General features: G+C 36.2%; 52 protein-coding genes, 1 tRNA gene and 2 pseudogenes (1 of these 55 running past the window's edge). 14 read left to right on the forward strand and 41 right to left on the reverse strand.

The features are described from left to right. Window positions 1-809: 809 nt before the first annotated feature. The 4 genes from JCM15092_RS03065 to ispE all read right to left on the reverse strand — a co-directional run bounded on the left by JCM15092_RS03065 (window position 810) and on the right by ispE (window position 4052). The gene (locus tag JCM15092_RS03065) at window positions 810-1820 is read right to left on the reverse strand and encodes an inorganic phosphate transporter (RefSeq protein WP_024993371.1); all 1011 of its coding nucleotides are present in this window, start codon (window positions 1818-1820) and stop codon (window positions 810-812) included. A gap of 3 nt (window positions 1821-1823) precedes the next feature. After that, window positions 1824-2471 carry a DUF47 domain-containing protein gene (locus JCM15092_RS03070; protein WP_024993372.1) on the reverse strand — a complete coding sequence of 216 codons (648 nt, stop codon included), beginning with the start codon at window positions 2469-2471 and terminating at the stop codon, window positions 1824-1826. Window positions 2472-2699: 228 nt separating this feature from the next. Beyond that, complete coding sequence (locus JCM15092_RS03075; protein ID WP_024993373.1) at window positions 2700-3134, reverse strand: DUF8440 family protein; 435 nt, start codon at window positions 3132-3134, stop codon at window positions 2700-2702. Window positions 3135-3224: 90 nt separating this feature from the next. Beyond that, window positions 3225-4052 carry a 4-(cytidine 5'-diphospho)-2-C-methyl-D-erythritol kinase gene (ispE, locus tag JCM15092_RS03080; RefSeq protein ID WP_024993374.1) on the reverse strand — a complete coding sequence of 276 codons (828 nt, stop codon included), beginning with the start codon at window positions 4050-4052 and terminating at the stop codon, window positions 3225-3227. 196 nt (window positions 4053-4248) lie between these two features. On the opposite strand from ispE, the gene dnaB reads away from it, so the two are divergent. From dnaB to JCM15092_RS03110, 6 genes and pseudogenes are all read left to right on the forward strand, one after another. Further along, window positions 4249-5799 carry a replicative DNA helicase gene (dnaB, locus tag JCM15092_RS03085; RefSeq protein WP_024993375.1) on the forward strand — a complete coding sequence of 517 codons (1551 nt, stop codon included), beginning with the start codon at window positions 4249-4251 and terminating at the stop codon, window positions 5797-5799. Between the two features lie 90 nt (window positions 5800-5889). Then, window positions 5890-8351: pseudogene (pheT, locus tag JCM15092_RS14755) on the forward strand (phenylalanine--tRNA ligase subunit beta). Window positions 8352-8378: 27 nt separating this feature from the next. Continuing rightward, on the forward strand, window positions 8379-9113 hold the full coding sequence (locus JCM15092_RS03095) for a YebC/PmpR family DNA-binding transcriptional regulator (RefSeq protein ID WP_024993376.1): 735 nt from the start codon (window positions 8379-8381) through the stop codon (window positions 9111-9113). Continuing rightward, window positions 9113-9358, forward strand: a complete 246-nt coding sequence (locus JCM15092_RS03100) for a TIGR03905 family TSCPD domain-containing protein (protein ID WP_024993377.1) — start codon at window positions 9113-9115, stop codon at window positions 9356-9358. Before JCM15092_RS03095 ends, JCM15092_RS03100 begins: the two co-directional genes overlap by 1 nt. Before the next feature lie 205 nt (window positions 9359-9563). Further along, window positions 9564-10589 carry an SDR family oxidoreductase gene (locus tag JCM15092_RS03105; RefSeq protein WP_024993378.1) on the forward strand — a complete coding sequence of 342 codons (1026 nt, stop codon included), beginning with the start codon at window positions 9564-9566 and terminating at the stop codon, window positions 10587-10589. A 98-nt stretch (window positions 10590-10687) separates the two neighbouring features. After that, complete coding sequence (locus tag JCM15092_RS03110; protein ID WP_024993379.1) at window positions 10688-12307, forward strand: family 43 glycosylhydrolase; 1620 nt, start codon at window positions 10688-10690, stop codon at window positions 12305-12307. A 225-nt stretch (window positions 12308-12532) separates the two neighbouring features. On the opposite strand, the pseudogene JCM15092_RS14760 reads toward JCM15092_RS03110, so the two are convergent. From JCM15092_RS14760 to JCM15092_RS03130, 4 genes and pseudogenes are all read right to left on the reverse strand, one after another. Further along, window positions 12533-15381 (reverse strand): annotated as a pseudogene (locus JCM15092_RS14760) (PD-(D/E)XK nuclease family protein). Between the two features lies 1 nt (window position 15382). Next, window positions 15383-18592 carry a UvrD-helicase domain-containing protein gene (locus tag JCM15092_RS03120; protein ID WP_024993380.1) on the reverse strand — a complete coding sequence of 1070 codons (3210 nt, stop codon included), beginning with the start codon at window positions 18590-18592 and terminating at the stop codon, window positions 15383-15385. 70 nt (window positions 18593-18662) lie between these two features. Continuing rightward, complete coding sequence (locus JCM15092_RS03125; protein WP_024993381.1) at window positions 18663-20327, reverse strand: AMP-binding protein; 1665 nt, start codon at window positions 20325-20327, stop codon at window positions 18663-18665. Between the two features lie 323 nt (window positions 20328-20650). Next, entirely contained in the window at window positions 20651-22999 is a 2349-nt protein-coding gene (locus JCM15092_RS03130; RefSeq protein WP_024993382.1) for a family 20 glycosylhydrolase, read from the reverse strand. A 324-nt stretch (window positions 23000-23323) separates the two neighbouring features. Between JCM15092_RS03130 and JCM15092_RS03135 the strand changes: the two genes are divergently transcribed. Beyond that, entirely contained in the window at window positions 23324-23629 is a 306-nt protein-coding gene (locus JCM15092_RS03135) for a DUF4286 family protein (protein ID WP_024993383.1), read from the forward strand. After that, window positions 23626-24195: a crossover junction endodeoxyribonuclease RuvC gene (ruvC, locus tag JCM15092_RS03140; RefSeq protein WP_024993384.1), complete on the forward strand. Its 570-nt coding sequence runs from the start codon at window positions 23626-23628 to the stop codon at window positions 24193-24195. Before JCM15092_RS03135 ends, ruvC begins: the two co-directional genes overlap by 4 nt. Before the next feature lie 4 nt (window positions 24196-24199). On the opposite strand, the gene JCM15092_RS03145 is transcribed toward ruvC, so the two are convergent. Both JCM15092_RS03145 and JCM15092_RS03150 read right to left on the reverse strand, forming a co-directional pair. After that, complete coding sequence (locus JCM15092_RS03145) at window positions 24200-26425, reverse strand: patatin-like phospholipase family protein (protein WP_024993385.1); 2226 nt, start codon at window positions 26423-26425, stop codon at window positions 24200-24202. Window positions 26426-26571: 146 nt separating this feature from the next. Next, window positions 26572-28023, reverse strand: a complete 1452-nt coding sequence (locus JCM15092_RS03150) for an ATP-binding cassette domain-containing protein (RefSeq protein ID WP_024993386.1) — start codon at window positions 28021-28023, stop codon at window positions 26572-26574. Between the two features lie 129 nt (window positions 28024-28152). Here JCM15092_RS03150 and JCM15092_RS03155 point away from each other — a divergent pair, with 129 nt between their 5' ends. The 4 genes from JCM15092_RS03155 to JCM15092_RS03170 all read left to right on the forward strand — a co-directional run bounded on the left by JCM15092_RS03155 (window position 28153) and on the right by JCM15092_RS03170 (window position 34135). After that, window positions 28153-32547, forward strand: a complete 4395-nt coding sequence (locus tag JCM15092_RS03155; protein ID WP_024993387.1) for a DUF5112 domain-containing protein — start codon at window positions 28153-28155, stop codon at window positions 32545-32547. 17 nt (window positions 32548-32564) lie between these two features. Next, window positions 32565-33293, forward strand: a complete 729-nt coding sequence (locus tag JCM15092_RS03160; protein WP_024993388.1) for a DUF5932 domain-containing protein — start codon at window positions 32565-32567, stop codon at window positions 33291-33293. Beyond that, complete coding sequence (locus JCM15092_RS03165) at window positions 33283-34005, forward strand: AbgT family transporter (RefSeq protein WP_024993389.1); 723 nt, start codon at window positions 33283-33285, stop codon at window positions 34003-34005. The genes JCM15092_RS03160 and JCM15092_RS03165 overlap by 11 nt, the downstream gene beginning before the upstream one ends. Window positions 34006-34061: 56 nt before the next feature. Then, window positions 34062-34135 (forward strand) — tRNA-Arg (locus JCM15092_RS03170). Between the two features lie 429 nt (window positions 34136-34564). On the opposite strand, the gene JCM15092_RS03180 is transcribed toward JCM15092_RS03170, so the two are convergent. After that, window positions 34565-34840 carry a hypothetical protein gene (locus JCM15092_RS03180; RefSeq protein ID WP_024993390.1) on the reverse strand — a complete coding sequence of 92 codons (276 nt, stop codon included), beginning with the start codon at window positions 34838-34840 and terminating at the stop codon, window positions 34565-34567. 1 nt (window position 34841) lies between these two features. Beyond that, window positions 34842-35114 carry a hypothetical protein gene (locus JCM15092_RS03185; protein WP_024993391.1) on the reverse strand — a complete coding sequence of 91 codons (273 nt, stop codon included), beginning with the start codon at window positions 35112-35114 and terminating at the stop codon, window positions 34842-34844. Window positions 35115-35263: 149 nt separating this feature from the next. Here JCM15092_RS03185 and JCM15092_RS03190 point away from each other — a divergent pair, with 149 nt between their 5' ends. Continuing rightward, window positions 35264-35509, forward strand: a complete 246-nt coding sequence (locus tag JCM15092_RS03190; protein WP_024993392.1) for a helix-turn-helix domain-containing protein — start codon at window positions 35264-35266, stop codon at window positions 35507-35509. An 80-nt stretch (window positions 35510-35589) separates the two neighbouring features. After that, a complete protein-coding gene (locus JCM15092_RS03195; protein WP_024993393.1) occupies window positions 35590-35961 on the forward strand; it encodes a hypothetical protein in 372 nt (123 codons plus the stop codon). A 477-nt stretch (window positions 35962-36438) separates the two neighbouring features. On the opposite strand, the gene JCM15092_RS03200 is transcribed toward JCM15092_RS03195, so the two are convergent. From JCM15092_RS03200 to JCM15092_RS03340, 29 genes are all read right to left on the reverse strand, one after another. Continuing rightward, a complete protein-coding gene (locus JCM15092_RS03200) occupies window positions 36439-36864 on the reverse strand; it encodes a hypothetical protein (protein ID WP_148296587.1) in 426 nt (141 codons plus the stop codon). Window positions 36865-37354: 490 nt separating this feature from the next. Beyond that, window positions 37355-37687 (reverse strand): hypothetical protein, encoded by a 333-nt coding sequence (locus JCM15092_RS03205; protein WP_024993395.1) that lies wholly within the window; start codon window positions 37685-37687, stop codon window positions 37355-37357. Window positions 37688-37690: 3 nt separating this feature from the next. Then, a complete protein-coding gene (locus tag JCM15092_RS03210) occupies window positions 37691-40126 on the reverse strand; it encodes a hypothetical protein (protein ID WP_148296588.1) in 2436 nt (811 codons plus the stop codon). Then, window positions 40123-41991 (reverse strand): hypothetical protein, encoded by a 1869-nt coding sequence (locus JCM15092_RS16470; RefSeq protein WP_024993397.1) that lies wholly within the window; start codon window positions 41989-41991, stop codon window positions 40123-40125. The genes JCM15092_RS03210 and JCM15092_RS16470 overlap by 4 nt, the downstream gene beginning before the upstream one ends. Beyond that, window positions 41991-42224, reverse strand: a complete 234-nt coding sequence (locus JCM15092_RS03220; RefSeq protein WP_235782259.1) for a hypothetical protein — start codon at window positions 42222-42224, stop codon at window positions 41991-41993. Before JCM15092_RS03220 ends, JCM15092_RS16470 begins: the two co-directional genes overlap by 1 nt. A 71-nt stretch (window positions 42225-42295) precedes the next feature. Beyond that, window positions 42296-42598: a hypothetical protein gene (locus JCM15092_RS03225; protein ID WP_024993399.1), complete on the reverse strand. Its 303-nt coding sequence runs from the start codon at window positions 42596-42598 to the stop codon at window positions 42296-42298. Window positions 42599-42657: 59 nt separating this feature from the next. Further along, window positions 42658-43113 carry a phage tail protein gene (locus JCM15092_RS03230; RefSeq protein WP_024993400.1) on the reverse strand — a complete coding sequence of 152 codons (456 nt, stop codon included), beginning with the start codon at window positions 43111-43113 and terminating at the stop codon, window positions 42658-42660. A gap of 1 nt (window position 43114) precedes the next feature. Then, window positions 43115-43513, reverse strand: a complete 399-nt coding sequence (gene gp17 / locus JCM15092_RS03235) for a tail completion protein gp17 (RefSeq protein ID WP_024993401.1) — start codon at window positions 43511-43513, stop codon at window positions 43115-43117. A gap of 1 nt (window position 43514) precedes the next feature. Further along, window positions 43515-43982, reverse strand: coding sequence for a hypothetical protein (locus JCM15092_RS03240; protein ID WP_024993402.1), 468 nt, complete (start codon window positions 43980-43982; stop codon window positions 43515-43517). Next, window positions 43975-44292, reverse strand: a complete 318-nt coding sequence (locus tag JCM15092_RS03245; protein ID WP_024993403.1) for a phage head closure protein — start codon at window positions 44290-44292, stop codon at window positions 43975-43977. Before JCM15092_RS03245 ends, JCM15092_RS03240 begins: the two co-directional genes overlap by 8 nt. A 1-nt stretch (window position 44293) precedes the next feature. After that, window positions 44294-44590 (reverse strand): head-tail connector protein, encoded by a 297-nt coding sequence (locus JCM15092_RS03250; protein ID WP_034541505.1) that lies wholly within the window; start codon window positions 44588-44590, stop codon window positions 44294-44296. Between the two features lie 20 nt (window positions 44591-44610). Then, window positions 44611-45792: a phage major capsid protein gene (locus tag JCM15092_RS03255; protein WP_024993405.1), complete on the reverse strand. Its 1182-nt coding sequence runs from the start codon at window positions 45790-45792 to the stop codon at window positions 44611-44613. Further along, the gene (locus JCM15092_RS03260; protein WP_024993406.1) at window positions 45789-46352 is read right to left on the reverse strand and encodes an HK97 family phage prohead protease; all 564 of its coding nucleotides are present in this window, start codon (window positions 46350-46352) and stop codon (window positions 45789-45791) included. The genes JCM15092_RS03255 and JCM15092_RS03260 overlap by 4 nt, the downstream gene beginning before the upstream one ends. After that, window positions 46333-47550 (reverse strand): phage portal protein, encoded by a 1218-nt coding sequence (locus JCM15092_RS03265; RefSeq protein WP_024993407.1) that lies wholly within the window; start codon window positions 47548-47550, stop codon window positions 46333-46335. The genes JCM15092_RS03260 and JCM15092_RS03265 overlap by 20 nt, the downstream gene beginning before the upstream one ends. Window position 47551: 1 nt before the next feature. Further along, a complete protein-coding gene (locus tag JCM15092_RS03270; RefSeq protein ID WP_024993408.1) occupies window positions 47552-49177 on the reverse strand; it encodes a terminase large subunit in 1626 nt (541 codons plus the stop codon). Beyond that, window positions 49174-49554 (reverse strand): phage terminase small subunit P27 family, encoded by a 381-nt coding sequence (locus tag JCM15092_RS03275; protein WP_024993409.1) that lies wholly within the window; start codon window positions 49552-49554, stop codon window positions 49174-49176. Before JCM15092_RS03275 ends, JCM15092_RS03270 begins: the two co-directional genes overlap by 4 nt. Window positions 49555-49599: 45 nt before the next feature. After that, complete coding sequence (locus tag JCM15092_RS17325) at window positions 49600-49785, reverse strand: HNH endonuclease signature motif containing protein (protein ID WP_204367504.1); 186 nt, start codon at window positions 49783-49785, stop codon at window positions 49600-49602. Between the two features lie 76 nt (window positions 49786-49861). Further along, the gene (locus JCM15092_RS03285; protein ID WP_024993411.1) at window positions 49862-50272 is read right to left on the reverse strand and encodes a hypothetical protein; all 411 of its coding nucleotides are present in this window, start codon (window positions 50270-50272) and stop codon (window positions 49862-49864) included. Beyond that, window positions 50256-50429 (reverse strand): hypothetical protein, encoded by a 174-nt coding sequence (locus JCM15092_RS17175; RefSeq protein WP_159101363.1) that lies wholly within the window; start codon window positions 50427-50429, stop codon window positions 50256-50258. Before JCM15092_RS17175 ends, JCM15092_RS03285 begins: the two co-directional genes overlap by 17 nt. An 11-nt stretch (window positions 50430-50440) precedes the next feature. Beyond that, window positions 50441-50815, reverse strand: a complete 375-nt coding sequence (locus tag JCM15092_RS03295; protein ID WP_024993412.1) for a RusA family crossover junction endodeoxyribonuclease — start codon at window positions 50813-50815, stop codon at window positions 50441-50443. Between the two features lies 1 nt (window position 50816). Beyond that, a complete protein-coding gene (locus JCM15092_RS03300) occupies window positions 50817-52181 on the reverse strand; it encodes a replicative DNA helicase (RefSeq protein ID WP_024993413.1) in 1365 nt (454 codons plus the stop codon). Beyond that, window positions 52171-52797 (reverse strand): DUF6291 domain-containing protein, encoded by a 627-nt coding sequence (locus tag JCM15092_RS17010; RefSeq protein ID WP_024993414.1) that lies wholly within the window; start codon window positions 52795-52797, stop codon window positions 52171-52173. Before JCM15092_RS17010 ends, JCM15092_RS03300 begins: the two co-directional genes overlap by 11 nt. Further along, window positions 52794-52979 carry a hypothetical protein gene (locus tag JCM15092_RS03310; protein WP_024993415.1) on the reverse strand — a complete coding sequence of 62 codons (186 nt, stop codon included), beginning with the start codon at window positions 52977-52979 and terminating at the stop codon, window positions 52794-52796. Before JCM15092_RS03310 ends, JCM15092_RS17010 begins: the two co-directional genes overlap by 4 nt. An 11-nt stretch (window positions 52980-52990) precedes the next feature. After that, a complete protein-coding gene (locus tag JCM15092_RS03315; RefSeq protein ID WP_024993416.1) occupies window positions 52991-53284 on the reverse strand; it encodes a helix-turn-helix domain-containing protein in 294 nt (97 codons plus the stop codon). Between the two features lie 158 nt (window positions 53285-53442). Continuing rightward, on the reverse strand, window positions 53443-54207 hold the full coding sequence (locus tag JCM15092_RS03320) for a hypothetical protein (RefSeq protein WP_159101364.1): 765 nt from the start codon (window positions 54205-54207) through the stop codon (window positions 53443-53445). A gap of 56 nt (window positions 54208-54263) precedes the next feature. Beyond that, a complete protein-coding gene (locus tag JCM15092_RS03325) occupies window positions 54264-55655 on the reverse strand; it encodes a site-specific integrase (protein ID WP_024993418.1) in 1392 nt (463 codons plus the stop codon). Between the two features lie 330 nt (window positions 55656-55985). Then, window positions 55986-56723 carry an SDR family oxidoreductase gene (locus JCM15092_RS03330; RefSeq protein WP_024993419.1) on the reverse strand — a complete coding sequence of 246 codons (738 nt, stop codon included), beginning with the start codon at window positions 56721-56723 and terminating at the stop codon, window positions 55986-55988. Between the two features lie 4 nt (window positions 56724-56727). Then, entirely contained in the window at window positions 56728-57339 is a 612-nt protein-coding gene (locus JCM15092_RS03335) for a flavodoxin (RefSeq protein WP_024993420.1), read from the reverse strand. Window positions 57340-57353: 14 nt separating this feature from the next. Beyond that, window positions 57354-57671, reverse strand: partial view of an MBL fold metallo-hydrolase gene (locus tag JCM15092_RS03340; protein ID WP_024993421.1) — the final stretch only. The gene runs 747 nt beyond the window's last position; the window shows 318 of its 1065 coding nt (coding positions 748-1065); the start codon falls outside the window, past its right edge; the stop codon is at window positions 57354-57356.

Below are 57671 nucleotides of genomic sequence, written 5' to 3' on the forward strand. Positions count from 1 at the left end.
TTCATATTATTGTAATGTGTTCAATCAAGTTAATGATATAGAATTGTTCTAAATTCATTTATACAAAGGACTTAATGATTATATTATAAATAGGAGAAAAGTTTTGATATAAGGAATATTTAGGGTTCACTCCGCAACTTTGGGGATTTAACAAATTATATTTATTCTTGATTAATAAAATTATCTTTGTTTCGTGCAAAGAAAAGAGAGGATCAATTATTTCCATTTTTCTGAAAAACAAATCATGATAAACTGTTCAACCGATCATGATTCATTAATCAACCGATCATGATTCGTTGGTCAACCGATCATGACAGATTTTACGACACAGATAATAGACCATTTTCATGTACATAAACAGATGCATGGACTGAGCAATGCAGGTGATGAATCATTTAATGCAAAGCTAAAATCTTGAAGGCCTACATTTAGAGAAGTTGATGATGCAAAGTTTTCCTTATCCAGGGTTACTAAACTGTATGCTTAATTTGTAAAATCCCCTAGAATAGTAACTGAGCCGTTTATTGCTATAAGGAATATTAGCTATATACAAACAACAATTGTCTTATATAACATTTCTTTTTGTATTTCACACTGTGAAATGTTAGTCTCACAGTGTGAAAAAATATGTTTGTTGATTTTGTAGCTTCACCACTTTAGTGGAGATTTCTCTTTTTTACTCTTTGTATTATCCCGAAAAGAGTTGTAAATTGTTTTTATAATCGATTTGTTTTTGGAATATATCTTGAAATCCCTTAAAAACGCTCTCAAAAATTATTAGGTGGTGAAATTAAAAACAAATCACATACTTAAAGAGTTATGACAAAATAGATTATTGCAGCAATCAGTGCGCTTATAGGAATAGTAATAATCCATGCAACCATAAGTTTCAAAGTTACTCCCCATCTTACAGCTGATAGTCTTTTTGTTGCGCCAACACCAATAATTGCACCTGTTATAGTATGAGTAGTACTAACAGGAACTTTAAGTATTTCTGTAAGATATAGTGTAAGAGCACCTGCTGTTTCTGCAACCATACCTTCCATTGGGCTTACCTTAGTAATTTTTGTACCCATTGTTTTGATAATTCTCCATCCTCCAGAAACTGTTCCAAGAGATATCATCGTAAAGCATGAAAAGGCAACCCAGTTTGGTAAATCATTTATACTCTCTATACCCATGCCTATGCCTAAAGGATGAGCAGCTATCATTGCAGCGGCAAGAATACCGATAACTTTCTGTGAGTCATTTAGACCATGCCCTATACTAAATAGGGCAGATGATAGTAGCTGTAGATGTTTAAACCAATTTTCAGCCTTCTGAGGTTTAACTTTTCTGCATCCATATAAGACAGAGAGGGTTATAAAAAAAGCTATAACCATACCTATCAATGGAGCAAGTACTATGAAAGCAATAATTTTCAAAATGATAGAAGTATGGATAGCTCCTAAACCATTTGCTAAAATTGCAGCTCCGGCAAAACCTCCAATAAGGGTATGAGATGATGATGATGGTATACCTCTCCACCAAGTGAAAAGACTCCAAATGATAGCAGCAATGAGACCTGAAAGAATTATAGGTAAGGTAATATATTCTTCATAAACAGTTTTAGAAACTGTATTGGCGATACCGAACTCGCCTATGACATATTTTGCGATGAAATATGCAATAAAATTAAAACATGCAGCCCAAATAACGGCTTGAATAGGTGACAACACCTTTGTAGATACGATAGTAGCAATTGAGTTTGCTGCATCGTGAAATCCATTGATGTAATCGAAAACAAGACCTAAGACAATAATCAGAATTAGTAGTTCCATATATTAGGCATATTTTATTATGATAGTTTTAATAGCTTTGCCTACTTGTTCTGCTTCGTCAGTAGTCTTTTCAAGTTCATTCATGATCTCTTTTATTTTAACTAACTCTATACTATCTGTTTCATTTTTGAAGAGATTTATAATGAAACTCTCGTATACATCATCAGCAAGATTCTCTATATCGTGTAACTGAGTGTAGTAACCAATAAGTTTCTTAGGATTTTTTCTGATAAGCTCAAAATCTTCCATTGCCTTCTTTATTAATAAAGCATCTTTATTAATAAGTTCTCCTAATTCAATACCTTTTTGACAGATAGGTCTTGGATTGTAGATAGCTATTTTCTTTGCAGAGCTATTAATCCTATCAATGACATTGTCTATTGTTGAGGTTAAATTGTGTATATCCTCTCTGTCGAATGGGGTTATGAATGACTTGCTTAATTCTTCAAAAATAGTCCTGTTAATCTGATCACCTATACGTTCCTGTTCTTTGATCTTTTTGTAATGAGAAACTCTCTCTTCTTCATTATTACACTTAATACATTCAATTAGTAAGTCGGATGCAACAACAACTACTTCGGCCATTTGGGTAAACATCGGAAAAAACTTTGGCTCTTTAGGAGCAAAACGACTGAGAAATGAATTTTTCATGTTTGTAAATTTTGTAAATATATTATTTATTAAATCATTCAAAGATAATAAAAAGAAAAGGTGCTCATAAACTAAATTAAACACACACATAAATAGAGAACAAAACTGAAGAGCACCTTTCCGAAATAATGAAAAAGCATGTAGACGTATCTTTCCTGATATCTCATCAGTATGTAGTCTGCTTTAACATCATTCATACTGTTTCGCAACGTCAAAAAAGTGCTTTACCTAAATAACTATTCTAGATAATGAGTATAGATAGTACCCAGAGGTATATTTAGAGAAGTTATTGGAGATTATGGAATTTACACATTCTCTCTGCTCGTTAACGCAAAGAAACGAGCTCATAGCTTTAATAGTCTTATAACTGATACTAACCTTGAAACTCTTTGATGGAGTTGATTGGGTACGTACACTCTGACTAATTAAAGAAAAGGTATTATCCTGTATACACTCTTTGTTAAAATCAAGGTAGTTGTCAGGACTTTGGTGTAAATTATTGGAAGAGAAGTTTGAGAAGGATTCTACTATATCTTGATCTTGTGTTATAGTTTCATACTCTATCACTCTTTTTTCTTGTGGTAGAGTCATATCTTTTTGAATCAACTGTATTGCAGCAAAAAGAATTGCGCCGAATAGAAAGTAGTATACTAGTCTTCTCATTTCAGCGCAAAATTAGAATTAATTCGCTCATGTTAGTACTCAAAACGAATAATTAACAAAAATTAAATATGATTTTTTTTGCTTTAGTTCTTACTCGAACTCTCTAAGACGGCAGAAACAATCGACGAAAATTTCATCTGCTTTTTCTATTTGTTTATCGAAGATCCCATAAACAGCAGAACCTGAACCGCTCATTGATGCATATTTGGCACCAATATCATAAAGTTTGTTTTTTATATCCGAAATTTCAGGATGATTTAAGAATACACCATTCTCGAAATCGTTCTCTATGCAATTTCTCCAATTCTCTATAGGCTCCTTTATAAGTTCTTTCAAGGAAACATCTCTTTTCCTTGGTCGTATATTTGCATATGCCTCTTTAGTCGAAACAAATGTTTCAGGTTTTAGAAGCAGCATATAATAACCTTTAAGGCTAAAATCTATCTCTTCAAAAATGTTACCTATGCCTGTTGCAAAAACCGGCTTGTTCTTAATGAAAAAGGCACAGTCAGCCCCTAATCTTGATACATGATTTTCCATCTCTTCATCACTCATGTTTAATGAGAATTTTTTGTTCAGCAACTTAATCATGAAAGCAGCATCACTGGATCCACCTCCAAGACCTGCGCCTGATGGTATATGTTTAAAGATCTTTATTCTCAATGGTGGTATAGAAGGGTAGTGCTCCTTAACAATATTATATGCTTTTATTATAAGGTTATCCTCAATATTTCCATCTATAACATTGCCACTATTAGTAAAAATATATGGTTGCTCTTCTTCTTTGGCTACAGTAACCTCAAGTGCATCCTGCAAGTTTATAGGATAAAATATAGTCTCGAGATTATGATATCCGTCTTTACGTTTTTCAATGACATTAAGACCTAAGTTAATCTTTGCATTTGGGAATGTTATCATTGTAAGTGTTTTAAAAAATTATGTTTTGAGTGTTCAAATATAAATCAAAGATTCCATTTTTTATAGAACTCCTATCTGTTTTATTGGTTTGTTCATACTTTATGAAAATTGATAATAATGTTTCTATTTTCTTTTACAGTTATTATAGAAGAAGGTAAAAAAGCATATCTTTGTAATAGATTAATTAAAGACAAAGATGGCAGAACAAAGAAAAACGACTCGTGCAATTAAGCCTGCAAAGGCAAGACCTGTTGACGAGTATGGACACTTGCAGCCACAAGCCCCGGAGCTTGAAGCTGCAGTTTTAGGAGCGTTGATGATTGAGAGGGATGCATATTCACAAGTGAGTGAAATCTTGCGTCCGGAGTCATTCTATGAACATAGTCATCAACTTATATACCAAGCCATCACAACTCTTGCTCTACAGCAAAAGCCAATAGATATTCTTACTGTTGCCGAGCAACTTAAAAGCACAGGAGATTTGGAGCAGGCAGGTGGCGCTTTTTATATTACACAGTTAAGTGGTAAGGTTGCATCATCTGCTCACGTTGAATATCATGCTAGAATCATTGCGCAGAAATATCTTGCTCGAGAACTTATCTCTTTCTCAAGTTCAATACAGACTAAAGCTTTCGATGAGACACAGGATGTAGATGATTTGATGCAGGAGGCAGAAGGTAAGCTTTTTGAGATTTCTCAACAGAATATGAAGAAGGATTACACTCAGATTAATCCCGTTATTCAGGAAGCTTACGAGATGTTACAAAAAGCAGCTGCCAGATCTGACGGATTGAGTGGCCTTCAGAGTGGATTCGCAGGACTTGATAAGATGACATCAGGATGGCAAAACTCCGATCTTGTAATTATTGCTGCTCGTCCGGCTATGGGTAAGACTGCCTTCGTTCTCTCTATGGCCAAGAATATTGCTGTAAACGATAAGGTACCTGTTGCATTGTTCTCTCTTGAAATGAGTAACGTCCAACTTGTCAACCGTCTTATTGTGAACGTCTGCGAAATTCCTGGTGAGAAGATTAAAAGTGGTCAGCTTGCTCCATATGAATGGGGACAGTTGGATTATAAAATCAAAGAACTTTATGATGCTCCTCTGTTTGTTGATGATACACCATCTCTGTCCGTGTTCGAATTGAGAACTAAGGCAAGACGACTAGTGCGTGAGCATGGAGTAAGGATAATAATTATCGACTACCTTCAGCTTATGAATGCAAGTGGTATGTCATTTGGTAGCCGACAAGAGGAGGTAAGTACAATATCACGATCTCTTAAAGGTTTAGCAAAAGAGCTTAACATTCCAATTATAGCACTTTCACAGTTGAACCGTGGTGTAGAAAGCCGTGAGGGTATTGATGGAAAACGCCCTCAGCTTAGTGACCTCCGTGAGTCTGGAGCCATTGAGCAGGATGCCGATATGGTATGCTTCATTCACCGTCCTGAATATTATAAGATATTCCAGGATGAAAAGGGAAATGACCTTCATGGTATGGCTGAGATAATAATAGCAAAACATCGTAATGGTGCAGTAGGAGATATATTATTGAGATTCCGCTCAGAATATGCTCGTTTCCAGAACCCGGATGATGAAATTATCGTTCCACTACCTGGTGAAGAACCTGGGGTGATACGCTCTAAAATAAATAAACGTAGTAGTGTACCACCTCCACCTGTTGAACCTATGAGTAGCGACAATCCTTTCGCAGGCCCTATACCTAATGATAATGTGCCTTTTTGATAATTGATAAAAAAGCAAACTATCAGATATTAAAACAAAAATTCTTATTAACTTTGCAAGTCTTTTGAAAATACATAAAATATAACATATATGAATATATCTTATAATTGGCTTAAAGAGTACGTCAATTTCAATCTTACACCTGATGAAGTAGCAGATGCATTGACATCAATCGGTCTTGAGACCGGAGGCGTTGAAGAAGTCCAGACAATAAAAGGTGGTCTTGAAGGTATTGTAATAGGTGAAGTATTGACATGTGAGCCTCATCCTAATTCAGATCATATGCATGTTACAACTGTAAATATCGGTACAGGCGATCCTGTTCAGATTGTTTGTGGAGCAAGTAACGTAGCAGCAGGTCAGAAGGTTGTTGTTGCAACATTAGGAACCAAGCTATATGATGGCGATGAATGTTTTACAATAAAAAAATCAAAACTTCGTGGAATTGAATCTATCGGTATGATATGTGCCGAAGATGAGATAGGTATTGGTACAAGCCATGAAGGAATTATTGTACTTCCAGCTGATGCTGTACCAGGTACTCCTGCAAAAGATTACTATAATATTCAGAGTGAATATGTTCTGGAGGTGGATATCACACCAAACAGAGCTGACGCGTGCTCACACTATGGTGTAGCTCGTGACTTATATGCTTACCTTGTTCAGAATGGATATGAGGCTACACTTAAACGTCCTTCTGTTGAGGATTTCAAGGTGGATAACCATGATTTGGATATCAATATTGAAGTTCAGAACAGTGAAGCTTGCCCACGATATGCCGGTGTTGCTATCAAGGGAGTTACTGTTAAGGAGAGTCCTGAATGGTTACAGAATAAACTCAGACTTATTGGCTTACGTCCAATAAACAATATTGTTGATATTACTAACTACATACTTCATGCTTACGGACAACCACTTCATTGCTTTGATGCAGACAAAATCAAAGGAGAAAAGATTGTTGTTAAGACAGTAAACGAAGGAACAAAGTTTACAACTTTGGATGAGGTTGAGAGAACTCTTTCAGACAAAGACCTTATGATATGTAATGCTGAAGAGCCTATGTGTATCGCTGGTGTTTTCGGAGGATTGGATTCCGGTACAACAGATAATACCGTAGACGTATTTATCGAAAGTGCATATTTCAACCCTACATGGTACGTAAGACTGCTCGTCGTAATGGTCTTAGTACAGACTCATCATTCCGTTTCGAAAGAGGTATTGATCCAAACGGAACAATATATGCTCTTAAAGAGGCTGCTCTACTTGTAAAAGAGTTGGCTGGCGGTACTATTGCTTCTGAAATTAAAGATGTTTATCCAAATAAAATAGAGAACTTCTTAGTTGACTTCAACTTTGCTAAGGCAACTGCTCTCATAGGTAAGGAGATATCTCATGATACAATCAAGAGTATTGTAAAGAGCCTTGAGATGGAGATTGTTGAAGAGAATGCTGAAGGAATGAAACTTAGTGTTCCTGCATATCGTGTTGATGTTCAAAGAGAGTGTGATGTTGTGGAAGATATCCTTCGTATCTATGGATACAACAATATTGAGATTCCTACAACACTAAAATCAAGCCTTACTACAAAAGGTCCTGTTGATCACTCACAGAAATTGCAGAATATCATTTCTGAGCAGTTGGTAGGTTGCGGATTCAATGAAATCTTGAACAACTCACTTACAGCTTCTGCATATTATGATAATCTTGAAACTTTCAAATCAGAGAATTTGGTTCGTCTCATGAATCCATTGAGCAACGATCTTAATGTGATGAGACAGACACTACTTTTTGGTGGCTTGGAGAGCATAGATCATAATGCAAAGCGTAAGAATGCTGAATTGAAATTCTTCGAATTTGGTAATACATACTTCTTCAATGCTGAAAGAAAGAATCCTGAAAAGATACTTGGCGCTTATTCAGAAGAGTATCACCTTTCTCTTTGGGTTACAGGAAAGAGAGTATCTAACTCATGGGCTCATACTGATGAAGATAGCTCAATCTATGAACTAAAGGCATACCTTTTCAACATAATGGCTCGTTTGGGTCTTAGCATAGGAAATGTAGTATTGGAGAATTTCTCTAATGATATCTATTCAGTAGGTGTTAAGGTTATGACACGTGGTGGAAAGGTTATCGCTACATATGGTATTATTACAAAGAAGGTTCAGAAAGCCTTTGATCTTGATAATCCTGTATATTATGCTGAGATTAACTGGAATGAACTTATGAAAGCTACCAAGAAGACAGAGGTAACCTTCAAAGAATTGTCTAAATTCCCTGCTGTACGTCGTGACCTTGCGTTGCTTATAGATAAGAGTGTACAGTTCGCAGATATCGAGAAGATAGCATACGAATCAGAAAGGAAGTTCCTTAAGAGCGTAGAACTGTTCGATGTTTATGAAGGAAAAAACCTTGAAGCAGGAAAGAAGAGCTATGCTGTATGTTTCATTTTACAAGATGAAAATTCAACACTCAACGACAAACAGATTGATAATATAATGTCTAAGCTTATCACAAATCTTCAGAAAAAGCTTGATGCTAAATTAAGATAATAGTTAATAAATAAATATATCATTCCTATGGGAAGAGCATTTGAATATAGAAAAGCTACAAAGCTTAAAAGATGGGGCAATATGGCCCGTACATTCACTAGAATAGGTAAACAGATCGCTATAGCTGTAAAATCAGGCGGACCTGAACCAGAAAATAACCCAGCACTTCGCGCTGTTATCGCTAATGCAAAGCGTGAGAACATGCCTAAAGACAATGTAGAACGTGCTATCAAGAACGCTATGGGTAAAGACCAGAGCGAATATAAGGAGATGAACTACGAAGGATACGGCCCTCACGGAGTTGCTATTTTCGTAGAGACAGCCACTGATAATACAACTCGTACTGTTGCTAATGTACGTAGCGTATTCAACAAGTTTGGTGGAAACCTTGGAACATCAGGTAGCCTTGACTTCATCTTTACATGGAAATCAATGTTCACTTTCAATAAGAAAGATGGTTTGGAGATGGATGATCTTATCCTTGAACTTATTGACTACGGAGTAGAAGATGAGTACGATGAAGATGAAAATGAAATCACTATTTACGGTGATCCAAAATCTTTCGCACAGATTCAGAAGTATCTTGAAGACAATGGATTTGATGTTACAGGTTCAGAGTTTACAAGAATACCAAATGATCTTAAAGATGTTACCGATGAACAGAGAGCAACACTCGAGAAGATGATTGATAAACTTGAGGATGATGAAGATGTTCAGAATGTATATTCAAATATGCGTCCGGCAGAAGATACAGAAGAGTAATGAATTTTACATATAAGACTCGAGGAACTTGCAGCAGTGTTATTGAATTGGAGATAGAGGACGATATAATTAAAAGCGTCTATTTCTGGGGAGGATGCAATGGAAATCTTCAAGGATTAAGCCGCCTTGTAAAAGGTATGAAAGTTGATGATGTTATTGCACGTCTTGAAGGAATAAAGTGCGGGACTCGTTCAACATCTTGTCCTGATCAGTTATGCAAGGCATTGCGGGAATTCAACAAATAAGTCGAGGAAGATTTATAAAATAGGGAAGAGAAGGTAGATTATATCTATCTTCTCTTTTTCGTTTCTATCTAAAGGACCATTTTTATTATAATGAACAACCAATATAATAATTTACATATCTAAAAACAGTTTGGTCTATTTGAACCTTATTTGGCAATTCTTATTTATATTTGTCTTAATCTTTTTTATCTAACATACTAATATAATGAAAATACTATTTATTGGTGGAACTGGTACTATCAGTTCGGAAGTTGTAATTTTAGCAAAAGAGAAGGGGTACGAAGTTACTTTACTCAATAGAGGTATAAGCTCCTCAGCTTCTCAAGTAGAGGGAATGGAATTAATTACAGCAGATATACACGATGAAGAGAGAGTCAGTGAACTTCTTAAAGGCCGTGAGTTTGATGTAGTTGCTCAATTTATAGGCTTTACTGCTGATGATGTAAGGCGAGATATTCGACTCTTTTCAGGTAAGACTAAGCAGTATATTTATATTAGTAGCGCATCGGCATATCAAAAGCCACTCTCTGATTATGTGATCAGGGAGAGTACAACCCTATTTAATCCACATTGGAGTTACTCAAGAAATAAAATTGCAGCTGAAGAGGTTTTGATGAATGAGTATAGAAATAATAATTTCCCTGTAACAATAGTAAGGCCAAGTCATACATATAATGGTAAAAGGGCAGTAGTTGCTATTCATGGGGCTAATGGTTCCTGGCAGACCCTTAAACGTATTATAGAGGGGAAAAAGGTCATTATTCCTGGTGATGGAACATCCCTTTGGACATTGACTCACTCAAAAGATTTTGCTAAAGCTTTTGTTGGCCTTATGCTTAATCTTCATGCAAAAGGAGAAGTATTTAATATCACAAGTGATGAATCTATGACATGGAATCAAATTTATCAGACTATCTCTGAAACATTGAATTTGCCTCTTAAAGTATTACATGTCTCTTCTGATTTCCTTGCAAATCATAGTGACAATTATGATTTTAGAGGTGAACTTTTGGGAGATAAATCAAACACAGTTGTCTTTGATAATAGCAAAATAAAAAGAGTGGTTCCCGATTTTCTATGTAAAGTATCTATGAGTGAGGGTATAAGGCAATCTGTTGAATATATGCTTGCTCATCCTGAAACCCAGATAGAAGATAAAGAGTTTGACCTATGGTGTGATAAAATTATATCTGCCATAGAAGCAGCCGACAACTGCTTCAGAGAGTTGTAGCTTTTTCTCATAATACAAAATGGAGTGAGTAAATATTTCGTGAACTTTCGTATCATATGTATAAACATTAATTCAGTAAACCATAATAAAATACAATAATGAAAAACAATTTTTTCAAGTTTTCTACTCGTGTTTTGAGTACAGTTATATTTATGCTATTTACCTCCTGGGCATATGCAATAAATCCTATTTTACCATTGTGGGAACATATCCCTGATGGAGAACCTTATGTGTTTGAAGATCCTGATAACCCTGGTAAATACAGAGTCTATATCTATGGTTCACACGACTCTATGATTACAGAATATTGCGGACGTGAACAGGTGGTTTGGTCTGCTCCGGTTGATGATCTGAACAGTTGGAGATACGATGGAGTAATATTCGAGTCAAAGAATGGTGCAGATGGATCTCTACTAAATGTAGGTGGAGTAAATGATATTCTTTATGCTCCGGATGTTACAATGACTGTGGATAAGAATAATAAGAAGACCTATTGGTTATATCCAAACAACCAAAGCGGTGGAAGAAATGGAATGGTTGCAAAATCAGATCGTCCTGACGGACCTTTCAAGGTTAGTAATTGGGATAAAAAGAATCCTAAACTTACTGATGGCGTTTTAAGATTTGATCCTGCGGTGTTTGTTGATAATGATGGTCGAGTATATGGTTATTGGGGATTTGAAAAATCTTTTGGAGCGGAGTTTGATCCAAGCACAATGGCAACTGTTAAACCGGGGACAAAAATTGTTGAGAATATGATCTCTGCACGTAATCAGAAAGGTGATTTTAGTTTCTTTGAGGCATCATCAATCAGAAAGATAAAGGATAAATATGTATTTATCTACAGCAGATGGACTAAAGAAGGTGAGTTTGGACTTCCTGGATCTAATTATACACTTGCATATGCATATAGTGATAATCCTCTTGGTCCATTTAAATATGGCGGAACAATAATCGATGGACGTGCTCGTGATAAAGCTCCTGATGGCTCTACTATTGCAACAGCTACTCCTAATGGTAATACCCATGGAAGTATTTGTGAGATAAATGGTAAATGGTGGGTATTCTATCATCGTCAATCAGGTTGTGATGAATATGGACGCCAGGCAATGGTTGCACCTATTACTGTAACAGCCGAAGAGGGTAAAGGTGGTAAAGTTACAATCTCTGAGGGTGAATATACATCTGAAGGTTTTGAAACTGGAGGACTTAACCTTCTTAAAAATTATCCTGCAGCTATTGCTTGTTATTATACAGGACCAACCCCGGCTTATCAACAATATCCTGTAGTACACTATTCAGGCTCATATATGTTCTCAACATATTTCAATGGTGATCCTAAAAAAGCTCCATCCGATTTAGAGCTTAAAAGCAGTCCTGTTGTCAACAATACAAATGGCTCAACATTAGGATACAAGTATTTTAATTTCGACACTGCAGATGGTATGAATAAGCTACAGTTCTATGCTGAGTTGATGCCACGTGGCATTGATGGTGTTGTGGATATAATAGTTGGTGCTCCATCAGAGAAGGCAGGAGGTATAAAACTAGGCAGTTTCACAATAAGTAAGAGTGATCCACTTATGCTTCAGAAGAAATATACTGTTCTGAAAGGTGTAGATAAGATTAAGGGTAAAAAACCGCTGTTCTTTATCTTTACATCACAGACACCAAACAGTTCAATATGTGATCTTTACTCTTTTGGTTTCGCAAAATAGCATAAGAAAAGTATAAAAGATGAGGGCATATTCAGACGAATATGCCCTCAATTTTTTCAAAACAAACGCTTTTGTTCCAAATCGTATCTGCTTTCACAAGCAAATACTAATTTTTTTAATCTTAAATCTATTACTATGAAAAACACATTAGTATAACAATGAAATAACTAATATTGTTTAGTAACAGTGAGAAATAATTAAATATTATTGTTAATCATATTTTTTCTATCTTCTACATAGCTTCCTGAAATCACAGAAAGAGCACTTCTCTTCTATTTCTGTTTGAGAAAAATCAATGTCAGCATTGAATATCTCCTCAAGAAGAGCATCAAGTCTCTCTCTGAACTCATCGGCATACTTTGCGAAATCATCTATTATCTCTTTTGGCTTATATGCCTCACCCATCTGAATTATAGGAGTATAATCACTCGAAGCTGCCTTGTGTATATACAATAGGGCAGGGGCAACCTTATCGTTCTGCTTACAGCTCATAATATATGCATATAGGGATGTCTGGAAAATATAACCAGAGCGCTTCTTATCGGGTACAAAAAGTGATTCAATATCTTTTGGAATTGTAGGATCACCACCAGTCTTATAGTCGACTATTCTTAATGTACCATCTTTAGTATCCATACGGTCAATAATACCGCCAATAGAACTTTTTATTACACCATTCGATGTCTTTATTTCTACCTCTTGGTTGACACTCTTCTCACTTCCAATGAAGGTGAATGGGGCATCTGCCATATCGTGATGTAAGAGCTGCTTGATATACCTGAAAATAACTTCCGAGTTTATCAGCTGTATTCCATTATATTCAGGCTTTTCATCTTTTGGCACATTAAAGAATAGCTCTTTGAATGCATTATCAATATACTGTCGGATAATGAGATCATGCTTAAGGATGTTCTCTATCTCCTCTTTATTGATAACTTTTTTATGTTGGGTAAGGTCATTGTATATGTTTTCAGCAACTCTGTGAAATATGCTTCCAAAGGTAGCTGAGTCAATCTCTGAACTCACCTCATCGGGAACATTAAGATTAGCTACATATTTGAAGTAGAATTTAAGCGAACAGTCAAGATATGTATTCAAAGCCGATGGTGAGAATCGTGCTTTTGGATTAGAATCTTTATCGTAAGAGCAATACAGTCTGCCCATTACCTCGGCATTCTTTTTAATGGTAATAGGTTTTACCGATATAGGCGATTGTTCTGTCTCCAGGCTCTCACTAACAATAGGATATTCATAGTCTACAAGCATTTGTAGCATGAATCGGCTCCATTCTCCTTTGTTAAGCCCATCTGCAGTTGTATTATATAGCAATGTTATCTTCTCTGCTCTTTGCAGGAGACGGTAGAAATAAAATGCATAGATAGACATCTTATGCTCCATCGTAGTCAGTCCGAAAGCTTTTCTGAGGTTATAGGGGATAAATGAAGAGTTCCCACCATCTTTTGGAATGTTGCCCTCATTGACAGATAGCATCACAATGTTCTTGAAGTCGAGGTTTCTTGTCTCTAACAATCCCATCACCTGAAGACCAATAGCAGGTTCACCATGGAATGGAATGTTTGTAGACGAAAATACTCGCATGAGCAGTTTACTAAATGTCTCAGGCTTTATATTAAGGCTATCCTCCTCGATAAGCGTGCTGAATCTTGAAATAATAGTGTATGCCTGAAACAGAGATTCTCTATATAGCTGAGTCAGCGGATCGTTATTATCACCTCTATTTTTATACAGCAATGCAATTTCGGATATTGCACTGTTCATCATCTTGCAAATCGTAAGATTATCATTGGATGGTGTGAAGATGAGAGTCAGGAAATTGTCCAATGTCAGCTCACTTGGAAGAGGATAGAAACGGTTGTTTTTTGTCAGCCTGTTCTCAATTATCCTCGCCTGTTCAGATATCTCTCTTGTATATGGGTGCTTAAGTAGCTTTATGACTTGCTTATACGAGAACTTTCCATTTTCCTTGTTGTAACCCACCACATGCGTCTCAACAAGAGATGTTAAGAAACTGAATATTGGTGTCTGTGAGATTGGAAATCCCATAGTAACATTCACATGTTGTACACTTTCCGGAAGTGAGTGTATGACAGGCTGCAGAAGAGCTTCGTTACATAGTACAACAGCTGTCTCCTTCTCAATCTCGGTCTTGTTCTCTCTAAGCCACTGAGGCAGATATCTTGCCTGTGCATTCTCTGTTGGAGCAGCAATGAATCTTATCTCTTTTGGCTTGACATAGAGTCAAAAAGTGAAGAGTCGAGTGTTGAAGGGAACTCGATAAGGTTTCTATTTATGAAAAGACCTGCTTCATTATGATTCTCCATATAGAACTTGTCATAGTCCCAGTAGAACATAGCTTTTCCTGCATCACGCAGTTTAGTGAATAGTCTATGCTCAACCTTACTTAGGACATTGAAACCAATAAACACATATGTGTCGTAGTTCATGGCATTAACATCTATCTTCTCTATGGCATCACGATATAACATACCCTCATATGCTATGCCCTGGTTCATAAGTTCTTCTCTATATTTGGGGTATATCATACCTATAGCTCTCCATATAGATATAAACTTCTCTTTAAGTGCTGTCTTCTTTTCTATGGAGAAATTGGTGAAGAATTGCTTTATTGCTTCTTCTTGCTCAGGCTCAAGGAAACTGAAGTTGTCGAACTCTTTCAGCTGTTCCAGGTTGGTGAACAGTCTCTCAGCATCGGCAAGGTTCTTGTCCACATCATCAAAGTCACTTATTAGCATTTCACCCCAAGAGTAGAAGTCATCAAGAGGCTCATTGCTGCCTGTGGTAGATATATATACTTTATAGAGCTCACAAACCAACTTCATGGGGTCGCCAAACTCCAGGTCACTGAGTTCCTTGAAAAGCTCCTTTATACTTACATATGATGGTGACCATATTGGTGATTCGGAACAAGAAGCAAGATAGTCATTGAAGAATAGCCCTGCTCGTTTGTTTGGGAAAACTACAGCTACTTTGTCCAGTTTTCCTTGCGTTCTGTTGTACAGATCCTCTGCTACAAGTTTTAAGAAACTATCCATATCAATAATTTATCTCTTTAATTTCGTTTTTGTAAACATACCAAAGGTATCCTTTGACATTGCTATATCCCATTCTTTTCAGTAAATCCATATAATCCTTTACCTGTTGGTCATATGTCTCTTTTGGAGAGGCAAATTTGAAGTCAACTACAATAGTTTCATCATTTCTCATCATTACCCTGTCAGGTCTTTTTGTTTTTGTCTCGCCATTCTCTTTATATATTATGGTACACTCATTATATAGTTTCCATACTGGTGAGTACCATTCATCTACCATCGGATTCTTCATCGCCCACAAGGTGAATTTCTTTATTTTCTCTTCCTCTTCAGTCGACTCGATAACACCTTCAAACCTCATACGCTCTATAGCCTTAGGTATGTCCTCTTTGGTGTCTATACATGAGAAGAGTTTATGAAGAAGTTGTCCTCGCTGTATAAAGCCCTCTTCATTTCCGTCAATAAATTCAGCCGACTTATTAGATTGCTGGAAATCAATCTTGGTATCCATACTCTCTAAGTTGAGAGAAATCTGTTTTGGAATTTCCAAAAGCCTGTTAGTGGTAAGCATAGATTCCTTCTTAGCTGGAATGAAGAGTTCATTAATCTCAAATATCTTATCTGTACTCTCTTCTTCTTTTTCTTCTTCTGATACCTTGATAGACAACATCTTGTCTTTACGCTCAGCAATATTATCCATGATATCGCTTAAAAGATATGATATGGTGCCTTTACGTTCACTGTTCCCCCAAATGATAAGATTATTCTTAGCACGAGTGAAAGCAACGTACAATATGTTAAGATTATCAATCCAAAGCTGAACCTTCTCCTCTATATAGTCATCTTTGTATATTGATTGTCCCATTGTCGACGAGTAGTTTATAGGTACCAGATCCAGATTATCGAACGGTTTCTCTTTAGGCGCGCACCATATAACATTACTGTTCGTCTCATTCTCCATCTTCCAGTCACAGAAAGGAATAAGTACAGTATGAAATTCCAATCCTTTTGATTTGTGTATAGATAGGATTCTTATTCCATCCATATCTCCCGAAGGAATAGTCTTCGACGATAATTTCTCCTCCCAATAGGTTAGGAAAGAGGTAAGGTCGGAAGAGTTGTCCTGAAGATAGTTTATCACTGAATCAAAAAATGAACACAAATAAGCACTCTGTTTCTCTATCTTCTCAAGGCTAAAAAGAAAGTATATATTCTCTATAAGTTCATAGAGAGGCATCATGCTCAGACTATTTTGCTGAGAGGTGAACTCATTCGGAAGATAGTCGTCTATATTGCTGAAGAGAATGGTGTTTGGAGCTATCTCTTTCTTTAATATATCGTGTTGATATGAGAGAGCAAGTTGTGCCTTTGCTACTGAATTATCAGGGTCTACAAGATATTCAATAGCATCAATAATAAGAGAAACGGCAAGTGAGGCATCAAGACGGAATGCTTCATCAGATATAATCCTATATGGAGTATTCTTGTCGAAATAGTCGGCAATAATCGGTATGTTTCTGTTTTTGCGTATCAATATGGCTATCTCTTCTTGATTAATGCCCGATGAAATAAGCTCTTGTACCTGAATAGCCAGTTCACTCAGAGTATTATCCTCATAGGTAACATCATCTTTTTTTGATAGGAAAGTCATCTTTACATAACCCTTGTCAGGGTTATTGGCACTCAACTGACGGACATCTTCATAAGCATCCATAATCTGTTTGCATTCACTGCCTGTCTCTTCCATATATTGTTGGTTCAACTGGCTGCATGCTTCAGTGAAGAGTGCATTATTGAAAGCTATGATATTTCCGGAACTTCGCCTGTTTGTTTCCAGGTTCTTGAGTGTGATAGGGAAAGTGTCAATATGATTTTTCAGACTGTTTAATATCCCCCAATCTCCATTTCTCCATCTATATATGGACTGTTTAACATCACCAACTATAAGGCTGTCAAAACCTTGTGACAGTCCCTCAAGAAGAAGAAGGCGGAAGTTACCCCACTGCATCCTTGATGTATCTTGGAACTCATCAATCATGACATGCCTTATGTTTGTCCCGAGTTTTTCGAATACAAATGATGGATCGTCTTTATTTACCAGATTATGTAAAAGCGCATTTGTGTCACTCAATAAGAAACGGTTGTTTTTCAGATTATCCTCTCTTACCTCTTTGTCGATGTAAGATAGCAGACGTACATTGTTGGCATATTTTAATGATAGATTGCATGAGTTGATTATCATTGCGTTCTTTTTCCTGAACTTCTCCGCTTCAATGAGAAGAGGTCTTAGCTCGGACTCTACCAATGATATTATCTCATCTTTTCTTTTATTTGTTTTGGTTACCCACTCATTGCTGTCGGCTAAAGATTTGGTTACGGTGACAGTGACTATGTCATCACCGAACTTACCTTCGCTAAGCTTTCTGAAATAGGATGATATTCCCTTTTTCCCGCTCTTTAAATCATCATCACTCAGTCCATTGACTTCAAGCAATCCAAAGAACTGTTCAGGGAAACCTTTCATCTGGGACTCAGCTTCATTTAATATGTCTGTGAGCTCTTTTCTATATTTCGAGATGAAATCTTTATCTTCCAGTTTCTTTCGTAGGCTTTCCCCCTTTTCAATAAATGTCTCATTGAATATATGAAGTCCGAAATCCTTTATCTCCTTGTCAATCTTCCATCTTTTGTCATCAGAAATCTTCTCTTCAATATAATCCAGCAACCAATAGAGCACAGGTGAGTGTCTGTCCAGCTTCTCCATCATCGAATCGACGGCATCGCTCAATACAGATTTGTTTTCTAATTCAATGTTTAGATTTGCTCCCAGCTCAAGTTCGCGTGCCATGTTTCTCATGACCGACTGGAAGAATGAGTCTATAGTCTCGACGCGGAATCGACTATAATCGTGTATCATAAGGTTCAGAGCCTCTCCGGCTCTCTTCCTTATCTCACCATCTCCTATGGAAGTTTCTTCTTTTATCTTATTAAGATATGCCTGTGCTTCCTTGTCACCTGTCCATATACCATAGAGTTGGCTGAGAATTCTCTCTTTCATCTCAGCTGTAGCTTTGTTTGTGAATGTAACCGCAAGAATATTCCTATACTCTGTCGGATTTGCAACCAATAGCTTTATGTACTCTACTGCAAGTGTAAATGTCTTACCAGAACCGGCAGAAGCTTTGTATACAAATAGTTGTGGATTATTAATCATTCCTTATAAATTTCTTATTACAAAGAAAACATAAAGAGATGAAGAATACAATCAATCAAGGAACATAAATTTATACAATATTCTGATATAGGTAACGCTTTATACTTTTCTTGGCAGTCTTCTCAAACTCTTCAGGGAATAATTTGAATGATGAGATCTGTGAATAGGATGGTAGCTGCGAATTGATCTGCTTAATATTATTGCCTATGGCATTTTCTATATCCTTTTCATTAAGTCCGTTATTTAGAGCTTCGTCTGCGTCAGGGAAAACTAATGCAATAAGTTTGTTATTCTGAAGTACTATTACAGACTCATTCACATAAGGCATATTGTTGAGCAGAGACTCTATCTCTTCAGGGTAGATGTTCTGTCCTGTTGATGTGAGTAGTATATTTTTGCATCTTCCCTTTATATAGAAGAAACCATCTTTGTCAACCACAGCCATATCGCCGGTGTGTAGCCAGCCATTATTGTCTATGACTTTTTTGGTATCTGCCTCATTCTTATAGTATCCTAACATAAGGTTATCACCGCGACAGATAAGTTCACCCGGAACATTGTACGGATCATCCGAATCAACCTTAACCTCCATTCCGTTAGCACTTTTACCACACGATTTATAACGCATTTCACTCCAATGGCTATGGCATATTGTAGGACCGCACTCAGTCATACCATAAACAATTGTGTATGGGAAATTTATAGATCTTACGAATCTCTCTATCTCTGAGTTAAATGGAGCTCCTCCAATAAGAATCTCGATGAAGTTGCCTCCAAAAGCTTCCAAAGCATGCTTTCTTACCTTCTCCTTAACTTTGTCACTAATAACAGGTAACTTAAATATTAACTTGCCTATCTTATTATCTACTTGAGGTATTATATTGTTTTTGAATATCTTCTCGATAATCAATGGTACGCAGGATATCACTCGCGGCTGGATTTCAGCAAATGAATTTGCAATTATTTTAGGAGAAGGAATTCTTGTAAGGAACCATATATGTGCTCCAGAAGTAAAGCCATAAAACAGGTCATATAGCATTCCGAATACATGTCCCATAGGGAGCATGGATACTATTCTGTCGCCAGGTTTAAGACCTATTTTCTCATTGCAGAACATCACATTCGACAAGATACTTCTGTAGGGTAACATTACCCCTTTAGAGAAACCTGTTGTGCCTGACGTATAGTTTATTATAGCTAAATCTTCCAGTGAGTTTTCTGCAATATAGTTTATATCTTCAGGTTGGAAACGACAAGGAAATTTGTGGCAGAAATACTCATTAAGGTGTTCCACTGCATTTGTGAGCTCCTCATTCCTTGATATGGGAAGAGTCCAATCTGTGAGGTTACATATTCCTATAAGAGATGGCATACTCTCCTCATTTAGATTTTCCCAAACCTGCTGTCCTACGAAGAGAATCTTAGCATCCGAATGGTTAACTATGTTATGTACTTGGTCAGATTTGAATTCATGAAGTATAGGTACAGCTACTGCTCCGTAGGTAGTAATTGCCAAAAATGCAGTACTCCAATTTGCACTGTTTTTCCCACAGATAGCAATCTTATCTCCTCTTTGAATTCCTACTTGTTCGAATACAATATGAATCTTTTCAACCTTTCTCGCTACATCTTTATATTGAAATGTTACACCCTTATAGTCTGTAAAAGCTTTAGAATACCAATTATTCTTTATGCTTGTTTCAATAAGCTTTATTATTCCTACTTCTGATTTCATATGTGACCTTGCACAGTAAATTATAAATTTGCGCAAAAGTACAAAAAAGTGTGCAAAGTCCTATAAACAGGACGCTATATAATAGTAGAAAAGCCAGCTTATTTATAAGCCGAATAGCTTTGGTGTGATATTGGAATTATTGTAACCGACATTTATATTTCTAATCTCTTCACCTGAAGGAGAATAAAAAATCTCTTTAGTCTGTTATTATTGTTTACGATGATATTTTTATTTCTCAATAATATAAGATTTATGGTTGTAAAATAAAAATTTAGCCCACGACAATTAAAGATCGTGGGCCATTTGCGTGTGTTTAATTTAGCTTAATAGAAAAGCTGTTCTCCTGTAACATAGGCAAAATTTTTCTCACCAGCTTTTTTTATTTTTACTGAGCCGTCGTTCCACATTGATGGCCAACCGCCCATTATATGTCCGAGAAATATAACTTTAATCTCATGAAGACCTTTAGCTAAAGCCATAGATGAGTCCTTTCGACTGAATCGTTTAACTTCACCTTCATTGTTGATAAGAAGTTTACCATCAATCCATACCTGCTCGTTTTCAGATGAGAAGTAATATACTCCATCTTCAGGTATGTTGATATATCCGGTAGCTATAGCACTGTATTGTTCTACCCCACGCATGCTTTCAGATGACTCAACTTGTGAACGGATCTCTTTCAACTCCTTTATATTCATCTTTTTCCAATCCTTAGCATTGTCAAGTTCGCTACTCTTGAAATAAGTACCCATTGTCATTTTCATATTAAGACCATTACCTTGCGTCTTAACCAGAGATGCAGGTGATAAATTCTGTTTCTCGACAGTTATATTACGAGTAGGTCCCATCTTTCCTGATGGTAGGAGAGTGCGTATCTTTAAGATTTTCGACTCGCTAATTTTTATTGGGCCACTATATTTAGCAGATCTTATATTAGGCTCCGTTCCATCAAGTGTGTAAACCATATCGTAAGGGCGTGTTGTCTTGAACTCCAAGTCAACATTGTCTGTGAATGCAACAAAGTTGCAAGATCCATTAAGTTGTTCCGGATAAGGTATGTGGTAGTTTATACCATGACCATCAAGACGTATCTGCGCATCATTTATTCTACGTTCAAAATCCTTATAATCTTTATTGCCAAGGTCTGTCCATGCTATTTCGGATACAGCAAGAAGTCGTGGGTACATTCTGTACTCCATGATATCTGTATTGTACATATACTCTGACCAGTTGTTACATTGAACACCCTTTACGAAATGCTCTTTGTTCATTGACTTAAGTGTATCAGGCACCGGATTGTAGCTATATACTTTCTCTAGAGTTGTGAATCCACCTATTGCAACCGGCTCATTATTACGGTCTCCTTGGTATGTATCAAGATACATACCATTACCTCCTGGAGTCATTATAACATCATGGTTTTGTAGAGCAGCTTCAATGCCTCCCTGTTCACCTCTCCAAGACATAACAGTAGCATTTGAACTTAATCCTCCTTCAAGTATTTCATCCCAGCCGATAATCTTCTTACCATATTTGGCAAGAATATTTTCCATTCTGCCGATAACATAGCTCTGAAGTCTCTCTTCGGCAGTATGTTTATTGTCAGCTGTTAGGTTCTCAGCTTTTATTCTAGCTTGGCATTTTTCGCAATTCTTCCAACTTGACTTAGGACACTCGTCACCACCGATATGGAAGTAAGTACCAGGGAATAGAGGTACCATCTCTTTAATTACATCCTCAAGGAAAGTGAACATATCCTCTTTACCTGGACACATAACAATATCTTCAACTCCCCAAATAATTCTAGGAGTGGTATCTTCACCTTTACATGAAAGATGAGGATATGCTGATATTGCAGCTAATTCATGACCAGGAGTCTCAAGTTCAGGGATAACAGTTATAAATCTTTCGGAAGCATATTTTACTATATCTTTAATCTCTTCTTGAGTATAATATCCTTTATATTCTGTTCCTTCACCATCAATTCTACTAGAACCGATCTCTGTTAGTTTAGGATATTTCTTAATTTCAATTCTCCACCCTTGGTCATCAGTAAGATGGAAATGCATTGTATTCATCTTGAACAGTGCCATTACGTCGAGCTGTTTCTTTACATTTTCAACTGGAATAAAGTGGCGGCATGGATCAAGCATAACTCCACGATAGCCAAATCTTGGTTCATCATTTATTGTTACGCAAGGAGCGCTCCAATCGATATTAGTTTGTAGAATGTTGCTCTCCACTTGAGGGGGGAGTAACTGCATGAAACTTTGCATACCGTAGAACAAACCTTTAGGAGTTTTAGCAAGTACAGAAACACCTTTAGGAGTAACAGAAAGTTTGTACTGATCCTCTTTGTACATCAATTTGGGATTCATGATAAGAGAAATATTACCAGTTTTTTCTTTCTCTGTGAAATTGAAGTCATAGCCGGTAGAAGCCTGTAACTTAGAAGCAAATAGTTCAGCAATAATCTTACCCTCTGAAGTATTAGAATAGATTGAATTAGCGTTGACTAATTTGAACTTTCCTTTTTGTTTCTCGACGGAAGTAGGTTTAGGGATAATGTTAATGTCGTTGTTACTTGTTAACTGTGATGTGCTTGAACTTGCTTTTGAGCCAAACACATTAAGTAATAAAGTTGCGCAGACCATCAAAATAAATTTTTTCATAAAGAGTTAATATAATAAAGGTTAGTTTTGTAGCCCAATGCTACCATAGCATTTAAATGCAGTGCAATGTAACAATAATATTAATATGCACAAAATAATTAATTAACAAGTGCTTATATAATAAAATAATTTAGTATTGTAGGATTACTTGTTGTATACACTTTATATATTTGTGGGGATTGATAATGTTGAAAGCTATAATTGAGTTATCCATTTAATAATAAACATATTATTAAAAAACAATTTTAGTTGTTGCTCTTTATTTATTTACGAAATTTGAATCTTATCTTTTAATGTGTAATTTTGTTCTTATAAATACAGTTTATGATTATATATAATACTACTTATCAGGTTGATATAAATGATGCCCGTAATTTTGTGATTTGGATAAATGAATCATATATACCGGCAGTAATTGAGGATGGAAGACTTAAGAACCCTAGACTTTGTCAGGTGTTAAGTCATAAGGAGGAAGAGAGCGAGTGTTTCACTTTGCAGTGGGAGGTTGAGAGTTCAGCTGAATTACATAAGTGGCACACAACAATTGGTATGAAACTTAATGAGGATATGATGAAGGTCTTCAAGAATAAAGTTGTAGGTTTCCCGACATTGATGGAGGTTATAAGGTGATAAAACCCGTTAAGGAGAAGATTATTCTTGGGATTGATCCAGGTACTACCATTATGGGGTATGGTCTGCTCGAGATTACCGGTGTCAAGCCTAGGGTGATTACTATGGGGGTTCTTGACCTAAGAAAATATAAAGACCAATATCTTAAGTTGGGAAGGATACTCGAAGGTGTAACTAGAATAATCGATGCCTATCACCCCGATGAGATGGCTATTGAGGCACCATTCTTTGGAAAAAACGTACAGTCTATGCTTAAGTTAGGCAGAGCTCAGGGAGTTGCTATTTCTGCTGCCATACATCGTCAGATACCAATAACAGAATATGCTCCTTTGAAGATTAAGATGGCTATAACCGGCAACGGCAAGGCCAGCAAGGAGCAGGTTGCTGACATGTTGAAAAGAATGCTAAAGATCCCGGAGGAGGAGATTCTCCCATTTATGGATGCAACAGATGGTTTGGCTGCTGCTTATTGTCATTATCTTCAGATGGGACGTCCTACTACTGATAAGAGTTATTCTAATTGGAAAGACTTCGTCAAAAAGAATCCCGGCAAGATTTCGAAATAAACTATCAGAATTTATATCCCAGGTTTATATACATGCTAACCTCATCTGCATGATTGGCATAGTTTAATGATGCCTCTAGTGGGCCGAACATACTATCTATACCATAGCATATTCCACATCCGAACATAGTCTTTGAATTAAATAATTCTTTAATCTTATGACCACTGAATGCATAGTTTGTTGTAAATGATAGATAATGTATACTACCCATTCTCTGTCTGAACTTCAGCGATCCGATAAGTAGAGAGTTATCCATTATCTCAACATTGTTTATACCTATAAAAGGAAGTTGTTGCTGTAGATATTTCTCGGAGATATCTCCACCCATTACGTTCATCTTCGAATATGGTATATCTGCTCCGAATACAAATCTTCCTCCAACGAAAGGCATTATTGAGAAACGACTTGATACTGGGATAACACTCTCGAAAGTACCATCGACAGATGAGAAGGGAGTTTTATCATTATATTGTACGAAGTTATCTGTATATAGATGGAATGATCCCTTAGTAGATATACCCTTTGATGGGAAATATGCTTTATCGAAGGAATCGTAATGCAAATTTACAAAGTAGTCATAGAAGTGCTCGGTCTTTATATCGAACATCTCAATTCCCTCTGTGAACAGTGCCTTGCTGTAGTCATATAGTTCATAACGCAAACCGCCTGTGAACTTTATATTCTTCATCCATAAATCGGTAAAAGTAGCCTCTACACTATGATATCTGAATGTAGAGTTGTGTGTCTTAATACCATTATTGTAGAAATTAATATCATTATAATTGAATGAATACGAGAAGTTGTAAAGCTTCAGAGGAGCAGTTTCCACACCATAATTAATCTTTGCCTGAGCCATCTTACCTAAGCGTGCTGTCACAGATAATGACGTTGGAAAGATAGTGTTGAAGTTGTTTGTGTAGTTTATCAGTATACTTGCTATATCTTCCGAATCGAATCTGAATCCAACGTTAACCATTCTTTCGTGACGTTTGGTAAGATTGAATACCAGATTATAACCCCCTTCCTGTGATTGAGGAAGAGTGAATGTAGCACTTGCATATCCCATGTTGGCACAAAGCATTGTTGCCGCTTGCTCAATGACTCTGACATCTATCTCTGAGTTCTCTTCCAGGTTGCACTCTTTGAGCAACCATTTCTTCTCTCTGATGTGGTAACCGTCGAATATGACTTTCCTTACAAATACCTTTCTGTCATTTGAGTATGGATATTCATTTGGTGGAGTAGGTATGAATGTGCTGTCAAGGCCTAAAGTTCTCTTCAGTTCAAATAGCGCTTCAAGCTGTTTATCTCCTGCTTCTCTACCTCTCCTTATCAATGTATCAATAGCCTCAGGAGTAAAGCTGGCAGCAGAATATCCTTTAACATCGACTTTGATGACTACATCGCTCTGCTTAAGGTTTTTCTTGTACATCTCTTCCCCCATAAGGTTTATCAGCTGCCCAAGTATGCTTGGAGCGGTACCGAGTTCGGATGCCGGTTTTAGGTTGCTCTGTACATCAATACCTATTATGTAGTCAGCTCCCATAGCTTTTGCCACGTTCACCGGATAGTTATTTATTACACCGCCATCCACCAATACCATGCTGTCCATTCTAACAGGAGTGAACACGCCCGGAATTGCCATACTTGCTCTCATTGCTTGTGAAAGAACACCGCTGTGAAAGTTTACCTCTTTGCCATTTACAATATTATCAGATACGCATGCAAAAGGTACAGGCAGTTTGTTGAAGTCTAGAGAATCGTGATACCCAATAGTTAGTTCGCTGAACAGGTTGTCCAGGTTCTGTCCCTTGATAAGACCACCTCCTTGAGGTAGTTTCATCTTCATAGCAAAAGGTACGGATATGATATATTTCTCTGCAGTTTCTCTATCCTGAATATTCTGGTTTACACGTGGAATCCTATCGCTTAACAGCATCGACCAGTTCTGTATTCTTACCATGCTATCCAGCTGTTCCGGAGAGTAGCCTATTGATGAAAGTCCACCAATTATTGCTCCCATACTTGTGCCTACATAGTAGTCAATAGGTATTCCGACTTTCTTTATAACCTCAAGAGCCCCTATGTGTGCCATACCTTTAGCTCCACCACCGCTTAGTACAACAGCAACGGTTGGTCTTTTTTTAGCCTTCTTTGCATAGCATGGGTTTGTGGATATAGAAAAAATCACTAAAGCTAAAAATATCACTAATAGGTTTCTCTTTTGCATAATATTCAATTCACTCTATTTTGGGAACAAATAAACAATAAATAAAGTTCTTAATTCATAAATATAAAAATAATCTGTAAAATTGAACTAACTAAAAGATTTTTAGAATAACAATATATTGTTGGCAATCTATATCAAATATATCATTATCTATTCTTCTTTAAAACTAATGTATGGTCAATAACATTAGGCAACTCTTCCTGGTAATGTGTTACTATGATGAGTGTCTTATTCTTTCTTTTACAGAACGTCTCGATGATATCCTTTACCATACGTCTGTTTTGCATGTCAAGTCCATGAAGAGGTTCATCGAGTATAAGAAGCTCAGGGTCTTTAACAAAAGCCCTTGCAAGTAGTACAAGTCTCTGTTCTCCACTCGAGAGCTTCATAAAATTAATATCTTTCAGCTGCTTTATCCCGAAAATATCCATCCACCATTCACATATTTCAACCTGATCAGGTCTTGGTCTTTTGTAGAGTCCTACAGAGTCGTGCAATCCACTTGCCACAATCTCAATGGATGGTATATTCTTTAGGTATGCTCTATGCATCTCCGGGCTTACATATCCTATATGTTTCTTAATGTCCCAAATGCTCTCTCCGGTTCCCCTTTTGTTGCCGAATAGTGATATGTCGCATGCGTAGCTTTGAGGATTGTCAGCACAGATCAGACTGAGAAGTGTTGATTTCCCTGCGCCATTCTCACCCATAAGAGCCCATCTCTCTCCACAGTTCACCTGCAAGTTCAACTCTTTTAGAATTGTCCTATCACCGTACTTTATAGATACCTTGTTCAGATTTACTATCTCTTCGCTATGATACTCATCGTTGGTATATGGCAAATTTATTATAGCCTCCTCTTTCTCTTTGCTCAGGATATGATTGTCAACAGCCTTTTTTCCTGATAGGTACTTTTGCAGCTCCTCTTTTTCACCGCATAATCTATCTTTTACTTCAACTACATGAGTTATGAACTCAGGTATTTCGTCAGTTTTTGATAGCACAAGTATAATCTGAAGTGATGTCATCTCTATAAGTTTACCCATAAGGTCATGCAGCAGTTTACGGGTAGGAGAATCGAGCCCAATGAAAGGGTTATCCATAATCAGCACCCTTGGATTGGTTAATATTGTTTTTGTCAGTTGGAACTTTCTCATTTCACCGCTTGAGAGTAGTATGATATGTTTATCAAGCATCTGCTCAATACCGAAGAGACTGTAAAGAGTATCTTTTATCTCGTTATCCTCGGTTTGTGGAAGCAGTTCTTTAACAAGCGGAGTGCTGTCATTGTCCTGCGAGTTCCATCTCTGTTGGTAGTAGTAATTGCCGTCAGCATCACCGTATGAATCTCTGAAGGTGATATATTTTAAATTGTCATAAGCCATATTCGATGTAGATGGATAGAAATCATATTCCACCTCGTTCATCAGCATCGGATATCGTCCTGTTATTGTATCTACAAGAAGTGATTTGCCGGCTCCGTTATTTCCTACAATGGCTATATTCTCATTATCACAAAGAGTAAAATTTATTGGTTCTTTCATCCTATAGAGAGGATGTCTTGTTATTCCGTTTTCAATATTAATAATATTTCTCATCAGTAATACCTTTTTGTCAACTTTTTGCAAAGATATTAAACATCTTCATTTTGGCCTCCATATTATTACAAAATGAAAATAATATTGTACATTTGTAATATACTCGTAAGAAAATCTTAAGAAACAGATATGAGGCGTAAATATTTTTCTCCTCCAGTTCTATTGATGTTGTTCATCACATTAAGCACTTTTTTTTCTTGTAATAGAGATTCACAAGTAAAAGAGAGAGCTATGGTTGATTCACTGAACAACTACTCATATCGCATGCATTACAAGAATCTAAACCTCTCTCTGAAGGCAGCATCTGATGCCTACAAGTTGTCTACCAACTATCCTTCCGGAAGAGCAGAGGCTTTGAATAATCTTGGCTTCGTAAACTTTATGAGGATGGATTTTGAAAAGTCGGAACAGTTTCTGAAACAGGTATACAACGAGAGCAATAATGAGATAGAGAACTTGATTGCTGATATAAATCTGATGAAGATATATCAGCGTACAGCTTTGAATAAAGACTTTTATGACTACCGAAACAGTGCATTGCGACGTTTTAAAAGAATAGATGATGATATAAAAACCATTACCTCTCAACATGATATTGACCGACTGAACTATGCTCGTTCGGAGTTTTATATTACCTCATCAATATATTACTATTACCTTCAGCAGGATGAATTGTCTGTTGAGTCAATAAATGAGATTAAGGTTGACTATACCCTTGCATCAGATACTGCTCAATATCTTTATTACTACTACATGATAGGTTCAGGAGGACTTTATCAGGCGAGCAGTTATGATGATATAGTTATTGGAGAGTTCAATTATCTTATCGACTGTCTCAAGTTAAGTAAGGATAATGGGTATATCTATTTTGAAGCTAACTCATCGCAGGCTATTGCTGAGCTGTTGAAAGACAAGAAGAATTATAATATCATAATGAGAAGAGACCCAGGTCTAATCAGAATGATTAACAGAGATAGTCTTTCATGGCAGGATCTAACTTTGCAGTTTGCTAATCAGGCATTGAAGATGTTCAAAAAGTATGGTGACTGGTATCAGATATCAGGTACATATCGTACCCTTGCTTCATATTACAATGAGTTAGGTGAGTATGATAAAGGACTGGAAAATCTATCTGTTGCTTTGGATTATGTAAATATGCATCATCAGAAGTATTATGGTCTTAAAGATAGTACAGACCATTTGAGCACGTTCATTCCTATGGATACTATAACCACAGAGCTGGAATGGATAAACAAACAAGGTATAAAGACTGTCCCCGAGTGGATTGCCCGTCTTCGTGAACAGCTAAGTGTTACTTATGCTGCAATAGGAATGAAGCCGGAATCAGACTATAACAGAAACATATATCTCGATATACTTGATTATACCCGCCAGGATAAAGAACTTGAGAGCAGGTATAAGCTTTTGGAATATGAGTCTGAACTATTGACAGGTATGCTTATAATTGTCGTATTAGGCATAATATTTATAATAATACTTCTATATCTAATAAGTAGAAGATGGAAGAAGAAAAATGCCATATACATTGATAAATTAAAGAAGACAATTGATGTTTGCCGTAAGATAACTGCTTCTGTTCCATCAGATATTTCGGACTATGAAGGTATTTTATCTTGTATAAATAGTTCTGTAGGAGATGAGATTAAGGAGATTATTGGCTGCGATTATTTCCGACTTCTTATTAAAGATGAGGAGAAAGATGTACCTGTTTCAGATATCTCTCTGTCATATCCTATTATCGACTCTGATTCTAATGAGGCAATAGGAGAGGTTTATATAGCAAGTAAGAAGAAGATAAATAAGGAGGACAAGAGTCTTATCAATATTGTCTTGCCATATATCTTTTGGACTATAGACAATGGTTCTACATTTATCTCTTTAGGTGATGAAAGGATGAGGCTCGAAAAGGAAAAATATGTATATCAGCAACATATCATTGAGAATAAGAGACAGAATATTGTAAAGAAGGCTTCACTGTTTGTTGTAACAGGCATCACACCATTTATTGACAGAATTATAAACGAGAGCGGTAAGCTGTTGCAGCCATCTGTTTATGATAATAGTTCGGTAAGGAGAGAGAAACTACAATATATAGATGAACTTATAACTAAGATAAACGACTACAATGATATCATTGCCGCCTGGATTAAAATGCGTCAGGGGACTCTTTCACTGAATATCGAGAACTTCGAACTAAGTTCACTCTTTGATGTGGTAGAGAAGGGTAGACGTACTTTCGAGTTGAGGAAACAGACTCTTGAGGTAACACAGAATGATTTTGTTGTAAAAGCAGATAAGGCTCTTACCCTCTTCATGATAAATACTTTAGCCGAAAATGCCAGGAAATATACTCCTGCAAATGGCAAGATATCTCTTTATGCCACACAAACAGAAGATTATGTTGAAATCTCTGTAGAAGATAATGGGCCTGGCATATCTAAAGAGGATGTATCTCAGATACTTGATGAGAAGATTTACGACTCCAGCAATATTGGAATGAGCACAAGTGCTGACAAGGAGGGGTTGAAACAGAATAAAGGATCAGGCTTCGGACTGATGAACTGTAAAGGTATTATCGAAAAGTATAAGAAGACAAACGAAATATTTCGTGTATGCAAGTTTGATATTGATAGCACTCTTGGAAAAGGAAGCCGATTCTATTTCCGTTTGCCTAAGGGAATTCTGAAGAAGTTTACGATGATACTTCTGCTTGTCTCATTCTGTTATGGATGTGGAGTGAAGCGTCCTGATAAAATATCAAACAGAAAGGTCATTGAGGCAAAATCGGAGAAATATGACAGCCTTCTATATATTGCAAATCAGTATGCATATAAAGTATACAACAGCAACGTAAATAGATATTATAGTGATGCAGTACTTTATGCTGATAGTGCACTTTATTATCTAAACGAGCATTATAGTAGATATGGTTCACCAAAAGGTCCATTCATGAGAATCACGGGACAGGGCGTTCCTTCTGAACTTAAATGGCTCGAAAAAGGTTTTGATACAGACTATTATGCTGTACTCGATTTAAGAAATGAGATTGCTGTAGCTTTCCTGGCCCTTGGCGAGATAGATAATTATAACTACAACAATAACGCATATACATCTCTATATCGTCAGATTAGTAAGGATTCATCATTGGAGCAATATTGCAACAGGATGCAGATATCATCGAATAATAAGATTGTTGCCATGATACTTTGCGTAGTTTTGCTATTTATCCTCATAATAGGATATTACGTTCTCTATTCAAGGCATATGCTGATGTATAGGTATAATCTGGAACAGATTCTTGAGATAAATAAGAAACTCTTTACCTCATCTTTCCTGAGGATGCGTAATCCTGATGAAGTAACAACAAAGATTATCGATGACATCTTTGATGAGATGAATGAACTTATACCAATCTCACTTCTTGGTTTGGCTGTATATAATGAAGAGGAGAAGAAACTTGTATTCTCGCAGAATGTGCAATCATCCGATGATATGGAACTCTTGTCTATGATGAAGAAGTCATTCGATGAAGAGGTTAAGATGGAAGATGAAGGATACAAATGTATGCCTCTTCTTATTGAGGTCCTCGACAAGAAGCTATGTGTAGGAGTTTTGGCCATAAAGGGATCTTTATCTGTTAGCAAGGAAGATGAGAATCTGATGCTTGAAATTGTAGCCGGATATGTAGCCATTGTTGTTTATAATGCCGTAGTGATAGTCGAGAAGAAACATAGAGATATTGAGAATGCTCAGGATGATTTCAGAAGAGCTAAGCATGAAGAGAATCTTCTTCACGTGCAAAACATGGTCCTTGACAATTGCCTTTCGACAATTAAGCATGAGACAATTTATTATCCGAACAAGATAAAACAGATTGTTCTCAAGAGCTCTTCGGAAGATGATAATGAGGGCCAACTGGAACAGATAAAGACAATAAATGAGCTTATTGTATATTACAAAGATGTCTTTACTATACTTACAGGATGTGCCTTGAGGCAGTTGGCTGATGTGACATTCAAGAGGAGCGAGATAGAATCCTCAATGCTCGAAAATCATGCATTGAAGTATTTCAAGTATGTAACAAAGAAATTATCTTGCAATATAGATCTTTCTGTAGATTCACAGGATATATCTATCTTAGGTGATGAGATCCAGCTGAAGTTTATGCTAGAGAATCTAATAAGTAATGCCCTTTATCTTAAGAGAGATGGAAAGTTGAAACTATCAATCTACAGAGAAGGTGATTTTGCCAGATTTGATTTCACTGATGATCGTGAAGAGAAGAGTCAGGATGAACTTAACCAACTCTTCTATCCCGACAGTTTGGGGTTGAGAATAGATGAGAGCGGAATTATGGCCGGAACTGAGTTGTTGATTTGTAAGCAGATAATTCGTGACCACGATCAGTATACAGGTAGGAGAGGATGCAGAATAAATGCATCTGTTGCAGAGAATGGTGGATATACAATATGGTTTACAGTGCCATTGAAAGGTAATAGATAATAATAAAACAGATACATATGGATGAGAAGAGTTTTAAAGTAATAATTGTAGAAGATGTAAAGCTTGAACTTAAGGGTACTGAGGAGATATTCAGAAATGAGATACCTAATGCTGAGATTATCGGTACTGCAATGACTGAAGATGAATTCTGGACATTACTTCAAGGGAATAAGCCGGACATGGTTTTACTCGATCTTGGTCTTGGTGGTTCTACAACCATCGGTGTTGAGATTTGTGCAAAACTCCGTAAAGAACATCCTGAGATAAAGGTACTCATCTTCACCGGTGAGATATTGAATGAGAAGTTATGGGTTGATGTTCTTGATGCAGGAGCCGATGGTATTATCCTAAAAACAGGTGAACTACTTACAAGCACAGATGTGAAGTCACTTATTGACGGGAAGAAACTTGTATTCAACTATCCTATACTCGAGAAGATAGTAGACAGATTCAAACGATCTGTTCTTCAGGATCAGAAAAGACAAGAGGCAATAATTAATTATGATATAGATGAGTATGATGAGAGACTGTTGCGTCATCTTGCCCTTGGATATACTAAAGAGATGATAACAAATCTCAAGGGAATGCCTTTCGGTGTAAAATCTATAGAGAAACGTCAGAATGAGCTCGTTAATCGTCTCTTTACCTCTGATGAGAGGATTGGAGTAAATGCTTGTCGTCTAGTAACACGAGCTTTTGAGCTGAGAATAATTGATATAGATAATCTTGAAGCAGATGAAGAGTAGACACTTTCCACATCTTGCCACTATATTCTTCTTGGGCACGATAGCAGTAGCACTTCTGTCGTGGATAGGGAGAGTATATGGTGCTGGTTCTGTCCAGAGTCTTCTGAACTCGGATGGAATAAGATGGGAACTTAAGAATGCTGTATCTAACTATATGCAACAGCCTGCATTGGGTATCATAATGATACTTTTCATTGGGCTGGGGCTAACTATATATTCCGGTTTCTTTGAAGCAATAAAGAAGAGTGTTTTACGTCAGAGTTTAACAAGAAAAGAGAAACGCTCTCTCTTTCTCTCCCTGATAACTTTGCTTATATATATCATTACAATAGCATTAATAACATTCTCACCATTTGCTATACTTAAGAGTGTTACAGGTACTTTGGTTAATTCTCCATTTGAGATGGGTCTTTTTTACATTATCTCTTTCGGTTTTGGACTGACTGGTTTAGTATATGGATACATTTCCGGTAAATACAGAAGTGACAGAGACATAATAAAAGGAATGACTTTTTTGTACAGAAGGTGTTCTGATTATTTCATTATTCTCTTTTTTGTTGTACAGTTCTTTGCATCACTTATTTACTCCAATATGCTCCAATCCATGGGGGTTTCAGAAGAGTTGCTTTATTTCGTATTTGATGTCTTTTGCTATTTACCTCTAGTACAAATCATTAAAGTGGAGCCTGAAAAAAAAGCTTCAAAAAAGTAATATATTCCTTTGCAAATATCAAAAAATATCCTACCTTTGCAACCGCAAACAAGGATGGTTCCGTAGCTCAGCTGGATAGAGCAACGCCCTTCTAAGGCGTGGGTCAAGCGTTCGAATCGCTTCGGAATCACTGAAGAAAACTGTAAGTAGCTTAAAATAAAGTACTTGCGGTTTTTCTTTTTTATTAATGCACAACAATTGCACAACATAATTTTTCATAGTCGAATTTTCGACAGTGAGATTCTTAAAAAAGGCTATCTATTAATTTAGGTAGCCTCCTCCCCCAAAAGAAACACCTGCCCAATAGTGAAAATGTTTTATTTACTTCCCCTCTTGTATCTTCAGGGCTTGCTTTATTATCTATTCATCTTCCGTTCTCGCTAACTCGTTTATCATATTAACGAGATTCCAAGCTTATTTAATATCTCATCCTTATCATCACCATCTAAGAATGATAGTTCTCTGAAAGCATCGCATATTTGAGCCTTGATACTTAATATCTCTTCCGTACGAAACCGCTCGATCATTTCGGCTGCGTGTTCTGTTACTTCTATTCTTCTCATAATACTTTAAATGCGTTATCGTTTGTATGGTTGTCTATGACTTCGCCAAGTACCTTTGTTATCTCGTTATCTAAAAGCCAGTAAGGCTCATCAAGATTATTATATAGCTTCCCGTACATAGTCTCCATTATTTCCCGAACATAGGCTACTGCACAAGATAGAGCCTTGCATAGGAGTATTCTCTTTGTCTCTTCACTTACTTGTATGTCTGATATATTGTCGGTATACTTTTTAATCGTTGCCTCTTGGCTCTTAAAATCCACTTCTTTCATATTACATTTCCTTATAATCTGTTAGTACTGATTTTATGTCTATTACATCATTCATGATTATTATCAGCTCTTCATTCAACTCTTCAAGCTTCTCATAAAATTTTTCAGTCCTTACATCACAGCTCTCAGGCTCAAAACTTAAACATACATTGCTGACTGTCTGATATACGTCTGAAAGCATAGCCTTACACTTTAGAATAGCTTTTGTTTCATCACTTACTTTAATACTCTCTGCTGCCTTTTGGCATTCTGTTGAAATTAATTCTTTTTCCATAATAATAAATTATTTGTTTTGTTTTGTGGTGCAAACATAACTTAAAGGTTTGTATTATGCAAGCATAAACATAACTTTTAACTATTGTTTAACATTTAAACCAAAATATATTAGTTATGTTTGTAGCATAATAATTTAAAATATAGGTTATGGAATTAAGAGTAAAAGAAGTATGTAAAGAGAAAAACATACTATTTAAAAATCTTGCTGAAAAATTGGGTATTTCTGATATTGCGTTAAGAAAACAGGTACAAGGCAATCCAACTATTGAGACACTTGAAAAGATTGCATCCGCTTTGGGCGTATCTGTAACGGAATTGTTCGAGGAGCAAAAGGATAATCTCAATATTACTTGCCCTCATTGTGGCAAACCTATAAATATCAAGGTAGAATAATAGAAAATAACTCATCCATAATATTGTTTTAGTTAATAGTAGTTACTACTTTAGAATATTATTAACTAAATTTATATAATATGAAAAGGATTTTCTTTTTATTCTCTCTGATTTTAACATTAGTTTTATTTACAAGTTGTCAAGATGAGTATAAATCTGCTTTTGAAAGCGTATGTAAAAACGTAGTAATTGGTACTCAAGATGGAGGTACTTCATACACCGCATCTATTGAGGATACTTATAATCAACAACAATATGTAAATAAAATAAAAGATAAATTCGATAAGATTTCTAATGTTGTAGGTGAAAATGAAGGAGAATTACCAGCATCTGACGGCAAGGGATTGGGCGAGTTTTATAGTTGGGAAAGTCCTACCGTACGTATCATCCTTGTTTCTGAAAAGAGATTAGGTGAAGATGGAGAGATTAAAGCAGTTGTAGTTAAAAAATAAACAGAATCCCCATTCCTTAATTGGTTTGGGGAATTTTTGTGTCTAGCAAATGCTACGTTTTGCTACAACTATTATAGTCTGACTAAGTTGGAAATCTTACTTTGATTAAATTAGCAATTGTGAGAAAATCTCACATATCAGAGAGTCAATTAGTTAGATATAGATTTACCAAACTTAGAAATTTAAGTTTGGCTGATTTAGTGGTAGTTAGACGTTGCGGAAATTCTCGTTTTGGCAAAGTGAAGAAAATCCTCTCGGCTGATTTAGTGAAAGTTACAATAATATCTGGTATTGCTAAGGTGAAAAATATCCTCTAGCTATGCTAAATTACATACCGGCTTATCGCGTTGGGCTTATTTGCCTTAGAGCAACAGGAACATAAAAAGAGCCGCCCATATATCTAATACACAAGCGACTCTTACAACAACATGCACTTCAAAATTAATAATAAATTCTATTACTAAGCATAACTTTGATTTATTTTATTAGTTCTTTGGCTCTAAGCCAAGATGTAAGCTCATTATAAACATTATCCATCGTATCTCTAAAATCTTTGTATGTCTCGTAATCAAAAGCAAGATTGGCACATAATTGAGAAATTCTTGTTCCATTATTTATCCCTACAGTCTCAGCAATCTTTTCTCTGAGTCCGTTCTTTATCTGATTCCCTGCAAGCGTGTTGGGTGAATAAAGGTATATAATAGAAAAAACGAAATACTTATTATAAAGCGAAATGCGCTGTCTTCCGCCTGGAATAGGGTAAAGCTTCCTATAATATGAGTAAAGCTCTGGAATAAGGCTCATGTCACGTAATATTGGTGTTGAGAGTTTCTTCTCTGCTTGATAAAGACACTCTCTTTCTTCTTTTATGCTCTTCAGACTTGATATAATCGAAAAGTCCATTCCCATTATCGTTTTATAGCAATAGAGAAAAATGTAATGCAAATCTAATTTTCAATATAAATAATATGAGTATGGCACGAATTTTAATGACTGATACAGCAGGAACTTAGTAGCTGGCATCTCTAAATGATGAATTATTCATCATTTTCTATTTGAATAAAATTTAAACTTAATATTAAGGAGTTACATAGTGTAACTCCTTTTTCACTAAATTAGAGTGTATCCGTTATTTTTACCAAAATGCATTTCCAAACTTTTGAAAAATCTCCGTTTGTGTGAACGGAAGTTGTGTGTGGTTTACGATCCGTTATCAAAACAATTTATACCCATACCCCTTGTGACATACTACAAAAAAAGCACAATTTATAAAAAGAAAGTGAGACTACTCTCACGAGCAATCTCACCATAATTCACAAACTAAATTATATGAAAAATCATGCACGGATAACACTTTATCCGTTTATATCATTAGAAACTTTTGTAATACAAATTAATTTCCCCATGCGTAATGCCATGCAGCACCCGAAATAAGATTAGGCTTATTCTCCTTTATAAGTTTAAACAAATGTTCGATTTCTTCACCTCTCCATATAGAATTTGCTTTGTCCCTTCGGAATAGTTCATTCTCCGTACTCATCAGTCTTTGATTCAAATCTAAAAGCATTCTTGCAAGATTTATCTCATCAATATGTTCAAACTCACTTGAGGTGTCTACCTCAGAACTCCCGGCAAAGCCATTACTTGTCTTTGTTGTTGATGTTGATCCATTCCTTAAATACTTGTTTCTGTATATATGTGGAATCTGTGTTGCTACTATCTGCATATCTTATACCTCCTTTAAATTTACTTCTGCTGAATTGTTCTTCATATCGTATGTAATACTATCTACAAACATATCTTTGTTTAATGACTTCATACTGATTATTGAATATGGTAGTATATTCTTGTTATGGAGAGTATTTGTATAGATAAACTTTGGTTTGCTGTAATGGTCTACATATTTACCAATATTAAACACTTCCATCTTATTTGAATCTGTATGTCCGTATTTTGAAAGTGTATCTACAAAGTCATAGTTTGAACCGTCTTTCTTAATTACATAAGAGTATGAAGCTGCTACAGGTGAATAGGTGTTCACCCTCATAGTAATATCGTCAAGCTCAGTTATATTATCACTGTTGATTACATTTTTATATAGAATATCGGAGTCAATCGTTTCACCTGTATTTTTATCTTTAAGTCCGTTTTCATTAAGATACTTAAAAACAAAATCAGAAATATAAACGGCCTTTATCCCGTCTGTGTTCCTGTTCATGTAGTACATCCAATTACTTAAGCTCTGAGCTAAAAACGGTCTACTTATTTTCAAATCTATTTCTCCGCAAATAGTCATATCACCCAAAGGAATAATATTACCTTGTACGGGGTTTGCATAACCTTGCTTCCAACTTACTTGATTCTCAAGGCTATTAGTATTGTTGAACAAATCAGGATATTTTATGAAGTCTGTACGTATGGCAAATTTATTTTTCAGCAATATTCTTTCTATAGTATATTCATTTACTTTATAGCTTGTTGTCCCATTGGTGTAACAACTCATTTGCTCATACTCTGTGTGATAATGCCCGTTTGGCGTTCCGTAATCTTCATCTTCAACCTCCCAACTATCTGGAACCGTTGTGTCTTTATAACCTGTATAACTGTTATACACACTTTCACTAACTGATATACATATAGATTTGTCCGAATTATAAATGTTATACATCAGACCTGAGTCCTGCACCTCGTCAATTGTTGGTGAACCTACTGAGGCATCGGGAATATAAGTATTAATGAAAGTCCAATCCTGGTCCGTTCTCCATTTCGAACCGTCAAACCACTTTCCACCATAAGAAAGAGAAGTAGGAAACCAACATTTAGTTTTAAGTTCTGTATCTTCTATGTTCTGGTTAAGATTCTCATACCAATAATTCATTTTAGATAGAACAAACGAAAGGTTTATGACAAACGCACCGCCTTTTGCTATAAATACTTTCGGCTGTTCAGGATTGTTTATTATAAGTTTGTCAAAGTCTTTATAAGCTACATTTGCAGTATTCCAACTATTAGCCAAATAACTTGTATAACTTGGGCTTTCAGGCACTTTGTCTTTCTCATATAAAAAGATATTATCATAGAACGTGCCTTCTATTACATTTGCAAGATTACTCCATGTAGGATAATCACGTACATTTTCTGCAAACGTACATTTTCCGTCTATGTTCCAATTTCCCTTGCTCTTGGAAATATAGTGGTTTACTTCGTAATTCTTATAATTAGGCTTTCCGCTACTGTATAACTTGCTTTCTACAGATGATACGGCTTCAAGATCATCATTATCTATCAAATCAGGCCGTACACTGTCTGCAGGATTGCAATTTGCCACGATTGATACTTGATTATATATATTACCCAAAGAGATAGAAGCATTAGCGCTTGATATGCCTATATTGCCTAAAGTCCTTTTATCCTGCTCTAATGTTACAATCTCGCTTGACTCTTCTGTGAGGTCAAACTTTGTAAAGCTGTAGTTTCCGCTTTTTAAGGCTTCATAGTCAATTAAATAATATCGGTCTTGGAATTGTATTAAGGTCATTCCTAAATATCTGAGAATATCCTCTATCACCTCTTTGTATGTTTGTGGTTCTTCGCTCTCGTCATAGAAGTTTCTTTCCTGGATATACAGATTCTTTAATACATCATGGCCGCCGTCAATAGTAAGTGAATTATGTAAATAAACCTTGTTTATAGTACACCCGGTATCTATTCTTTTTAGTGCTGCAGTTATAATATCATAGAATGAACCTATACTATTTTCCGACTTACTAAACTTTACATTCTCCAGATTGGAAACAACATCAACAAACTCAAGTTGTAACAAATCGAGATCACTTTCAAACTCGCTTGAATAAATGTTCGGAGTGAGGAATCCAAACCAAAACAACGTCTCATTCTTAAATACCTTAACCGTTACTTTATTAAGTTCCCCTGTGTATAGGTCTGTTAAGATACTATTAGTAAGAATATTAATAGTACATCCCGATTGTTTCAACGGCTGAAATATATCATCGGAAACATACTTTATACTTATCGCATCTGCTGAAAGGGTTAATACCTCGTCCGTCACTTCTGTAGCATCTTCAACATTCTTGTAAATCTGAACATCTATCTTATTATTGTCCACGTCGTAAAATGTGGAATGAAATCTTTGTTTATACTTCATCTTAATTTCCCCATTTTAGAATTATAATTATTAAGAACTCCAACAAGTTCCTGACCTTTGATTTTGAATGTTACTTTACCTCCACTGCTAGAAGTTGCACCCTCGTTTATCATTGAAAATAACTTTCCTTGCTGTGAACCGTTAAGAATCATCTCACCACTGTTTACCCTTGCTATGTTCATATCTCCGATTGTAGAGTTGCCGCCTACTATACCGCCCGTTGCAAACTTTGGAATAGCTGACAAAGCTGCAACAACACTTGCAATGGCACCACCAACAAGAAGCCATCCTATAAAAGGTGTCTGAGCGGCTGACTTAGCCGATTCCGCAACGGCTGCCCCGGAAGATGTAGATTGCTCGACCTGATTTGCAGCACTTAATGAAAGAATTGCTGTTGTCATTCCTGCAATACTTGTCATTACATTCTGTGCATAAGTTAGCCAACTATTAGAAGCTCCGTCTGTAGCTGATTGAATGTTCCCCATTACATTAGAAATAGCGTTCAAGCTTTCTAAATAATCATTGTTCACCGCTATATCTTTCGTTGTGTATATCGGTTTTACTCCATATCCATTAACATTCAAACCTTTTGTAGGATCTGAATTTACTTTAAGGCTCGTCTTATTTTGGGTTACCTCAGGAGATGTTGGATGATTAGCTTTGAAATTAAGTTCATTCACTATTTCCTTTAACTCATTTATCTTTGCCTGTAGTGCTGCCCTGGCTGTGTCGGTTGTCGCCTTTGAAAAGTTCTTCTGTAAATCAAGAATCTCTTTGTCTATCTCTGCAATGCTTCCAGGAGGCAAAATTTCGTCTTTGGTTATCTTTACCCCTTTATTTGTAGTTCCCTTGTTCTGTTTGTTGAAAGAACCATTAATTTTCGCATCGGCGTTTGCTACTTCTAGCTGTTTTGACGATATATCCACTGTAATAGCATTAGCTGCAGCCTTCATTTTAATAGCACTTGCAATAGCTGATTTCTCATCATCGCCCATTTCTAAGAATTGTTTCGCAAACTCTTCGTATCTGCCTTGTGCCGATCGCCTGTATTTATTAAATTCATCCCTTATCTTTTTAGTCTCTGGTGTGTCGACCATTTTTTGTAGTGCATCGTCGTACGCCTGTGAGGATAGAATCTTAGAATTGTATGATTCTACTTTATTCTTATAGTTTGCAGCGCTCTGTTCAACTTTAGGCCTGTTGGTATCCTTCATCACATAATCCCAAGTTGACCTTTTGATGTTTCCTTTGAAGAATTTAGCTGCATCAGCATCTAGAGTTGCATAATATGCCTCGTTGTTTGCCGACTTCAAAGGGGTGCGTAATGAAACCATTTCTTTCAGAATACTTTTTGCTTTCTCTAAATGTTTGTTTCTTTCTGCATCGCTCATATTGCGCGCTTTAGCTGCATCGACTTCTAATTGATACTGGGTTCTTAAATCATCATACTGGGCATTATTGAAGAGTGTTTTAGTGCCTAAGTTATCCAGAATAACGGATAAACGGCCTGCTTTATCAATAGCGTCGGAAAGGTTATTCAAAAAGCCTTGAAAATTACCCGTTGCAAGAGCTACATAGAAGGTATCAAGAGCACCTTTCATTTCATCTTGCATCTTCACCCATGCATCACCTGTTGTTTGAGTGGAATTAACAGCTTTATTGAAAAGTTCGGTAGCACCCATAGCTAAACCAATACCACCGGCAAATTTAGCGGCGATACCAATCATAGAAGAGAAAGAGGAATTGAACGCACCACTTACTTTATTTCCTACTGCTTCAATTCCCTGAATCTGTTTTGTGCTCTTTAATATATTGTTATCAAACTGAGTGCTGTTTAATAATAATCTTGTTACTAAATCTGCCATTACTTAAAATATTTTGAGTATTCCTCTGCCTTTCTGGTTAATCTCTCAACATCCACATCAGAAACAACCGTTGATTCTTCTGTCTTATCCCATGAGAATTTTATTATATCAGTAGGTTCAATCTTATTTGTTGAATTGCTTTGAGCCATTATATAAGCTATCATTCTCGCCTGTTCCCAATTATCCTTATTCCTTAAATAGCTTGATTCAATCAATGGTTTAATCTCATACATCTGCATTCTATCAAGGACGTATTCAGGAGACAAGCCATTAAAAACAAGTGTTGAGTAAATTTCCTGAACGCTTAAAATTTTTTTTTATCATCTACAGGCTCGTTCTTCTTGAATGCTGATTGCTTCTTCGCTTCTTCATTCATAAGATTTTTATACTGCTCAATCAATGAAGGATCATTATCTGCCTCATCAATAAACTCGTCAAATGTAAATTCTGCATCCCGGTTGTTCGCCATGATGATAGAATAGAAGTATATAAACTCATCCATCAGTGTTTTAATACTGAATAACTCACCTTTTATCTGCTCGAATATGAACATCGCTCTAAGAGTGCTTTTCATTTCATATTCATTTCCCTTAATTATTATCTTCATATTGTTTTAATCAAAAAGCCACTTATAACTATAATAGAAATAAGTGGCTTACATTTTTTTTAAGCTGTTTCCATTTTTTTAAGTTCTCCAACACCCTTGAATTGAACTGAGAAAGTCGCCTTATCTCCGTTTGGTGCATTTATTTCAAGGTTTGTTATAATTACTTTACCTTTATAACCTCCGTTTGTTGTTGGTGCTGTCCATCCTCCTTCTGGTACTTCTTTTCCTGCATCGGCTGGAACCTTACCTAAAGAAAAAATTGCATCTATAGGAGTTTTAGCAATCATCAAAGCAAACAGATCATCAAATCCGTTTCCCTTTGGATCACTTGGAAAAAGGCTGTCTGAATTACCATCAAAAGCAAGTTTCTTTACTCCTGGAGAATCCCAATCACCGCCCTCGTCCTTATTGCTAGTATCAACTGTTTCTGCTGTGATATTTAACTTGTGGCTTTTAGCAAGTGCAATAGACTTTCCACCTAAAAACCACATCATATCTGAACCTTCTATTTTCATATTATTCTATTTTAATTTTAAACACTAAATTTTGCACATACGCATCATCAATATAATCTTCCGTTGCATCAGATAATTCTATTCTTGAAATGTTGATACCTAAAAATGCACCTCTTTTGCCTACAAGTGCATCAGTTACTTTTATAGCTATATTTAGACTACTGCCATAAGAATCGGATGCAACAGCAAATTCCATTTTTACGTTTTGTTCATCGACAAAACTATCTTTGTTCCCTTCCACATCAAGACCGTTCCTACGATACACCATAAAAGGGAATGTAGTGTTTTCATCAGCCACCAAAGGAAATATCTTTTCATCAAGTACCTTTTTAACCTCCGCATCAGCTTGAAGGATGTTTATTATTGCCTTACCGACTAGAATACTGTTCAACTTACCCATATTACTTTTTATTTGAAATCCTTATTATTGATTCTGAGATAAGACTATTCATATTATCAAAAATCTCTTTTTCTGTAGCTGCTTTTGCATTGTCAAAGAAATGGAACTTGGAACTTTCTATTTGTCCTCTGTTTGCTCCTTTGCGTGGTGCTTTCCTGAGTTGTCTCGGTTTAGTACCCATTTCAAAGAACTTCAAACGGAAATCGCCTAATATGTTTACTTTGGCTTCTGTAGCTCCTTTGTTCACGCTGTATCTGATACCGCTTTGCAAACTCTTACCGTTCCACCGATTTTTATCATTTACTTTGTTCCCGATCCTATTTTTCAGCTCTTTTCTCGCTGCCCTTACAAGTATTGAAGAACCTCTCTTCAACGCATCCCGATATACTTTAACCTGCTTCTTACGGTCTAGGTCTGCGAACAGGTTAAGAACTGATTTAGTATCTATTTCAAAAGCTGCACTATTCATTTATAAGTTCTCCGATAATTTCAATTGCCTGAATAGCTTTATTCTTGTATATGGATAAGATTTTGTATTTCTTACCGTCGTAAATTATTCTCATTGATTCATCCACTTTGTGAAAGATACGGATATAGAAAGCAAAAATATATTGATTGAATATCTCCTTGCTGTCTAAAAGCCTTTGACCATTTCGGAAGGTAACAGTGGCATTTGTGGAAAAATCATCTACCCATGTAACAGAAGAACCTCCAAAATCGGATTTCTCTGTCGTCTTCTTCTGAAATGTTACCCTTTCGTTTAAATCTCCTGCTCTCATATCAATATTTCTTGTACAAATCAATAAGATAATCAAAGGTGTAAGGAATCTTTACGGCCGACTTATCGCCTGCAGGCTCACGGTTCTTGTAAAGATTCCCGATTAACAATAATATAGCTTGTTGAATGGGTGCGGGTATCATACCGCCCTCATTCATAAGCTCATCCCATGAAGCTATATTAAGATGATTCATTACTGCATCTGTTGCAACTGAATCAAGCATATTCAAATACTCGTTCTCTGTTGTAACTTCTTCATCTATCTGTAGATGTTTCTTTATTACACTTAAATCTATCATATAGCTTCCCGATTATATTATTACGCTTTCAATACCTTCTTTGCAAATGAAGCTGCTCTTCTTGGTTTTGCATCGAAGAACGTATTGATAACAAGGCGAATTTTTCCATCACCTGCCTTTGTGAATGGGTCTACTGTCAAATCAATAGCTCCGAACTGACCGATTACATAATCGTTGAAGTTACCCATTACAACACCCTTTGCAGAAACTGCGCTTGAGCAAAGGACCGGGTAACCGTTCATTTCTGAACCTTCCATGATGAAACCTTGATTTGTTGCCTTTGCTGTTGTTTTCAAGTCTGCCTTTGCAGAAGGAGAAATAATATAGCAGATATTACCACCTACATTTGCAGCTTCAAGGGTTGATTCCATACCTACAATATCTTTGTAAGTTACATCTGTTGTGTCTGCTATAACACCGTAAAACAAACCTGCTGGAGTTGTTATTGAACCTGCACCGTTTCCCAAAATGGTAGATTCAAGTTTCTCTGTAATAGCTCTCACCAAATCAGCCTTTAGCATTCCTTCTGCGCTGTTGCTGTCCTGTGCAAGGAACTGTTTTGAAATCTCAATAACGGCTGTTAGCCTCTTTGGAGAAAGTTTCACCTCACCAAATGAGCCTTTTCCGTCTTTTGCTGTTGCTGTCTCGTCTTCCCATGATACAGAAGAACCTGAATAAGTAGGAATAGAAACATCACCTACCAAACCATTCAACATTGTTGCACCTGCCTTAACCATTACTAAGTTATTTCTTAGTGGCTCAAGAAGTCCCAATTTATCAGTAGCAACATTTTCTTTTCCATAGGTTAGATCTCCTACATGAATAGAAGGATCTTCCCCTTCACGGTATTCCATAGGCAAAACAAGTTGTCCGCCATAGCTCAACCCGCCTTTTCTCATTTCCTCAACACCTCGTTTGTTTATTTCAAGTGCTGCTTCATCCATTGGCTGATTATTAGCAATACTTCTAATTGCTGAAAGCAAATTAAATTTCATAGATTTTACTTTTTTGTTATTATTCTTGTTATCGTTCTCTAAGTTTCTTAACTCGTTGCTAATACTCTCAATTTCCTTTGTTAATGTCTCAAACAAAGCGTTTTCATCTGCGTTGAGCTTTCTTTCCTCTTTCTCGGCTTTTCCGATAATATCAGAAAGCTGTTTTTGAAGAATAGCTCTTTTGTCCTTTAGTTCTAAACTGTTCATTTTATTTTTGATTTTAGATTATTGAAATATTCTTTAAGTTCCTCTGTCTCCTTCTCTTTCAACAAGTCAAAACCTCGTTTGTCGATTGAAACTGAAGTTGCATCATAAGCAGGATAATATACGGGTGAAACATCATATAACTCTCTGAAAGCTACAATAGTCCTTTTGTATGAACCATCCTCTTTTTTATCCCATTGATCTTTATCAATACAGAAGGCAAAAGATGATGATGAAATATCACCACGCTTAACACTTTCAAGAAGTTCATCTCCTAAAGCTGTGTTAGGTGCTTCAAACTCGTATTTTAGACCTTCCTTGTCAATAGTCAGTTTCAGACTTCCTTTTCCCTTTCTTGATCGTGCCAATACGCCACGGTCTATATCATGATTCATAAGGCAAAGAACGTCTGACCTTATAAGAACTCCGTCTAAGGCTGTATCTGCAATAATTTCAGTAAAGCCACCTAAGTCCTTACTTTCAGTGTTGAACTTCAAAGCATATCCAACTATGCTCCGACTCTCAACCTTAAATTCCGTTTCGTTATTCCTCGTTTCCTTCATCGTTATTTATTTTATTATCTGTCGGTTTGTTATTTATAGCATTATCAAGTGTCATTACATTACATTGAATAAAATGTGTGCCATTCTCAACTTTTGGTAAATCGAGCTGTTTCCTAATATCATTGATAGATAAAACGCCGATATTGAAAAGACTTTTATAATACTCGGCTTGGCTTTTCTTGTCGGTTCTCAACAATACAGAAGTATCAAAGCGAACATCTATACTCCTTTTCTCACTAGGTCTGTATATCTTCCTTTCAAACTCTAGTTCTATCTTTTCAAGAAGTGGAGAAAGTGTATCTGTAAGGAATGAAAGTTGTGTCGCTTCTACAGTCGAATAGCTCGCCTTTGATAAGTCAAAAGCCTTTACAGGTGAGACACCAAAGAAACGGCAAATGTCTATAACATTAAATTGTCTTGTCTCCAATAGTTGAGCATCAGAAGGATTTACAGTGATAGGCTGAAAATCCATATTGCCTTCCAGAACAGCAAGCCCATTAGGAGTTCCGCTGTTTGCATTGAATGCTGTTTGCCAACTTGATTTTAATGCAGTCCTTTGCTTTTCTGTAAGTGTTGAACTTACTTTCAATATTCCTGCCAAATTACACCCACCTTTGAAGAATCCCTGTGCCTGTGCTTCACTGTCTGAACTTAAACTTAACGTCTGATTTGCGTGTTGTATTGTAGATACACCGTTTATTCCGTCGTAGGTGAAGTTTAGCAAGTGGATCATGTTGCAGGGTTCAACATTACCAAATCCAGAAATAGAATATTTAAGATCCATTAAGGTGTTATCAGTATAGGTAATAGTTACAGAATTCGGGTCGATAAAATATAAACCTTTTACATCGCCTTTTTCGTCTCGGTCTATATAAGCATATCCGGCGCCCTTTAAGAGCATACTTACAACAAGAGCTTTCATAAAAGAGAATCGGCTCATATATTGGTTTGGCTCTTTGTTAAGAATATAGTAACTTGGATGATTCTCAAACTTTACCTTGAATCCTTCCTTGTCGATAAAATACGGCTCAATCGGTAATTGTGCCACCGAATCACTGATAACATCTACACATCGGTAAACTGTACTCAACAACATTGATTTGCTTTGTTTATAGCTTCCTACACCATTAAACAGAAGGGAATCCGTAAAAGAGCTTCTCTGTTCCTTGTTTCGTTTGAATAAACTTCGTATGTTCATTTTACATTGACATTATTTCATTATTATATTGAGGCTGTAGTGAGTAACCTCCCAAAGCTTCCAACATTGCAATTACTCCATCAACCTTATTGTATCTATTAGATTTATCTGGCTTACAATTCCCGTTATAGTCTAATTTTAGAGTTACATTCCTGAAACAGAACCTATTTATAGGGTTATCATCTATTATCACCATACCGCCTAATGTCAATCTTTCCATTTCCTTTGTAGGTGAATTGAAGTTTCCTATGTTCTGCCCGAATGGCTCGAGTGGCAAACCTTCATTTGTGCAATCAATCGCCCATGAAGTAGCATTCCACTTATCATAAAAAATCTTTTGGATGCAAAGAATTTCTGAAACTTTCAGTATGTCTTTGGTGATATAGTCATAGTCTGTTACGTTACCTGGTGTAATGATTAAATATCCCATTCTCGCCCATTCTCTATAAAGTTCCCGGTTCTTGTTATCTCCTGTCAATACTGCCTCTGGCAAATAGTAATGGACCTTAAACAAAAGTTTATCTTCTGCAGGTATAAGAAAACAACAACAAGTTAAATCTCCTGTCATTGATAAGTCTACACCGCAAAAGCAAAAACTATCTCTATGATCGTTCAATTCTATATGCTTGGATGAATCAAGAATGTATTTTTCTGGGATCCAAACATTTTTTACATCGCACCAAATGTTCAGATTCTTTGTTTTTACTCCCACCTCATCGGATGGATTGTTAACTGTTTGTTTTACCTGTTCTCTCAGATACTTCTTTGATACAGTAATATCTAAGTTTGGAGTACACTTCAACCAATTCTTCTCATCCTGCCAATCATCGCCCTCATCAAGTGAATAGATAGCGACAAAAAAAGAATCATCCGTTTTTACTCCCTTTATTATCTCGGTGCAAACTGTTCTTAACTGATAACAGGGTAAAGATTTGTCAAAGCCTGCTGTGGTAATAGTACACAAATGAGGATTCTCACGCATACCCATTGAGGACTTTATAACGTCTCTTACTCGGCTGTTAGGTGCTGAATGGTACTCATCAACCAAACCGAATGAAGCGTTGAAACCATCTAACTTTGAATCATCAGAAGCAAGTACTTTCAATGTAGAGTTCGTTTGTTGAAATTGAATGTCTGCCCTGAATGGAACGAGTTTCTTTTTCTTCGGATCAAGTCCCTTGCAGAAGGTTGAACACATCTTAAAAGCTATCTTTGCTTGTTCCTTTGAGTTTGCAGCGAGCAGAACTTCCGCACCTTCTTCACCATCGGCAATTAAGAAGTATAAACATAGAGCTGCTGCGAATGCTGTCTTTCCGTTTTTACGTGATACCTCAATGTATGAGCTCGTAAACCTTCTTGTATCGGTATCTTTCCAATAGAAACCGATAATGTTAGCAACAATGAACTGTTGCCACGGCTCAAGCTTGAAGGATTCTCCTGAATACTTACCGGTATAGTGTTTTAGAATACCGATAAATTTAATTGCCCGGTCCACTATTTTGGGTTTAAATATCAAATCATCACGTTTTAGATCATCTTTGAATCTTTGACATGATAACTGTATATATTCCCCTGCAATAACTTTCCCGGAAAGAACATCATTACAATATTTTAGATACCCTTTCAACGTGTTTCCTTTGGATCTTTAATAAATCTGTCAAATGGAGAATCTTCTTCCTTCTGTGGAATAATCTTTTCAAGTTTGGTTCTTGCTTTGGCTGTAAGTCCAAATTCTGTCATTATCTTGACCGCTTGAACCTGTGCATCCCTGGCCACCTTGATTAATGGGTGTGCAATAAGAACATCCTTAACGGCAATCATTAAACCGTCTTCGTTTATCTGCTTGCTCGCCTTAATGAACATATCAAGATTTCGTGCAAGCATCATCAAAGCTGCGTTGTCAACGTTTGCTAACAGTTCTTTTTCTTCCAGAAGCGAAATAACCTCTTTGATATATTTGGATGCTTCCCGTTCTATGTCTTTTGGAATTTGAAATTGTTTCATTGTCATACACTTCTTTATAAGGAATAGAAAGAAATGTATTACAAATTATTTATGTTTATTGTGTATGAGTTGGTGGCACTCTTTGCAAAGTGCTTGAAGGTTGTTATAATCGAAAGCCTTATCAAGTCTTGAAAGTCCTCTGTAGTTTAGAAAACTGTCTTTATGATGCACATCTACGGCAAACTTTGTTATTCCATTATTCAAACAAATCTCGCAAAGTGGGTGTTCCATGAGATAAGATTTTCTTAGATCCTTCCATCTTGCAGTTTGGTAAATGTTTTGTCGCTCTTTTCGCTTTTCGTTTGAGTCATTTTGTTTTTTTGGCTTGTATAGTGTCGGCATAATCTAATAGTTTTTGTGTTGTATCTATATCATCAGGATTTTCTTCCGTAGGTTCTTCTTCATCATCCCCTGGCATATCAAAGTTCTCATCCATCGGAACGGATGAACATCGCATTGCTTTTTCATTTCTGTAATATTCACCCTTTAACTGCTTGAACAATTTCTTGAACAAATCTTTGAAGTCCTGCTCTCCGTCAAACTCTCCAGTAATACGGATGTATGTATCATTAAACGTTTCTTCGTCAAATTCATTATGAACGAGTGATTGAAATAAACTTTTGTAGTGCTTATCCATCAAAGAGCGTACACTCTCATTCTGTACACCCTTTTGAATGTTTAGTTCCCTTTGATGAAATGTATCATAGCTGTTTCTCATTCCTTACTGATTTTTCGTACTTTTCCAAAAATTGGTCTATTGCGAACCTTATAACCTTTGAACGATCTAAATTCATCCTGTTACAGATTTCATTTATTGTAAATACTTGGTGCGCTGTAAGTCTTATGATTGCTGTGCCGCCTTTCTTCTCTTCCATATTGTGTTTATTTAAAAGATTTTTTTCTGCTCGTTGGTTTCAATTATCTCAAATTCGATTCTTGGCTTCATCGTGTCGCAATGTCTCTTGGCCTCTATTGATACGCAAAGATTATCATTGGCTATTGCCCCGACACTTTGCAAACAGTCCAAAGCAGCCTTAAAACAACCGTCTAAATCATGTCTATAGTCAGGATAATACGCATCTATCTTGAAATGAAACGGTGTGCTGATCATTCGACCTTTATAAATTTTACACTGCTTTTCAAATTCTCTTTCATACCGCTTGACTTCATAACTTTTCACCAAACAATAATGACCGTGAATCCTGCCTACTGTATAGCTGTTGCTCTTGGATGGTATAACTCCATAAATTACTTCTTTCATATCAAAATGGATTATCATCGTTATGAGATATGATAGCAGAACGTTTAGGCAATAAATTTGGCTCTATTGGATAGAACTTCGTTAGTTCTGGAATAAATCCGCATATAAATTTGAAAGTTCCTATATTACGCCCTTTGGCAACATCCACCATACAAGTATCATGAGTATCAATATTAAGAAATTGTTCTGGGTAACTCTTTCCGTAATATTCAGGACGATACAGTAATATTATTACATCTGCTGCTTCTCCTATCTGTCCTGAACTACGCAATCTTGACAAAGAAGGAACTGGGTTCATACTATCTCGATTCAACTGAGATAAGGCAATTGTCCAAATATTTAACTCCTTCGCTATGTTCTTCAACTTCCTTGCACAATCGCCCATTTGCTGTTCAATATTGCTTGATTTCGTGTTTACTGAAAGAATCTGCAAATAATCTACCACTACACCCTTAATGTGGTATTTAGCAACCATTCTACGAATCGAACAAAGTATATTATCAATATTATTTGTGCTCTTATCGTCGAAAAATAACGGAGCATTAAGGAAAGTCCCTACAGCCTTGTCAATTCTCGGAATCTCTTCATCATTCAGTTTATCGTACAAAATCCTACTTGATGTAATACCGCTTTCCATTGATATCATACGGGCAACTAATTGAGTCTGGTTCATTTCCATGCTGTAGAAAGCTACACCACAATTTGATTTAATTGCTTCCATTGTCAGCTTCACGGCAAAAGAACTCTTACCCATACTGGTATCACCAGCAACAATTATTAAATCTCCACCTTGTAAACCGCCTTTATCGTCAATTTTTTCAAATCCTGTTGGAGTGCCTGATAATGATTTATTATTCACAATATTCTTGTTTATCGTATCATATAAACCCTCCATAGTGTCACGCATTGAAGAGATATTATCCTGCCCGTCCTGCAATAATAAAGTGAGTTTGTTGGTTTCCGCGTTTATGGCTTCATCCACATCATCAACTTCACGTTGAGATAAATCTATCAATCTTGAAGCAATAGGCAAACAGGCTCTTTGCCTTGCATAATCACGGAGCATTAATGCATAATGTTCAATATCCCCGAAAGACTTATTATATAATACAAGTTGGCTTAAATCAAATATTGAAATTTTCGATTCCATTCTTCCCAATTCCTGAGATACAGTAAGAATGCTAATATCTCCACCTGATTCCGCAACTCGCAATATTGCTATATAAATTTCTTGGTGTGTAGTGCAGTAAAAACAGTCTTTAGATAGATATTCTTGAACAGGATAAAAAGTATCTGGATAATTGAGAATAGTTCCTAATACTACCCTTTCACATTCCTCGTTTCGGATCAATATATTATTTGCCATTATCAGTTCCTCCTTTCTTTAGCCAATTTAGTAAGGTCCTATATAGGTTAGAATATCTTTTTCGCAAATCTTTCCTATTCTCAATCTGTTGGATAGTATCAGCTATTTCTTTCCCGGTATAATTCTCTTTAAGTTTATTAAATTCTTGAAGTGTCAAAGAATTCAAATTCTTATTGCAATATGGAGCGTTATCTTTCATCCATATTTGGAAAAGATTAAAAGATTCCTCTTCGGGTGTGAGCAAAGAAAGCTCCGCTTTCTTTGTACATACTTTAGTATGTATTTCTTTAATATCTCTATCTCTATCTCTATCTCTATCTCGTTTTGTTTTCGCTTTGTTTTCGCTTTGTTTTTTAGCATTGCAATTACCTAATAATGAAGGCTTTTCTATTCCTCTTGCTTTCTTCCCTGATTCAGATTTAATTCTACTTTTATCCAAAGTTGGTTTAATTATCTCCCAAATTGTGAGCGGAATGCCTTCAAGTTTGATTTCCTCACCGAATAAACTATACCTACTTATTGCCCGATAAATTAGTAATTGATTCTTGTTACTAAGTCTTGAAATCGCTTTCTCGAATGATAGGTAAAAAGTAAAACTGTTTCGCTCTGTACTCATTTTTTACCTCCTTGCTCTAGTAAATAATAAAGAAGTGATTCCGGATCATCTTTAACTTTGTCAATTATTTCTGAGATAATTTGCGGCTCTTTGGGCGTAATATCAGAATTATCACTATCTTTGATGAAGCTCTTGATTACGTCCGCCTTTGCGTGGGCGTTTTCTTTTTTTATATCTTCCATATTACCCCCTCTTATTTCTGTAATATTTTGTCTATATCAGACTGTTTGTATAGTCTTTTACCACCTACTTCTATCGGTGATAAATAACCATTCTTTGACCATCGCCATAGTGTTGAACGGTCTACGTGCAATTGCAGACTTGCATCATCAGGAGTAACATATATTTCATTCTGCTTGGCAAGAATTATAGCTTCTAATTCTTCTTTAGTAGAACGGATAAGATGATTTGCGAAATTTAGCAAATCGTTTGAGGTAATTGTTATAGATACATTTGCACCACTTTTTATAATTTCTTCAAAACTCATAACTTTTTCTTTTACTATTTGCCTTCTCCAATATGTAGCTACTCCTATTGGTTCTTTGACATAAGCAAAGTTATTGTTGTGAAACGTAATGCAATAAAACAAAAAGTAGTCAAATAGAGTTGCTCTAAATGACTACTTTTGACTACATAAATTATAAATTATTCGTAGTGTTTTTTTGCAGATATTACATTTTCATCAGTTGATGAAAGTTTACCTTTGTAATCTCTTCTGAAATATCTTATAACACCATCTTGCTGTTTTTTGTCTATATTGATGCTATGTAAAAAAGCGCATTGTTTTGAAAAATCGACTTTCCCAATGTCCAATAATGCTTTTATTTCAATAGCAATAGTTTTCCCTTTTTTGTCTTTTATACATGAAAGAAATTTGTTCATTATAGCTTTATCGTCATTAAAGAAAGATAATAGGCTCTTATCAAGCTCTTTTTCATCGTGTTTCTGCTCTTTTACATCGTGTTTCTGCTCTTTTACAAATTGCTCACATCTATACTCGTCATAAGCTCCAAACTCCATTTCAAGATCACCGTCATTCTGTTTAAGATAATAGACTAAATCAATATCAAAATCCCCAAAAGCTTCTACAATATCTTGCGTGTATTCCCTAATACTTTTTTTAAACAAGCCAATTGAATATCCGTAAGTATCAAGCTCTCTCATACCACAATAAACATTAAAGAGCTTAGCATCTAATTTCTTTGCAATTATTATTGCGTATCTACATCTATCTTCAGGATTTAATGATAACAACTTTTCTTGTAATTCTGAAACTGAATTACTAGACGTCTCATAATCTACATCTTTTACAACGTTTTTATATACATCCTCATCGTGATTTAATATTGCTTCAAGCATTATAATTTGATCAGATTCTTTTTTTTCACCTTCATAATAGCCTTTCTTCATATTCTCTAATATTATAGATTCGGCTTCATCGAAAAAAGATTGTAATATTTCCATATTTATAGTATTATATTTAATTCATTATCAACTTTGTATTTCTTGCATCCAAAAGCAGCACACATAAGAACAAAGCGTTCTTTTATTCCCAAATTGGTATATCTATTTACTGCACCGCTATTCCTTGCATGAAGTCCAGCAGCGTATTTATCAATCTGTACTTTGTTCATTAAATCCACGTGAGTTTTGCGGGCTAATTTACTACTTGCCATTTCAGAGATAGGTTTGTATTCATTTATCCCCAACTGTGTATTAAAAACCGCCACGTTCCGGTTGATTTCATAGAACTCAAGAAGCTTCTTTATTTGGTAGTTATAACCTCTTTCACCATTGCCATCGGGGTAATATGGAAGGAGAGCGTTATCTAATAGTTTCCCTTTATATTTAATTATTATTTCATAGGCCAAACGAATTATCGGAGTTCTTATTTCGGTACGAATCAACCCTTCCTTGTGTGTTTTTTGAGGTAAATAATGAATGTATGGAATACCATCTTCTATACTTATATTATCAAAGGTAAACCGCCTAAAATCACCTACTCGGCAACCAAAACAGCATTGTACTATAAATACATCTTTAACACGTTGTAATAGCTCTGGGCACTCTTTTGATTGAATTGTATTAAATTCAGCCTTAGTTAAAAATATAGGCTCATCATACTGTTGTTTCATTATTGATTCTTTTTCCTTGCCTATCTTACGGAATGGAGATATAGGAATAATATCATTACTCTCAAGCTCAACCAAAAAAGCTTGGAGCAAAAGAAGTTTTTCAGCAATAGTGTTTTGGCTTCTTTCTTTAGAAGGTTTGTTTCTACTGTTCATACTTATATACAATCCTGGAAATTTATCTACCAACGTATATTCAATGCGCAAGAACTCTCTAAACATCAAAATAGTATCTCTATTAAACTCATTGACTGAACACCCGTCCATGCCATAAATAATAAAGAATCTTGTTAATTCCCGGATCACTACATCGTAATGCTTCTTTCTCCCTGGTCCTATAACTCCCGTATCTAACCATCCATCAACATAGCGTTTGAACATTTCGCAAAGTGATTCATTCTTACTTGCTATATTGTATTTCTCAGGATGAAGATGTTTATCCATCAATTCTTCTAACTTTGTAGAAGTTATAGACTTGTCACCATTGTATATTGATAATAATAACCCCTTCCTTGAGCTGATTGAGGAGTTGAAAAGCGTTCTTTGTTCCAATTTAATTACGCTCTTCGCTTTATATTGTTCGTTCTTTGAATCCCAAAGAGTAGGTAATACCATTATTTCAGATTTATGGAATAATTGAACGTTGCGGCCATCAGAGATACGAAATCTTACATTAACCTCTTTGTCTTTTTTCCCTGTTCTAATAAATGCTTTTACAGTAGTCATATCTTTTATTACTTATTGGTTGTGCAAATATATATAAAATGCACAACATATTTGCAATAATGCACAACAATATAAAATAATATGCAATACTAATAATGAGATAAGGTAATGTAATACAGTGATATAATGATTTATATGTGTTTGTGATGTTTTAATAATAGAATCGCATCGGAATCACTGAAAATGAAGGAGATACTAAAGTATCTCCTTCATTTTTGTCTATAAATCAAGAAACTAGCCCAAGGGAGTTCACCATACAACTTTGCTTATTGATTTATTTATAATTTATTTTATATAGTAAGATATTTTTCAGCTCTATACAAAAGAAACCTAGGACCTTAGTGGTCCATAGAAATATGAGGCTATAGCACCGCCATCCATCAAAAAGTCAGAACCTGTGATAAATGATCCTTTGTCGCTCATCAGTAGTTCAGCTACATTGGCTACTTCATCGGCTGTGCCTGGCCGACCTGCAGGACATTTGGCGAACAGATTCTTATAGAAATCGCCACGAGGTCCATTGAATTCATCAATAGCCAATGGCGTAACAATGATGCCTGGTGAGATGGAGTTTATCCGTGCGCCACCTTCTCCCCATTTTACAGCTTCGGCCATCACTCGCTTCACATTGCATCGTTTCGCCATCTGATAGGCATGAAGTGTTTCTTTGATATTTTCAGGCTTTAGGATGTCTAACTTTAGTAATTCTTCAGTAGGTGTCATGGCTAGTTGTTCATCTTCGGCAGAGGTAAGAGCCGGCATACGATGTCCCGACTGACTGGAGATGGTAACTCCAACACCTCTTTGTTTTATAACCTTACCAAACTCTTCGAGCAGAACGGCTGTGCCATACAAATCAACCTTCAAGATGGTTTCGATGGAAGCCCGTGAAGACAAATCCATTTCCACAGGGCACACATCGAATCCGGCATTGTTCATCGTATGAGCAATGGCTGCGACATTCTTCATGCTTCGGTCTCCTAAAACAATCTTCTTACCGTAACCTATACGGCGAGCTATGGCCATTCCAATTTGACCGGCACCGACTAATACTAATACCTCTTTCATCTCTTTAGAACTTTAAAGTTTTCAACCAACTGGTGATTTTCTTCTTGGTTTCTGCCTGCTGATTTTGGGCGACAGAACCTTGAATAGCTATGCCATCGAGCATATTTGAACCTTTGCAGGCTTTTGCCAAGTGCTTGTCCATTCCTCCCATACCGCTGCCTTCGTGTGTGGCGAACGGGATGATGGTTTTGCCTTGCCAATTATGTTTCTCAACAAATGTATAGACTGCCATCGGCATTTCACCCCACCAGTTTGGCATTCCGATGAAGATGACATCATACTCTTCCACCTTTACATCACCATTGATTTCTGGTCGTGCATTGTCATATTTCTCTTTCTTGGCAACATCGATGCACTGCATATAGTTGGCTGGATAAGGCTTTACGGTCTCGATATGGAAGGTAGCAGCTTTGGTCTCTTCCCCAATCATTTCTGCCAATATCTGCGTATTACCTTTTGTGATGGTACCTACATTGTAGTTCTCATCGGCGCGGCTAAAATAAGCCACTAATACTTTCTTATCGTTCATATTCTTCTTTGTTGTTTTGTTAGTTTGTGCCGTGCAGCCTGTGAGACAGAGTATAACGGCACAGATGATTGAAAATAGTTTTTTCATCGTAAATCTTCATTTTAATATCGAAAAACTTCGCCTATAACAGGCATAAGCAATTTATAGGGCTTATTTTGGGATAGATTTTTGATTTCTGTCTCTGGTTCCTTCCATGGATGCCTCGCCAAAGCAAATTTGTTATGGTGAACGGTTAAAGCTTTGCTAGCTCCTAAGTCTATAATGGCTTGTGGAAGTTGCTTTGGCAATGTGTGAATATATCGCCAATCCATATTATATTGTCCATTCTCCATTATCACCAAATCAATTCCTGGAAATTTTTCTCCGATTTCTTTGAAGTGATTGCTATATCCACCGTCTCCACCTAAATATACTTTCTT

It is taken from the genome of Phocaeicola paurosaccharolyticus JCM 15092 (assembly GCF_000613805.1).
Taxonomy (GTDB): Bacteria; Bacteroidota; Bacteroidia; order Bacteroidales; family Bacteroidaceae; genus Phocaeicola; species Phocaeicola paurosaccharolyticus.

What these genes read in the sequence shown, in the direction of transcription:
- JCM15092_RS17325 (WP_204367504.1), bottom strand. Translation starts at nt 49,785, where the DNA reads ATGGAACACCCACTTTGCGAGATTTGTTTGAATAATGGAATAACAAAG.
- JCM15092_RS03315 (WP_024993416.1), bottom strand. Translation starts at nt 53,284, where the DNA reads ATGAGTTTTGAAGAAATTATAAAAAGTGGTGCAAATGTATCTATAACA.
- JCM15092_RS03240 (WP_024993402.1), bottom strand. Translation starts at nt 43,982, where the DNA reads ATGAATAGTGCAGCTTTTGAAATAGATACTAAATCAGTTCTTAACCTG.
- JCM15092_RS03255 (WP_024993405.1), bottom strand. Translation starts at nt 45,792, where the DNA reads ATGAACAGTTTAGAACTAAAGGACAAAAGAGCTATTCTTCAAAAACAG.
- JCM15092_RS03150 (WP_024993386.1), bottom strand. Translation starts at nt 28,023, where the DNA reads ATGAGAAATATTATTAATATTGAAAACGGAATAACAAGACATCCTCTC.
- JCM15092_RS03165 (WP_024993389.1), top strand. Translation starts at nt 33,283, where the DNA reads ATGAAGAGTAGACACTTTCCACATCTTGCCACTATATTCTTCTTGGGC.
- JCM15092_RS03120 (WP_024993380.1), bottom strand. Translation starts at nt 18,592, where the DNA reads ATGATTAATAATCCACAACTATTTGTATACAAAGCTTCTGCCGGTTCT.
- JCM15092_RS03180 (WP_024993390.1), bottom strand. Translation starts at nt 34,840, where the DNA reads ATGAAAGAAGTGGATTTTAAGAGCCAAGAGGCAACGATTAAAAAGTAT.
- JCM15092_RS03135 (WP_024993383.1), top strand. Translation starts at nt 23,324, where the DNA reads ATGATTATATATAATACTACTTATCAGGTTGATATAAATGATGCCCGT.
- JCM15092_RS03245 (WP_024993403.1), bottom strand. Translation starts at nt 44,292, where the DNA reads ATGAGAGCAGGAGATTTAAACGAAAGGGTAACATTTCAGAAGAAGACG.
- JCM15092_RS16470 (WP_024993397.1), bottom strand. Translation starts at nt 41,991, where the DNA reads ATGGCAGATTTAGTAACAAGATTATTATTAAACAGCACTCAGTTTGAT.
- JCM15092_RS03100 (WP_024993377.1), top strand. Translation starts at nt 9,113, where the DNA reads ATGAATTTTACATATAAGACTCGAGGAACTTGCAGCAGTGTTATTGAA.
- JCM15092_RS03065 (WP_024993371.1), bottom strand. Translation starts at nt 1,820, where the DNA reads ATGGAACTACTAATTCTGATTATTGTCTTAGGTCTTGTTTTCGATTAC.
- JCM15092_RS03320 (WP_159101364.1), bottom strand. Translation starts at nt 54,207, where the DNA reads ATGAAGAAAGGCTATTATGAAGGTGAAAAAAAAGAATCTGATCAAATT.
- JCM15092_RS17010 (WP_024993414.1), bottom strand. Translation starts at nt 52,797, where the DNA reads ATGAGTACAGAGCGAAACAGTTTTACTTTTTACCTATCATTCGAGAAA.
- JCM15092_RS17175 (WP_159101363.1), bottom strand. Translation starts at nt 50,429, where the DNA reads ATGGAAGAGAAGAAAGGCGGCACAGCAATCATAAGACTTACAGCGCAC.
- JCM15092_RS03125 (WP_024993381.1), bottom strand. Translation starts at nt 20,327, where the DNA reads ATGAAATCAGAAGTAGGAATAATAAAGCTTATTGAAACAAGCATAAAG.
- JCM15092_RS03220 (WP_235782259.1), bottom strand. Translation starts at nt 42,224, where the DNA reads ATGTATGAGATTAAACCATTGATTGAATCAAGCTATTTAAGGAATAAG.
- JCM15092_RS03075 (WP_024993373.1), bottom strand. Translation starts at nt 3,134, where the DNA reads ATGAGAAGACTAGTATACTACTTTCTATTCGGCGCAATTCTTTTTGCT.
- JCM15092_RS03185 (WP_024993391.1), bottom strand. Translation starts at nt 35,114, where the DNA reads ATGGAAAAAGAATTAATTTCAACAGAATGCCAAAAGGCAGCAGAGAGT.
- JCM15092_RS03205 (WP_024993395.1), bottom strand. Translation starts at nt 37,687, where the DNA reads ATGCAGATAGTAGCAACACAGATTCCACATATATACAGAAACAAGTAT.
- JCM15092_RS03105 (WP_024993378.1), top strand. Translation starts at nt 9,564, where the DNA reads ATGAAAATACTATTTATTGGTGGAACTGGTACTATCAGTTCGGAAGTT.
- JCM15092_RS03195 (WP_024993393.1), top strand. Translation starts at nt 35,590, where the DNA reads ATGAAAAGGATTTTCTTTTTATTCTCTCTGATTTTAACATTAGTTTTA.
- JCM15092_RS03325 (WP_024993418.1), bottom strand. Translation starts at nt 55,655, where the DNA reads ATGACTACTGTAAAAGCATTTATTAGAACAGGGAAAAAAGACAAAGAG.
- JCM15092_RS03200 (WP_148296587.1), bottom strand. Translation starts at nt 36,864, where the DNA reads ATGGACTTTTCGATTATATCAAGTCTGAAGAGCATAAAAGAAGAAAGA.
- JCM15092_RS03295 (WP_024993412.1), bottom strand. Translation starts at nt 50,815, where the DNA reads ATGAAAGAAGTAATTTATGGAGTTATACCATCCAAGAGCAACAGCTAT.
- JCM15092_RS03335 (WP_024993420.1), bottom strand. Translation starts at nt 57,339, where the DNA reads ATGAAAAAACTATTTTCAATCATCTGTGCCGTTATACTCTGTCTCACA.
- JCM15092_RS03330 (WP_024993419.1), bottom strand. Translation starts at nt 56,723, where the DNA reads ATGAAAGAGGTATTAGTATTAGTCGGTGCCGGTCAAATTGGAATGGCC.
- JCM15092_RS03155 (WP_024993387.1), top strand. Translation starts at nt 28,153, where the DNA reads ATGAGGCGTAAATATTTTTCTCCTCCAGTTCTATTGATGTTGTTCATC.
- JCM15092_RS03190 (WP_024993392.1), top strand. Translation starts at nt 35,264, where the DNA reads ATGGAATTAAGAGTAAAAGAAGTATGTAAAGAGAAAAACATACTATTT.
- JCM15092_RS03110 (WP_024993379.1), top strand. Translation starts at nt 10,688, where the DNA reads ATGAAAAACAATTTTTTCAAGTTTTCTACTCGTGTTTTGAGTACAGTT.
- gp17 (WP_024993401.1), bottom strand. Translation starts at nt 43,513, where the DNA reads ATGGGTAAGTTGAACAGTATTCTAGTCGGTAAGGCAATAATAAACATC.
- JCM15092_RS03310 (WP_024993415.1), bottom strand. Translation starts at nt 52,979, where the DNA reads ATGGAAGATATAAAAAAAGAAAACGCCCACGCAAAGGCGGACGTAATC.
- JCM15092_RS03225 (WP_024993399.1), bottom strand. Translation starts at nt 42,598, where the DNA reads ATGAAGATAATAATTAAGGGAAATGAATATGAAATGAAAAGCACTCTT.
- JCM15092_RS03070 (WP_024993372.1), bottom strand. Translation starts at nt 2,471, where the DNA reads ATGAAAAATTCATTTCTCAGTCGTTTTGCTCCTAAAGAGCCAAAGTTT.
- JCM15092_RS03095 (WP_024993376.1), top strand. Translation starts at nt 8,379, where the DNA reads ATGGGAAGAGCATTTGAATATAGAAAAGCTACAAAGCTTAAAAGATGG.
- JCM15092_RS03275 (WP_024993409.1), bottom strand. Translation starts at nt 49,554, where the DNA reads ATGAAACAATTTCAAATTCCAAAAGACATAGAACGGGAAGCATCCAAA.
- JCM15092_RS03265 (WP_024993407.1), bottom strand. Translation starts at nt 47,550, where the DNA reads ATGAACATACGAAGTTTATTCAAACGAAACAAGGAACAGAGAAGCTCT.
- JCM15092_RS03285 (WP_024993411.1), bottom strand. Translation starts at nt 50,272, where the DNA reads ATGAGAAACAGCTATGATACATTTCATCAAAGGGAACTAAACATTCAA.
- JCM15092_RS03145 (WP_024993385.1), bottom strand. Translation starts at nt 26,425, where the DNA reads ATGCAAAAGAGAAACCTATTAGTGATATTTTTAGCTTTAGTGATTTTT.
- JCM15092_RS03260 (WP_024993406.1), bottom strand. Translation starts at nt 46,352, where the DNA reads ATGAAGGAAACGAGGAATAACGAAACGGAATTTAAGGTTGAGAGTCGG.
- ispE (WP_024993374.1), bottom strand. Translation starts at nt 4,052, where the DNA reads ATGATAACATTCCCAAATGCAAAGATTAACTTAGGTCTTAATGTCATT.
- JCM15092_RS03300 (WP_024993413.1), bottom strand. Translation starts at nt 52,181, where the DNA reads ATGGCAAATAATATATTGATCCGAAACGAGGAATGTGAAAGGGTAGTA.
- dnaB (WP_024993375.1), top strand. Translation starts at nt 4,249, where the DNA reads ATGGCAGAACAAAGAAAAACGACTCGTGCAATTAAGCCTGCAAAGGCA.
- JCM15092_RS03130 (WP_024993382.1), bottom strand. Translation starts at nt 22,999, where the DNA reads ATGAAAAAATTTATTTTGATGGTCTGCGCAACTTTATTACTTAATGTG.
- JCM15092_RS03250 (WP_034541505.1), bottom strand. Translation starts at nt 44,590, where the DNA reads ATGATAGATTTAAGTGTAATAAAGAAACATCTACAGATAGATGAAGAA.
- JCM15092_RS03160 (WP_024993388.1), top strand. Translation starts at nt 32,565, where the DNA reads ATGGATGAGAAGAGTTTTAAAGTAATAATTGTAGAAGATGTAAAGCTT.
- JCM15092_RS03230 (WP_024993400.1), bottom strand. Translation starts at nt 43,113, where the DNA reads ATGAAAATAGAAGGTTCAGATATGATGTGGTTTTTAGGTGGAAAGTCT.
- JCM15092_RS03210 (WP_148296588.1), bottom strand. Translation starts at nt 40,126, where the DNA reads ATGAAGTATAAACAAAGATTTCATTCCACATTTTACGACGTGGACAAT.